44 protein-coding genes are annotated in these 44083 nt (G+C 47.3%); 34 read left to right on the top strand and 10 right to left on the bottom strand.

All coding sequences use genetic code 11. The features are described 5' to 3' along the window. The first annotated feature begins 339 nt into the window (after window positions 1-339). The 10 genes from J7E85_RS23515 to yjcZ all read left to right on the top strand — a co-directional run bounded on the left by J7E85_RS23515 (window position 340) and on the right by yjcZ (window position 7965). A complete protein-coding gene (locus tag J7E85_RS23515) occupies window positions 340-990 on the top strand; it encodes a 5-formyltetrahydrofolate cyclo-ligase (protein WP_353049551.1) in 651 nt (216 codons plus the stop codon). A 3-nt stretch (window positions 991-993) separates the two neighbouring features. Further along, a complete protein-coding gene (moaC, locus tag J7E85_RS23520; RefSeq protein ID WP_071222520.1) occupies window positions 994-1470 on the top strand; it encodes a cyclic pyranopterin monophosphate synthase MoaC in 477 nt (158 codons plus the stop codon). Window positions 1471-1519: 49 nt separating this feature from the next. Then, window positions 1520-2011, top strand: a complete 492-nt coding sequence (locus tag J7E85_RS23525) for a MogA/MoaB family molybdenum cofactor biosynthesis protein (RefSeq protein ID WP_076324712.1) — start codon at window positions 1520-1522, stop codon at window positions 2009-2011. Window positions 2012-2228: 217 nt separating this feature from the next. Beyond that, window positions 2229-2465, top strand: a complete 237-nt coding sequence (locus tag J7E85_RS23530; protein ID WP_076324711.1) for a twin-arginine translocase TatA/TatE family subunit — start codon at window positions 2229-2231, stop codon at window positions 2463-2465. Window positions 2466-2537: 72 nt separating this feature from the next. Then, a complete protein-coding gene (gene tatC, locus J7E85_RS23535; RefSeq protein ID WP_215162070.1) occupies window positions 2538-3311 on the top strand; it encodes a twin-arginine translocase subunit TatC in 774 nt (257 codons plus the stop codon). Window positions 3312-3621: 310 nt separating this feature from the next. Next, complete coding sequence (locus tag J7E85_RS23540; protein WP_215162135.1) at window positions 3622-4440, top strand: nucleotidyltransferase domain-containing protein; 819 nt, start codon at window positions 3622-3624, stop codon at window positions 4438-4440. A 277-nt stretch (window positions 4441-4717) separates the two neighbouring features. Further along, the gene (gene groES / locus J7E85_RS23545; protein WP_006212454.1) at window positions 4718-4999 is read left to right on the top strand and encodes a co-chaperone GroES; all 282 of its coding nucleotides are present in this window, start codon (window positions 4718-4720) and stop codon (window positions 4997-4999) included. 62 nt (window positions 5000-5061) lie between these two features. After that, window positions 5062-6690 carry a chaperonin GroEL gene (gene groL, locus J7E85_RS23550; protein ID WP_215162072.1) on the top strand — a complete coding sequence of 543 codons (1629 nt, stop codon included), beginning with the start codon at window positions 5062-5064 and terminating at the stop codon, window positions 6688-6690. Between the two features lie 231 nt (window positions 6691-6921). Then, on the top strand, window positions 6922-7362 hold the full coding sequence (locus tag J7E85_RS23555) for a NucA/NucB deoxyribonuclease domain-containing protein (protein ID WP_076324707.1): 441 nt from the start codon (window positions 6922-6924) through the stop codon (window positions 7360-7362). A gap of 492 nt (window positions 7363-7854) precedes the next feature. Continuing rightward, window positions 7855-7965: a sporulation protein YjcZ gene (yjcZ, locus tag J7E85_RS23560; protein ID WP_083659774.1), complete on the top strand. Its 111-nt coding sequence runs from the start codon at window positions 7855-7857 to the stop codon at window positions 7963-7965. Window positions 7966-8045: 80 nt separating this feature from the next. Here yjcZ and J7E85_RS23565 read toward each other — a convergent pair whose 3' ends face one another. Further along, the gene (locus J7E85_RS23565) at window positions 8046-8246 is read right to left on the bottom strand and encodes a hypothetical protein (protein WP_215162074.1); all 201 of its coding nucleotides are present in this window, start codon (window positions 8244-8246) and stop codon (window positions 8046-8048) included. Between the two features lie 317 nt (window positions 8247-8563). On the opposite strand from J7E85_RS23565, the gene J7E85_RS23570 reads away from it, so the two are divergent. The 4 genes from J7E85_RS23570 to J7E85_RS23585 all read left to right on the top strand — a co-directional run bounded on the left by J7E85_RS23570 (window position 8564) and on the right by J7E85_RS23585 (window position 13314). Next, window positions 8564-9526, top strand: a complete 963-nt coding sequence (locus J7E85_RS23570) for an ABC transporter permease (RefSeq protein WP_251035990.1) — start codon at window positions 8564-8566, stop codon at window positions 9524-9526. A gap of 14 nt (window positions 9527-9540) precedes the next feature. Then, the gene (locus J7E85_RS23575; RefSeq protein ID WP_215162076.1) at window positions 9541-10428 is read left to right on the top strand and encodes a carbohydrate ABC transporter permease; all 888 of its coding nucleotides are present in this window, start codon (window positions 9541-9543) and stop codon (window positions 10426-10428) included. Between the two features lie 56 nt (window positions 10429-10484). Continuing rightward, window positions 10485-12068: a type 2 periplasmic-binding domain-containing protein gene (locus tag J7E85_RS23580; RefSeq protein WP_215162078.1), complete on the top strand. Its 1584-nt coding sequence runs from the start codon at window positions 10485-10487 to the stop codon at window positions 12066-12068. 103 nt (window positions 12069-12171) lie between these two features. Further along, entirely contained in the window at window positions 12172-13314 is a 1143-nt protein-coding gene (locus J7E85_RS23585) for an ROK family transcriptional regulator (protein ID WP_215162080.1), read from the top strand. Between the two features lie 201 nt (window positions 13315-13515). Here the strand turns inward: J7E85_RS23585 and J7E85_RS23590 are convergent, their stop codons facing one another. Further along, complete coding sequence (locus tag J7E85_RS23590) at window positions 13516-14232, bottom strand: stalk domain-containing protein (protein ID WP_215162082.1); 717 nt, start codon at window positions 14230-14232, stop codon at window positions 13516-13518. 191 nt (window positions 14233-14423) lie between these two features. Here J7E85_RS23590 and J7E85_RS23595 point away from each other — a divergent pair, with 191 nt between their 5' ends. Together J7E85_RS23595 and J7E85_RS23600 are read left to right on the top strand one after the other, a co-directional pair. Next, window positions 14424-15032, top strand: a complete 609-nt coding sequence (locus tag J7E85_RS23595; protein ID WP_215162084.1) for a stalk domain-containing protein — start codon at window positions 14424-14426, stop codon at window positions 15030-15032. 307 nt (window positions 15033-15339) lie between these two features. After that, window positions 15340-17244 carry a hypothetical protein gene (locus tag J7E85_RS23600; RefSeq protein WP_215162086.1) on the top strand — a complete coding sequence of 635 codons (1905 nt, stop codon included), beginning with the start codon at window positions 15340-15342 and terminating at the stop codon, window positions 17242-17244. Here J7E85_RS23600 and J7E85_RS23605 read toward each other — a convergent pair. Further along, window positions 17166-18326, bottom strand: coding sequence for a PsbP-related protein (locus J7E85_RS23605; protein WP_215162088.1), 1161 nt, complete (start codon window positions 18324-18326; stop codon window positions 17166-17168). The genes J7E85_RS23600 and J7E85_RS23605 overlap by 79 nt on opposite strands. Window positions 18327-18809: 483 nt before the next feature. On the opposite strand from J7E85_RS23605, the gene J7E85_RS23610 reads away from it, so the two are divergent. The 5 genes from J7E85_RS23610 to J7E85_RS23630 all read left to right on the top strand — a co-directional run bounded on the left by J7E85_RS23610 (window position 18810) and on the right by J7E85_RS23630 (window position 23843). After that, a complete protein-coding gene (locus J7E85_RS23610) occupies window positions 18810-19622 on the top strand; it encodes an undecaprenyl-diphosphate phosphatase (RefSeq protein WP_215162090.1) in 813 nt (270 codons plus the stop codon). 73 nt (window positions 19623-19695) lie between these two features. Further along, on the top strand, window positions 19696-20331 hold the full coding sequence (locus J7E85_RS23615) for a pyridoxamine 5'-phosphate oxidase family protein (RefSeq protein ID WP_215162139.1): 636 nt from the start codon (window positions 19696-19698) through the stop codon (window positions 20329-20331). A 43-nt stretch (window positions 20332-20374) separates the two neighbouring features. Then, window positions 20375-21616: a phosphoenolpyruvate hydrolase family protein gene (locus J7E85_RS23620; RefSeq protein WP_215162092.1), complete on the top strand. Its 1242-nt coding sequence runs from the start codon at window positions 20375-20377 to the stop codon at window positions 21614-21616. Window positions 21617-21743: 127 nt separating this feature from the next. After that, on the top strand, window positions 21744-22955 hold the full coding sequence (locus J7E85_RS23625; RefSeq protein WP_215162094.1) for a Tm-1-like ATP-binding domain-containing protein: 1212 nt from the start codon (window positions 21744-21746) through the stop codon (window positions 22953-22955). Window positions 22956-23012: 57 nt separating this feature from the next. Continuing rightward, a complete protein-coding gene (locus J7E85_RS23630; RefSeq protein WP_215162096.1) occupies window positions 23013-23843 on the top strand; it encodes a phosphoenolpyruvate hydrolase family protein in 831 nt (276 codons plus the stop codon). Window positions 23844-24023: 180 nt separating this feature from the next. On the opposite strand, the gene J7E85_RS23635 is transcribed toward J7E85_RS23630, so the two are convergent. After that, the gene (locus J7E85_RS23635; RefSeq protein ID WP_179090683.1) at window positions 24024-24200 is read right to left on the bottom strand and encodes a hypothetical protein; all 177 of its coding nucleotides are present in this window, start codon (window positions 24198-24200) and stop codon (window positions 24024-24026) included. 371 nt (window positions 24201-24571) lie between these two features. Here J7E85_RS23635 and J7E85_RS23640 point away from each other — a divergent pair, with 371 nt between their 5' ends. From J7E85_RS23640 to J7E85_RS23650, 3 genes are all read left to right on the top strand, one after another. Next, window positions 24572-25549: a LacI family DNA-binding transcriptional regulator gene (locus J7E85_RS23640; RefSeq protein WP_215162098.1), complete on the top strand. Its 978-nt coding sequence runs from the start codon at window positions 24572-24574 to the stop codon at window positions 25547-25549. A 151-nt stretch (window positions 25550-25700) separates the two neighbouring features. Next, the gene (locus tag J7E85_RS23645) at window positions 25701-26627 is read left to right on the top strand and encodes a prenyltransferase (protein ID WP_215162101.1); all 927 of its coding nucleotides are present in this window, start codon (window positions 25701-25703) and stop codon (window positions 26625-26627) included. A 17-nt stretch (window positions 26628-26644) separates the two neighbouring features. Further along, complete coding sequence (locus J7E85_RS23650; protein WP_098748735.1) at window positions 26645-27376, top strand: DUF6081 family protein; 732 nt, start codon at window positions 26645-26647, stop codon at window positions 27374-27376. 850 nt (window positions 27377-28226) lie between these two features. Here the strand turns inward: J7E85_RS23650 and J7E85_RS23655 are convergent. From J7E85_RS23655 to J7E85_RS23665, 3 genes are read right to left on the bottom strand one after another with little or no spacing between them, the layout of a single operon-like run. Further along, complete coding sequence (locus tag J7E85_RS23655; protein WP_215162103.1) at window positions 28227-29147, bottom strand: glycine betaine ABC transporter substrate-binding protein; 921 nt, start codon at window positions 29145-29147, stop codon at window positions 28227-28229. A 2-nt stretch (window positions 29148-29149) separates the two neighbouring features. Beyond that, the gene (locus J7E85_RS23660; protein WP_215162105.1) at window positions 29150-29983 is read right to left on the bottom strand and encodes an ABC transporter permease; all 834 of its coding nucleotides are present in this window, start codon (window positions 29981-29983) and stop codon (window positions 29150-29152) included. Further along, on the bottom strand, window positions 29976-31178 hold the full coding sequence (locus J7E85_RS23665) for a quaternary amine ABC transporter ATP-binding protein (protein ID WP_215162107.1): 1203 nt from the start codon (window positions 31176-31178) through the stop codon (window positions 29976-29978). The genes J7E85_RS23660 and J7E85_RS23665 overlap by 8 nt, the downstream gene beginning before the upstream one ends. 373 nt (window positions 31179-31551) lie before the next feature. On the opposite strand from J7E85_RS23665, the gene J7E85_RS23670 reads away from it, so the two are divergent. The 10 genes from J7E85_RS23670 (at window position 31552) to J7E85_RS23715 (ending at window position 42635) form a co-directional block, all read left to right on the top strand. Further along, complete coding sequence (locus J7E85_RS23670; RefSeq protein WP_215162109.1) at window positions 31552-32121, top strand: GbsR/MarR family transcriptional regulator; 570 nt, start codon at window positions 31552-31554, stop codon at window positions 32119-32121. 170 nt (window positions 32122-32291) lie between these two features. Next, window positions 32292-33620, top strand: a complete 1329-nt coding sequence (locus J7E85_RS23675) for an alpha/beta hydrolase (RefSeq protein WP_215162111.1) — start codon at window positions 32292-32294, stop codon at window positions 33618-33620. A gap of 42 nt (window positions 33621-33662) precedes the next feature. Then, window positions 33663-34223 carry a GNAT family N-acetyltransferase gene (locus J7E85_RS23680; RefSeq protein ID WP_215162113.1) on the top strand — a complete coding sequence of 187 codons (561 nt, stop codon included), beginning with the start codon at window positions 33663-33665 and terminating at the stop codon, window positions 34221-34223. A gap of 174 nt (window positions 34224-34397) precedes the next feature. Next, window positions 34398-34895 (top strand): helix-turn-helix domain-containing protein, encoded by a 498-nt coding sequence (locus J7E85_RS23685; RefSeq protein ID WP_215162115.1) that lies wholly within the window; start codon window positions 34398-34400, stop codon window positions 34893-34895. A gap of 65 nt (window positions 34896-34960) precedes the next feature. Then, window positions 34961-36289: an MFS transporter gene (locus J7E85_RS23690; RefSeq protein ID WP_215162122.1), complete on the top strand. Its 1329-nt coding sequence runs from the start codon at window positions 34961-34963 to the stop codon at window positions 36287-36289. A gap of 259 nt (window positions 36290-36548) precedes the next feature. Further along, window positions 36549-37661, top strand: coding sequence for an outer membrane lipoprotein-sorting protein (locus J7E85_RS23695; RefSeq protein WP_215162124.1), 1113 nt, complete (start codon window positions 36549-36551; stop codon window positions 37659-37661). Between the two features lie 271 nt (window positions 37662-37932). Next, window positions 37933-39120, top strand: a complete 1188-nt coding sequence (alr, locus tag J7E85_RS23700; RefSeq protein WP_215162126.1) for an alanine racemase — start codon at window positions 37933-37935, stop codon at window positions 39118-39120. 226 nt (window positions 39121-39346) lie between these two features. Next, window positions 39347-39628, top strand: a complete 282-nt coding sequence (locus J7E85_RS23705; protein ID WP_028406492.1) for a CopG family ribbon-helix-helix protein — start codon at window positions 39347-39349, stop codon at window positions 39626-39628. 3 nt (window positions 39629-39631) lie between these two features. Continuing rightward, entirely contained in the window at window positions 39632-39982 is a 351-nt protein-coding gene (locus J7E85_RS23710) for a type II toxin-antitoxin system PemK/MazF family toxin (RefSeq protein WP_006212388.1), read from the top strand. Between the two features lie 439 nt (window positions 39983-40421). After that, window positions 40422-42635 carry a Tex family protein gene (locus J7E85_RS23715; protein WP_285228845.1) on the top strand — a complete coding sequence of 738 codons (2214 nt, stop codon included), beginning with the start codon at window positions 40422-40424 and terminating at the stop codon, window positions 42633-42635. 115 nt (window positions 42636-42750) lie between these two features. Here J7E85_RS23715 and J7E85_RS23720 read toward each other — a convergent pair whose 3' ends face one another. The 3 genes from J7E85_RS23720 to J7E85_RS23730 all read right to left on the bottom strand — a co-directional run. Beyond that, window positions 42751-43191 carry a GNAT family N-acetyltransferase gene (locus tag J7E85_RS23720; RefSeq protein ID WP_215162128.1) on the bottom strand — a complete coding sequence of 147 codons (441 nt, stop codon included), beginning with the start codon at window positions 43189-43191 and terminating at the stop codon, window positions 42751-42753. Window positions 43192-43257: 66 nt separating this feature from the next. Beyond that, window positions 43258-43818, bottom strand: coding sequence for a CGNR zinc finger domain-containing protein (locus J7E85_RS23725; protein WP_215162130.1), 561 nt, complete (start codon window positions 43816-43818; stop codon window positions 43258-43260). Between the two features lie 73 nt (window positions 43819-43891). Beyond that, the coding region (locus J7E85_RS23730) for a transposase (RefSeq protein WP_215162132.1) at window positions 43892-44083 on the bottom strand (192 nt) is incomplete at its 5' end.

Genomic DNA, 44083 nt, shown 5'->3' on the forward strand with positions numbered 1-44083 from the left:
AAAAACCTCTACCGACGTACACTCTCAGAAGACAGACCGCATATAGCGGAAGTTTTTCTTGCGAGATAAGGAGGGTATGCCTCTGATGTATATACATTCTTATCTCTTAAGAAAAACGTCTACCGACGTACATTCTCAGAAGACATCCCGTTTAGAAGTTGTTTTTCTTTTGATATCAGGATGTTCATGCATTGAAGTTTATACGTTCTGATATCTTAAAATAAGTGTACATGAAAATGACCGAACAATCGACCATGATTGGCGACTTCCTGCATTCTTGGCTAAAGGAAGGAACAATGGTAAACTAAACTTAATTATAAGCGTGAGAGGAAAGATCACGTGTTGAACCCTGAGGAAGAATTGAAGCGGGTATCCGCAAAAGATGCCCTGCGCAAAATGATGCTATCACGTAGGGATGAGTTATCCGAGGAAGAGCGGGCGAAGCGATCGCAGCAAGCTTGCAAGCATGCTGCGGAGGTCATGAATCGGCTTCAACTTCAGAGCATGATGATTTATGTCCCCTTTCGCTCCGAACTGGATTCCCGGCCGCTAGTTGAATGGGCATGGAAGCAGGGAATTCAGGTTATCGTTCCCCGGAGTTTGCCCCAAGACCGTTCGCTGGAATTGTATAAGCTTCACGCATGGAATGAGCTGATTCCCGGAGCTTACGGTATTCTGGAGCCTGCTCCGCAGCGATCGCAGAAATGGATGAATTATGGGCCTGATATCATCTGGGTGCCTGGGCTTGCGTTTGACAGGAAGGGCGGAAGACTTGGATACGGAGGCGGTTATTATGACCGACTGTCGGACAGGCTTAGTCAGGGAGCGCAAGACAACTCTCGTCAGATCGGTGAGCCTTTGTGGGTGGGAATCGGTTACGAGGTTCAGGTCTTGGAGCATGTTCCCATGGAAGAGCATGATAGGGTATTGGACGGTTTGGTTACGGAACGGGGACATACTGTGAAGGCCAGACCTGCAGCGGAGGGATAAGAGATGGAATTGAGTCATTTTAATGGCCAAGGCAGAGCACGCATGGTGGATGTCAGTGATAAGGATGTAACGGCCCGGACAGCGGTAGCAAAGACTACGGTTCGTATGCACCCGGATACGCTGATTCGCATCCAGGAGGGGAAGATCGGCAAGGGGGATGTGCTTGCCGTAGCACAGGTTGCTGCTATCATGGCGGCCAAGAACACGTCAAACTGGATTCCGATGTGTCATCCGCTGCCGTTGACCGGCGTGAATGTGGAGTTCAGCGATAATGCTAGAGATGAGTTATATATAGAAACGACGGTGAAGACCACAGGCAAAACCGGCGTTGAAATGGAAGCTTTGACAGCAGCTTCAGCGGCTGCGTTAACGGTCTATGACATGTGCAAAGCCTTGCAAAAGGACATGGTCATCGGTCCGACCTACCTGGTAAGCAAAACCGGTGGGAAGAGCGGGGATTACATACAAGAAACAACATAGCATTGCATAGAGACAGGAGATTCGAACGAGTGGGAAGGAGAGAGGGCAGATGGTGTGGAAAACGGCGATCCTAACGGCGAGCGATAAAGGTTCGCGGGGGGAACGCGAGGATACGAGCGCTCAAGTGATCCGGGAATTGGTGGAGGAAGAGCTGAGCGGAGAAATTATTGAATACCGGATCGTACCGGACGAGCCGGATGAAATTATCGCGGCATTGATCGAACTGACGGATTATTATCAAGTGGATCTCGTGCTCACGACAGGCGGAACGGAGCTGGCGGTCCGGGATGTTACCCCGGAGGCAACCAAGCGGGTCATCGAACGCGAAGTGCCCGGCATCGTAGAAGCGATGCGTGCTACCGTCATGCAGAAGAATCGGAGCGCAATGCTGTTTCGGGGTGTGTGCGGCGTCCGCGGTCGTACCTTGATTGTCAATCTGCCGGGCTCGCCCAAAGGCGTGCACGAGAATCTGGCGGCGGTCATGGATCAGCTTCCGGAGGCATTGCTAATGGTAACGGGCCAGTATCGGGAGCAGCTCTAAAGGCCACCCTATTAGATAATTATGTAAATAATCTGTCACGATTCTAGACTGTATATGTGATTTACATTATGGTATGATGACGGTATATGAGCTTGTTTCAACTGCTGTAGTCGGATTATGGTCTTTAGTTAACACCTGTTGTAGTGCAAGGCGTGACGGATTTAGATCATCCTGAGGTCCTTTAAAGGCATTAAGCAGGACAAGGAGGAGAATAGATATGAGTACAATTGGAGTGCCGGGTATTATTTTGCTCGTCATTTTGGCGCTACTCTTGTTCGGACCGAACAAGCTTCCTGAACTGGGACGTGCGGTCGGAAGAACATTCCGTGAGTTTAAGGATGGTGCGCGCGAGATTATTGCTGACGATGCACCGGCGAAGAAGAAAGAAGAGGCTCCCCAGCAAGCCGTTGCCGCTGAGCCAACCAAGGTTGAGGATAAGCGTCTTCCGGAATAATGCAAGGTTTGAAGTCCCTTCCTTCGGGAGGGATTTTGTTTTGTCAGGGTCACATATAGGGTGGTGTTTAACATGTCGGAGCAAGTGAAAGATATGGCGCTTGTAGAGCATTTGGGCGAGCTTCGCAAACGAATTATAGTCGTGCTCGTGGTATTCGTAGCGGGGCTGATCGGTGGGCTTTTTGTCGCGGAGCCGATCTATCATTATTTGACGGCAGCTGAAGAAGCCAAGAACTTTGAACTGCACGCCTTCTCCTTCTGGGATGGTATCGGGATCTACATGAAAATCGCTGCCATTTTCTCGCTTGTCATTTCCGTTCCGCTGATCTTCTATCAGCTGTGGGCGTTCGTCAAGCCGGGACTTCGCAAAGAAGAGCAGAAAGCGGCCATTCGTTACGTACCGTATGCGTTTCTTCTGTTCATCGTGGGGATAACGTTTGGATATTACATCGTATTTCCGATGACGCTGTCATTCACTACAACGATTACGCAGAGCATGGGGCTTCAGGAAACCTACGGAATTACCAATTACTTAAATTTCATGTTCAATCTCGTATTACCGCTGGCCTTGCTGTTTGAGCTGCCGCTTGTGGTGATGTTCTTAACGAGAATCCGCATTCTGAATCCGCTGCGGCTTAAGAAAATGCGCAAAGTGTCTTATTTCGCGCTTGCGTTCATTGCGGCTTTCATTACGCCGCCCGACTTCATATCGGATATCCTGGTCACGATTCCGCTGCTGCTGCTGTACGAATTCAGCTTATTTCTGTCTTCCGTGGTCTACCGCAAGCAATTAGAGGCGGACATGGAACAGGACAAGCGGTACTTACAGGTAGATGAAGAGGATTGATAGTGATGACAATTGTTTTGCAACATAGGATCGCATGAGAATAAGAACAACCCGCATAACATCACTCCACGGGAGTATGGTTTGCGGGTTGTTTTTTTGTTCAAGCATCGAATGGTTAGGAATCAATTCCATAAGTGCATTAGCTCCCGGTCTCATGGGAATCATTTCATAACATCCTAACTTTCATCTTGAGCATATCTCGCTAGCGCCAACGCTGCGCCATACTTTCACCCTGTTGAAATATGAACGCTTGGAAGACAATAAGGATATCGGACATCACACGGCCAATACAGAAGGAGAGATTCCGGATATGAATATAACGGAAGAAATGAAATTGATGATACAGCAAGAACTTGAGCGGATTGAGCGGGAGGAAGGGGTTCTTATCCTGTATGCATGCGAAGCAGGCAGCAGGGCCTGGGGCTTCCCGTCGACAGACAGCGATTATGACGTAAGGTTTATCTATATCAGACCCGTGGAGTGGTATTTGTCCATCTTCGACAAGCGAGATGTGATTGAGCGGCCGATCAGCGACAAGCTGGATATGAGCGGTTGGGATTTGAAAAAAGCACTGGGGCTTTTTCGCAAGTCGAATCCACCCCTGCTCGAGTGGTTGGAGTCCCCCGTCAAGTATAAGGAGACGCTTGGCATCGCCCAGCAAATCCGCAGCATATCTCCGCTTGCCTTCTCGCCTAAATCGTGCATGCACCACTACCTGAACATGGCCAAAGGCAATTACCGGATGTATTTGCAAGGGGGAGACGTAAAGATCAAAAAGTATTTCTATGTACTGCGTCCGATATTGGCATGCGACTGGATTCAAACCTACAACGAGATGCCTCCCATGGAATTCGAGCTGCTTACGGATCGCCTATTAGATCAGGGAAGTGCACTGAAACAGGAGATCAATCAGTTGCTTCTTCGCAAACGTTCGGGCGAAGAGATGGATGATGAACCGAAACTTCCCATCATTAACGCATTCATCGAAGAGAAATTGAACGAATATGGTCAGCTAGTCAAGGATAAGAAGCACCAAGACACGGATCTGGATCAAAGGCTGGATGCTATGTTTCGGAACGCGCTGGTTGAAGGATGGGGAACCGGCGGACCGCAGTCATTCACGGTTTGACGAAAGGGGAGCATCATTTGGTATTCAGCCGTACAGTGTTTCTTAAGACACAGGCATATTTTGGCTGGTCATGGATACAATGGAGAAGGGAGTTTAGGGACAACCCCGAACAGAATCTTAATTGCAAAAAAATGATCAAAAAATCATGCAAAGGACTTGAAATTTTAAGACAACTTGAGTATCATAAAATTGGTTGTTAGCACTGAGGGTTGTCGAGTGCTAATACATAAAGCTTTGAAAAAAGCATCACAACATATTTAAAGGAGGCTATTTTTTCATGATCAGACCTTTAGGTGAACGCGTATTGGTAGAACCGATCGAACAAGAAGAAACTACGGCATTCGGGATTGTACTTCCTGACTCTGCTAAAGAAAAGCCGCAAGAAGGTAAAGTTATTGCTGTAGGCAGTGGCTCCCTGAAAGATGGCGCACGTGTACCTTTGGAAGTTAAAGAAGGCGACCGCGTCATTTTCTCCAAATACGCTGGAACAGAAATCAAATACGAAGGTAAAGAATATTTGATTATGAAAGAAAGCGACATCCACGCGATCTTAGGCTAATGAACGCCTGAATATATCTTTGTTTCACTATTTCATAATCCACTAGGGAGGTATGTAATACCATGGCAAAAGACATTAAGTTCAGTGAAGACGCCCGTCGCGCAATGCTTCGCGGTGTAGACGCTTTGGCAAATGCAGTTAAAGTAACACTCGGACCGAAAGGCCGCAACGTGGTTCTTGAGAAGAAATTCGGAAGCCCGCTCATCACGAATGACGGTGTAACCATCGCTAAAGAAATCGAGCTGGAAGATGCATTCGAGAACATGGGTGCTCAGCTTGTTAAAGAAGTAGCTACCAAAACCAACGATGTTGCCGGTGACGGTACAACAACGGCAACGGTTCTGGCTCAAGCTATGATCCGTGAGGGTCTGAAGAACGTAACAGCTGGCGCAAACCCAATGATCATCCGTAAGGGTATCGACAAAGCGGTTAGAGCAGCTGTGGCTGAGCTTCAAAACATCGCGAAAGAAGTTAAGAACCACCAGGAAATCGCTCAAGTCGCTTCCGTATCCGCAGACGATGAAGAAGTAGGTCAACTGATTGCAGAAGCTATGGATAAAGTGGGAAAAGATGGTGTTATCACCGTTGAAGAATCCCGCGGCTTCTTGACAGAGCTGGAAGTTGTAGAAGGTATGCAGTTTGACCGTGGCTACATCTCTCCATACATGATTACCGATACGGATAAAATGGAAGCTGTTCTTGAAAATCCATACATCCTGATCACCGACAAAAAAGTAACCAACACGCAAGAGATCCTGCCGATCCTTGAAAAAATCGTGCAACAAGGCAAACCGCTCGTTCTGATCGCGGAAGACATCGAAGGCGAAGCGCAAGCAATGCTGATCGTGAACAAACTGCGTGGAACGTTCAACGCTGTCGCTGTTAAAGCTCCTGGCTTCGGTGACCGTCGTAAAGCGATGCTGCAGGATATCGCTGCATTGACTGGCGGCCAAGTGATTACGGAAGAGCTCGGTCTCGACCTGAAAACAGCTTCCATCGATCAATTGGGTACCGCTCGTCAAGTGCGCGTAACCAAAGAGAACACCATCATCGTGGATGGCGCTGGCAACAAAGAAGACATCGATGCTCGCGTGAAGCAAATCCGCAACCAATTGGAAGAAACCACTTCCGATTTCGACAAAGAAAAACTGCAAGAGCGTCTGGCTAAATTGGCTGGCGGCGTAGCGGTCATCAAAGTCGGGGCAGCTACTGAAACTGAGCTCAAAGAACGCAAACTGCGCATCGAAGATGCCCTGAACGCAACCCGCGCTGCGGTTGAAGAAGGTATGGTATCCGGTGGTGGTACAGCGCTCGTTAACGTATACAACGCTGTTGCTGCTGTTCAAGTAGAAGGCGACGAGAAAACAGGCGTGAACATCGTTCTGCGCGCTCTGGAAGAACCAATCCGCACGATTGCAGCAAACGCTGGCCAAGAAGGTTCCGTGATCGTGGAGCGTCTGAAAAAAGAAGAGATCGGTATCGGCTACAACGCCGCTACAGACACTTGGGTGAACATGTTCGAAGCAGGTATCGTTGACCCTGCGAAAGTAACGCGTTCCGCTCTTCAAAACGCAGCTTCCGTTGCGGCAATGTTCCTGACAACTGAAGCGGTTATCGCTGACAAGCCAGAACCAGAAAAACCAGCTATGCCTGACATGGGCGGCATGGGTGGAATGGGCGGCATGATGTAAGTAAGGCCTTAAAAACCTGTCATATCAATGAATAAGAGACCTCTCGGGGTCTCTTTTCTTGTATAAGGTCACAAATGTATATATGTCTTTAAGAACAATTACAGAGAAGTGATTTACAAATATATGCCAACATGATTATACTTAAAAAAGTAAACTGAAGGCATCGGTAAAAAATCCCTGCTGGCCTATGCTGGCAGGGATTTTTTTGTTTGAAAGGGGGGAGCAATTCGTATGAAAAAATTATTCTTGAAATTTGGAACAGCGGTCTTATCCCTGTTATTGGTTTGGTTGGTCCTTAATTATTTTCCGGAGTTAGATGACATTGATGTAAACCAACCAATACCGGGTACCGTTGTCGAATTGGAGTTTCCAGCGGATAGATATCCTGAGACAGCGGATCACATACAAAAGGCCATTGAATCCGGCCATTCCGAAGTTTGTACCATTGATCGAACTGGTGCAGATGATAACAGGAGTTCTTCGCTAAAAGGAATCCCTACAAAAAAAGGATATGATCGGGATGAGTGGCCGATGGCCATGTGTGCCGAAGGCGGAGACGGTGCAAGTGTCGAATACATAGATCCATCTGACAATCGAGGAGCGGGAAGCTGGGTGGGTAACTATTTGGAGGGATACCCGGACGGTACCCAAGTACATTTCATTTTTAGATAGCAACAAGAACCTACTAGCTATATGCCAGTAGGTTCTTTTTTACGTCTAGTCGTATTAATCGACTCACATGCTTTATTTCCTCTAATGGTACCCAGACTGGCCCATAAACACTCCGCATCTCTAAGCGATCTGTACAAGCATCAGGTATACCTTGTAATACTGCGCCATCAATAAGGTATATCGTTACGTTTTGCTTCTTCTGTATGGCTATTTTCAGTTCTTTATCCCACATTTGATTGATCACGCACCTATGACTAAAGTAATAATGTCAGTATATCAAAGGTGGGTAGAATTTACTATAATTCATTTGAACACAAGTAGTAGAGGTTAACTGAAAAATACTTCGCATTATAGGTAATGCTCCGATATCATCGGTAAGAGACCTCACTGGCTTAGGCTGGTGAGGTTCTTTTTTGTTAAAGCATATTGGCCCTGGCATTGTATGGGATTTTGAATACTTTGTATTGAGATCGTAGAAAAGGAGGAGACCTCATGGGTGAAGTTGGTTACGAAAGTGTTGGAGGATACGGTGGTAAAAACTCAGTCGCGGCGATTCTTGTTCTCTTTATTTTGTTGGTAATCATTACTAGTGCCTTTGTATAATATTCCCTGCATGACAAAGACCCTACTGGCTAATGCTGGTAGGGTCTATTTCTTACTAATTTTAGAATACATTAAGATCGTTATTTTACAGGAAGACCAATAATTCTCATTATGTGATTTATATCATTTAACGGTATAGAAACGACCTCATTTTGTGTGTAAATCTTCACTCTCCCTGGATCTACAGAATGTTTTGGTAATCCAACTGTTATAGTCCCATCTTTAGTGCGGACACTTATCTGTTGTTGTTTCTCTATAGCAATCATTAGTTCTTTTAGCACGTGATTCTCCTCTTTTAAAGGAGTAGCTTTTAGTAGATTATTTTTTAATAAATAATTAATAAAGACACTGTACAAATTAATTGAATCAGTTATAATGTGATAAAAGCTTGCTAAAAACGGCTGGAAAATGGAGTTGATATATCATGTAAACAATGAAATTGAAAGCGCTTAATGGATGCGGTTTCAAATCAGGAAGTGATATGAAACTCGTGGAAGGGGTTGTTTAATAGGCGATTCATGGACTTTGGAGTACATGGATGGATCCAACAAAGGGGCGTTTGGCAGCAAAGAATGAGTGTGTTGAAAGGAGTTTAAACATGGCTGGTTTAGAACCGATAATTCAGATCGATATGAAAAAGAAGAAGGGCTCCAAACTTCAGTTAATGGCTAAGGAGCTTGTATACAACAAATGGCTTTACATTATGTTTCTACCTGTTTTTATATGGTATTTCATATTTGCCTATTGGCCGATGCATGGCTTGTTAATGGCATTTCAGAAGTACAACGTGGTCAAAGGGATATCCGGAAGTAGCTGGGTCGGATTTAAATATTTCCAACAATTTTTGGATGACCCCCATTTTTTTAGACTGATCAAAAACACGCTGCTCCTTAATATTTACAGCTTGATTTTTGGATTCCCAGTGCCAATTATTTTAGCTCTTTGCTTCAATGAAATACGGAATCTCCTGTTCAAAAAAATCGCACAGACGATTAGCTACTTACCGTATTTTATTTCTACGGTTGTTGTATGCGGGATGGCTCTTACCTTCCTTTCGCCGAGTACGGGTATCGTCAATATCCTTTTAAATAAATTTGGGATTGAGAGTATTTTCTTCTTTCAAGATCCGGATTACTTCAGAACGATTTATGTGCTGCTGGGAATTTGGCAGGGAGCTGGATTTTCCGCCATTATTTATATCGCCGCTCTTTCGGGCATTAGTCCAGATCTGTACGAAGCAGCCAAGATCGATGGGGCGGGCCGGTGGAGTCAGCTCCGCTACATTACATTCCCAAGTCTGGTCCCGACCATTATTATTATGCTGCTGTTAAACCTGGGTGCGATTTTAACGGCCGATTTCGGCAAAATCCTGCTGTTGTACAATCCAACAATTTATGACACCGCGGATGTCCTGAATACTTACGTGTACAGAAAAGGACTCATCGACAATAACTACAGCTATGCCACAGCGGTTGGCCTATTCCAGGCTGTAATTGGTTTCATTCTGGTATACGGGGCTAATTACTTGAGCAAAAAAGCAAACCAGACTTCGCTTTGGTAAAAGGGGGAGAGAACGTGTTTAAGACCAAAAAAAGAGTGGACGCCAGTGACGCCATTTATTTTGTATTCATCTATCTGTTTATTATCGTCACTTGTATCGTGATGCTCTACCCATTCATTTATATTCTATCCGTTTCTATCAGCGATACGGACAGTGTGATGCGAAATGAAGTGCTTCTCTGGCCAAAAGGAATCAATTTGTCGGCTTATGAGACAGTTTTGAATTACAAGGGAATGATCGTGGCCTATGGAAACACGATTTACTACACGGTGGTAGGAACATTTCTTAGTTTACTGCTGACGACGCTGGCGGCTTATCCACTGTCACGGAAAAATTGGAAGCTGCGCAATTTTGCCGCCATCTTTTTGGCGATTCCATTATGGTTCGGTGGCGGAATGATTCCATTTTATATGGTCATGAGAGATCTTCATTTGCTTAATTCCCGAATGGGTATCTTGCTTTACGCAGCTATTTCTACGTTCTATATCATCATTGTACGGACCTATTTTGAGAGTCTTCCCAAAGAGATCGAGGAATCGGCCAAAATCGATGGGGCCAGCGATATCAGAATATTCCTACAAATGGCGCTGCCTCTGTCCAAACCGGTGCTTGCAGCCATCGGCTTGTATTATGCGGTTGGCAAATGGAACTCCTTTTTCTGGGAATTGATATTGCTTAGCAAGGAGAAATTTATGCCAGTTCAGGTGTTATTGGTCCGAATAATCCGCGACAGCTCATTCGATAAGGAAATGGAGAAAGCGCTGGTCCAAAGTTCCGGAGTTCTGCCGATCACCATTCAATATGCGGCTATTGTGGTTACGGCTCTCCCGATTATTATGGCCTATCCGTTTCTGCAAAAGTATTTTGTGAAAGGGGTGATGATCGGCGCCGTTAAGAGTTAGTAAATTTGAAATAGAGATGTGGTTAAAATCAATAATCCAAAGTGGAGGTCGTAAGAATGAACAGACAATGGAGAAAGAATGGGATATCCTTATTGATCATTGTAATCATTATGGCTCTTCTGACATCGGCATGTGGAGGCGGAGCGTCAAAGGGAGAATCGTCGCCGTCAGATAATACGAGCGGTGATGAACCGGTGAAATTATCGATCTTTATTGCGAGCCGGGCAACGGATGAAATGTACACCAACGAAACACTGGTATGGAAGGAAATTGGGAAAAAATTTAACGTGGAATTTGACTTTATTACAGGTGATGCCAAAACGATGCGTGACAAATTTCCGCTTATGATTTCTTCCAATGAGTATCCGGATATCGTTGCGGATGCACCTAGCAACTTTAACAAGTACGGTCCGCAGGGCGTGTTCATCCCGCTGAACGATCTGATTAAAGATAAACCCAATCTGCAAAAATATTTAGTAGACGACAAAATTGCCAAATCCCAGATTGTTAATGCAGATGGCAATATTTACGGAGTTCCCATGTTGTCTGCGGTTCGTACATCCGAAGGCCCCTTGATTCGTCAAGACTGGTTGGATCGCTTGAACCTGCCAGTACCGGAAACGATGGATGATTGGTATAATACTTTGAAAGCGTTCAAAGAGAAGGATGCCAACGGAAACGGTGATCCGAAGGATGAAGTACCGTTTTCTACTGCCGGCACTTTTTATTTGAACTTTGCCGATGCTTGGGGCATTGACTTGAACGAGGATGGCCGCTGGATGGAGGAAAACGGCAAGATGATTTATACGCCAATCGATCCGCGCGCCAAGGAATTTCTAACTACGATGAACAAATGGTACAGTGAAGGATTGTTTGATCAAGAGATCCTGTCCAGACAAGATAAAGACTATACTTCGATGGTTTTCAATGATAAAGTCGGTGCAACCAATCATTGGGTTGGATATGTGGCAAGCTTCAATGCAAGACCTGAGGTTGAGAATATTAAAGGATTTAATTTTCAGGTTACGCCACCTCCAGTCATGAACAAAGGCGACAAACCGCTTACGAACAGACAGCAGCAAATCGTGGTGCCTGTTGCTTGGGCCATCAGCGGCCAGAACGAGCACGTCGACAAAACGATGGAAATTTTCGAGTATGCTTACAGTGACGAAGGTCAGCTACTATTTAACTTCGGGGTTGAGGGCGATACATATACGAAGGAAGCCGATGGAACGCTCAAATATACCGACAAGATTATGAAAAATCCGGATGGGGCTGCAAAGGCATTAAGTAGAATCGGAGCGCAGCCATGGATCGGTTTCCGTCAAGATGCCCGTTATGAGAAAGCGGCTGCTGTGAGCGAGGATGCTGCCAAGCAACTGTTCTATTACGTCGAACAAAACTATTTCCGGGATCCGGTACCTGCCTTGAAGTACACCGAAGATGATTTTGAGACGAGCACGGAGATCAAAACGCAGATCGATACCTATGTGAATGAGATGATTAGCAAGTTTATTATCGGGCAGGAGCCGTTATCTCAATTTGAGGCATTCGCTGAGAAAGTGAGATCCATGCGTTTTGATGAATTAGAAGCTATCCAGAACAAAGCGTATGAGGCGAATAAAGAAGTAATGAAGTAATGAAGTAATGAAGTAATGAAGTAATGAAGTAATGGATAAGAACATTGGAAACTAGGGGGTTTCTTTTTCTAGAGAACACATTACCCTGGAGAAAGGTACATGCATGAAACATATTAGAGGTAACGTATATCTAATGAAAGAAATCAACCGAGCGACCATCTTAAGCTTACTTCATAGGGAAAAAGCGATGTCGCGCGCGGATATCGCAAAGGTTACGCAGCTGAGCGCTACGACCGTGTCCTCTCTGGTGGATGAGCTGATTGCCGAAGGATACATTGTCGAATCGGGCGAAAAGTCATCGGTTGGTGCGGGGCGCAAGGCCATATCGCTGGAGATTAGCAAAGATAAAGGGTTTGTCATTTCGGTCGGGTTGGGAAACAACACATTTTACTGCACGCTATCCAATTTCCACAGTGAAATCGTCGCTGAGCTTACAGTTCCGGCTGTAAAAGGAAATGACCAGGTTCTGCAGGCGATATTTGACTGTATAAACGAGATTGTCCGAATTGCGGGAATCAGTGACTTCTCCCAAATCAAAGGAATCGGCATTGCTTCTCCGGGTATTGTTGATGAGGGCAGCGGGACAATAACGTATGCACGTTATCTGAATCTGAAGGATTTTGAGATCATCAGGCTGCTCCAGTCCCGTTATTATAATCTGCCAATTTACGTCATGAACGACACCAATGCCGCAGCATTTGCGGAATATTATCTGGAGACGAGTCCTAGCGTTAAGAATGTGCTATATGTATGGATATATGAAGGTGTCGGAGCCCGGTTTATCGTGAATGGCCAGGTCTATTCGGGGTACAAAGGAAGAGCAGGCGAGGTCGCCCTGCTGCATGATAATTGGTTTAACAGTACCTATGTGCTGGAGCAGGCGCGGAAAAGGGCAGCCAAGCATGGCTGCCCTGTACCTCAAACCATTGAAGAAGTTGTACAAGCGTATGAACGCGGGGAAGTTTGGATCGAGACGATGATGAATCGAAGCCTGCTGTTTTTGAGCAGGGCGGTTGCGGTCATGATGAATCTGTTTGGCCCGCAAAAGACCATTTTGGACGGGTGGTTCATGACATCACCGAAATGCATTCAGAAGATTCACGATCATCTAGCCAAATTTGCGGTGGATGGTTTATATGACTCGAATGGGGTTACCCCAGCGAGTTTAGGCAAAAGAAATTATGTGATCGGCGTAACCACGATGGTTTTGCATCAGCTGTTCAAAGGTAAGATTTCGTTAACTTGACCATTGACTTTACAAGTAAACTGTTCTGAAAGTGCCGGTTATCAAATCTGGAACATGATATTTCCAAGGCGGTTCAGTTTATTCGCAAATTTAATAAATGAAAAAGAGACCTTAAGGGGTCTCTGTTAGAATCACAAAAAGGTCGCGTTTCTGGCGTGGGCGGCCCGAATATCGGTACCGGGTCGCCTCCGTTGGCATCGTTTATTTAAGATTGATCGTTCCGAAAATCGAATTTTTACTTGGATCTCTAAAGGTGATAGAACTGATATCCATATTTTCTGGAAGGTTGAGCGTAACTTGAATAGTTTTCGTCTCACCTTTTAGTAGATTGGTATGGTCATATGAAGTAGCTGAACTGATCTTCTTGCCACTAATAGTAGCGCTATCAAAAAAATCTAATGCACTCCATGCGAATTGGTTTGTCGGCTCTTCGTTTAGCGTTGCTTCAAATTCAATAACAGCGAACTTGTTTCCTTTATCAGCAATCATACCAGATGTCGATCCAGGTCCAGATGGGATGAAGTTTGTATAGCTTACACTGTTAACTTTTAGGGTCATATCACCTCGAGTAGCGGTTTCATTAAGTTTGAGTGTTAGTGGTGTCTGTGGTGCATTGGTTTGATTGGAATTTACTTGGGGATTTGTTGGTGTTTGTGTCAATTCTATTCTCTTAGCCTTGCTATCGAAAGAAGATAACTCAGCGTTTAGCATTTCAGCAACCTCACGAACCGGAAGGTAGGTTGTACCTTTGTATATAATCGGATCAGATTTGAGATTTTGTTTTTGTCCATCTACGATAATCGTGAATTTTGATAAAACAGCTTGAATTGTACCTGGTGCTGCAGCTGCAATTGTTGTCGATCCAATCATCATGCCAAGTGCTAGAGTGGTAATGGTTTTAACAAACGATTTCTTCAAGTGATACAACTCCTTTTTTTTGTAAAGTATAACACTTATTATGGCAAAATCTGGATATAACTTTATAGCGGTTAAACTAACAATTTGCCCATTTTATTCCGTATCCCTTTTTTTATCTATTGATTATTCCGATATAATGTCCGATAATTTAATGGTTTAGGAAAATCACAGAAGGGGAGGAAGAAAGAGGAATGAAGAAAAAGAAAATTGTTTTAGCAATGACTGCACTATTGATGTTGGGAGGTACTGCCGTGTATGCAGCAGCTCCACAAATCAAGGGAACGATCCAGAACTTTAAGTATGTTCTAAACGGGAAAGTATGGAGCCATTCTGGGAAACCGATTTTGGTAAATGGTCAGTATTATTTGCCGGTAAGTACCGTTAAAGAAGCAACTAAAACCAACATAACGATTGATAAAGCTAAAGGGACAGTACATATCGGTGAGAAATTAAAGGAAACTCCTATTTTGAACGAACAGGTGAAGTACTACAATACTGCATTAACTAGAGACGATGCATACACTGGGGATTTTAAAGAAGTTATACTCACTAAGGGTTCTTTGCCAAGTGTGTACCTTTTTCCTCAAGGCAAATATCAAACGTTAGTCCTAGACATCTGCGCGATCGAAAAGGACGCAACGATTGTGATCAAGAATAAAGATACAAAAGAAGAATTAAAGTCCTTGTTTGTCTCTCAAGACATCACTGAACAAATCGAAATAAACATAACAGGAATGAAACAAGTTGAAGTTGAAGTACAAGGAAAAGCAGTTGTTTATCCATCTTCGCATTATAAGTAATATGATCGCGTCGATAAGAAACCCTGTTGGCTTAGGCTAACGGGGTTCTTTTAGTATGGTGATCGCCAAGGTGCGCATCGCTCAGATTGACCTGGCTGGAATGGTCATAGCACAAAAAGATGACAAGGTCAGCGATATGATGATCTACTCGTCAGTGTTAAATGTCAAAACACTGGTAAACAGTTCCATTGCATCAGAATATTATGAGGTTTGTTGGATACCAATTCCAGGGAATCGAATGAATAATAAAAAGGAATTGAAGATATTGACAATCTCACAAATATCATTTGCTAATGGGGGTAGGATTGTGTCTAGAAAATATTCACGATTATTGATGGCGTGTTTTGCCGGATTGCTGCTGATGTTCGGATTAATGCCCGGATTAAGCTACGCGGCTACCGATTCGGCGCAGTCAACTGCCGAATGGTCCAGGGATTACGGGAGTAACTCCGCAGGGAATGAAGTGATCCCGACTTCTGATGGCGGCTATATAGCCGTTGGAGGTATCTTCGAGGCTGGAAAGTATCAAAAGGCTTACATTTTAAAGCTTGATGCAGAGGGCCAGGTTGAATGGGAACAGAAGCCTATGTATCCTACTACGAATAGTATGGCATACCGGGTCATTGAGACGAAGGACGGCGGATATCTAGTAGCCGGTAACACGAATTCAGAAGACGTACCGATTGTTGGTCAGCTGTATATAATTAGACTGGATTCATCGGGCAATGTATTATGGGAGAAGGTACAGGATGATACAATTCATAGTACCCCGACTGCAATTGTCGAAACGGAGGACGGCGATTTTTTTATAGCCGGGAGTGGGTCCGTAGGCTGGGTTGCCTATGAAAAAGCCTATATTTTAAAGATCGATATAAACGGTGAGACGTTGTGGTATAACAAATACAATTATACAGACAGCGTAGAGTTTAACGACCTTATTCCGGCAAATGATGGAGGGTACATTGCCGTTGGCGGCGTAGGCCGGGCGGAATATGAAACGGGAGACCTGGATGCGATGCTGATGGTCAAAATTGATGATCAAGGCAAAGAAGTCTGGTCGAAACAATTCAAGGACCCGGATAGCCGCTGGACTGCATTTTCCATCACTGCTTCGGAAGATGGGGGTTATGTCATTGGCAGTGAAAAACGTATCGACCGCAATCGTGTGAATGCACTTACCAAGTTGGACCTGAACGGACAGGAACAATGGGAAAAAACATATCGCGACGGGATGAATTCCGAATTTTTTAAACGTCTTGTCCACACAAAAGACGGCTACGCCATGCTGGGAGAACATATTTCTCAGAACAGTCTGGATTACAAAAGGCAATACGATGTGCTGAGCGTCGATGGGAACGGCCAGTTTATCAGCAGGGAATTGTTTAAGGGCCCTCCCATCTACCTCGGTGGAAGTGCAGCGGTAACACCTGACGGCGGATTTATTTTTCCGGGAACCGTTGTACGGGGGGACGTGAAGAAGTTCCAGCTTATGAAGCTGTCGCCTTCAGCGGACAGGCCAGTCGAACGTACGCTGACGGGCATCTCGTTTACGGAAAAGGAAAAGAAATTGAAAGCAGGTACAAGCGTCTTTACCGTGCTTCAAGCGGTTTATTCCGACGGCACAAAGAGCGATTTGTCCAGCGCCGCAGATTATGTATCGGCGGACAGCGCCATCGTGGAAATCGACGCATTGGGCCGGATTACAGGGCACGAGCCGGGGAACAGCTATGTTATAGCAGCTTACGAAGGTTTCACGGCCAGATTGAGCATTACCGTGTTCCCGGAAGACTCGGACGAATTCGAACCTGTCTCTGGCTATATCAAGCTGGATTCTGACGAGTATTCGCTTGCGGAAGGCACGATGCTCGACTTGAAGGTCATATTGCGTAACTATATTAACCAAAACGAAATCGACATCACAAGGCAAACAACATTCATCAGTGATCATCCGGATATAGCCGAGGTGGATAAGGAAGGAAACCTGATCGGCCATAAGCCGGGAAAAACCCAGATCTATGCCCAGTATAAGGGAAGCATCACTTCGGCCAACGTGCTGGTGGTCCGTTCATCAAGTTTGCAAAAAGAAAAGCCCAAAAATGGGCTTAGGATATCAGAGCATCTATTAGAAACAAACTATTCCGTCTTCTCAAGCGTGGACACACCGATAATAATGGAATTCGTGGTTCCGCCACTAATATTATCAAACGAATAATATGTTGCCGGGACTCCTCGCATCGTGACATAATCGTCTTGCAAAATATCACCGGTAGAGTGGGCATAAAAACCGGTAATGGAGTTGTCATTATCATCTATGATGTGTATTTCGGCAAGGGTAATACCCTCTTCGACTTCATCTTCAATGATATCAACAACGTATCCACTTACCTCGATCATCTGATCCAAATAGGGACTCAGATTTTTGTTGAGGTGACGTGACGTAATATTTGGATCGACTTCTGCCTTCGCTTTCTTTTGAGCTTTAGGTGTAAGCGCTGGAAATAACTCATAATGCTGAACAAAATAGTTATAGGTGAGCTCGTCTAAAGTTCCGTTTTCAATTTCAATAGGAATAACATAAGCCATGATTTCAGCGAAAAGGTTTTCTTCCGTTAATCCTTCGACATTACTGCCAGCGTTAGCATTCGCGTCTTCCACCTGATTACTAACGTTAACGATTTCGAACGAGTCCATTATGTTTTGGACACTCGCTTTTCCTCCATTATCGTAGGCTGTCTTGGAATAGGAAATGGAGAGCGTGTAAAGTTCATTGCCGTTTGAGACAAAATATTGAGTTAATATGACCTGGGCGTTGGACTCTCCATGAGTGTATTCAGATTCCAGTATCCCCGCTGCCTTTTTGGGAACGTCGATGAAGTTCAGTTTTTTGAAGTTTTGTATTAATGGTCCCCCATCTCCATTGGTTAAACCTTGTACGGCAACATTAGCTGCTTCTTCGGGAGTAGCAGACGATTCCTCGATAACTACATTTAAATTATCAACAAAAGCTCCTTGGGGGTTAGGATTTACGAATGCCGCAATGACTTGAGGAATGTTAAGCTCTGCATCCTTCCACGTCGAAGGGTAGGAAAAGGAGAAATTCTCCCCCTTAAATGATTGAGTTTTATTAGGCTCTTCATTTTTTTTCGTATTTTCAGAGGCAGTGTTTTTCGCCGCTTCATTTTCTGGGGTTGAAGGGGTGGAGGAAGTTTCGGTTGTGTCTTTTCCTGAACTGCATGCAGTTAGCATGACCAATAACAATAGCATGAACAGGGTTGATGTTGCTAGGCGTTTCATTTTTTCTTCTCTTTTCTTGAGTCCCTATCGGCTAGGGGATTGGCTTGAACGGAAATATTCCGCTTGTTGTTAACCTGTAATAACAGGAATATTATAGAATAGTCTATCAGAACTAGGTATATATTTCTATATTTAAAGCGAAAGAGTAAGGATATTGTAGAATTATAGAAATTAATGGGGAAAATGAACTATTGTTGCGAATATTAATCCACTCTAATGAGTGATCATAGTGATCAATGGGGCGCTCACAACTTTTTATGTCTCGCTAATGAAGCTTTAAGGTTTCATTAAGCTACATATCTTATGATGGAATCACCTCTTAACAATAGATTAGGAGCCCCTCTAATTCCGTGGTTAGAGGGGCTTCTCTTGTTTACATACCTTTTTTGCCCATTCGTGGTTTGATTATTGCTATTTTTTTGGGCTATGATAGACTAGTATTTTTTATAGCAATACAAATGTTGTAAAGAGAGTAGGAGAGTTATGGAAGATTTCATCTTGTGGTTGAAGTACTTGCTATTGGGTATTGTGCAGGGGGTTACGGAGCCGATTCCGGTATCCTCCAGCGGTCATTTGATTGTCGCCCAGAGACTCATGGGCATGGAGCAGAACGGGCTGTCGTTTGAAATTCTGACCAATACGGCATCATTAATTGCGATTGTATTTATCTTTCGCAAGGATTTGCAGAGATTGATCGTGAACGGCCTAAGTTATTTGCGCACACGAAAACCGGAGTATAAATCCGACTTCATGTTTATTCTGTATATTATCGTAGGTACGATTCCGGCCGTCATTATCGGTCTGTTGTTCAAGGATCAGATTGAAGAAATATTTGCCTCTGTACGTACGGTAGGCGTTGCGCTGCTGTTCACGGGGGTAGCCCTTTGGCTGATTCGGAATCTTCGCGGCCGCAAGCTGGACAATGACCTGTCATTCAAGGACGCGCTTATCGTAGGTTTAGCCCAGGCGGTTGCGCTGATCCCGGGTATTAGCCGATCCGGTTCGACCGTCATTACGTCGATCGCTGTGGGGATGAAGCAGGAGACAGCGCTGCGGTTTTCCTTTATGCTGTATATTCCTATAAGTCTCGGCGGCATGGTGCTGGGGGTGTCGGATATCACATCGGATCCCAAATTTTCTTCGCTGCTAATGCCTTATCTCATAGCATTTATCGCTACCCTGTTCTGTACCTATTTTGCGATGAAATGGTTCATGAATATCATGGCACGGGGTAATCTGAAATATTTCGCTTATTATTGCTTTGTCGTTGGTATTTTGCTGCTTGTCTTCTTATAATAATGAGTAGGGCTTCCCATAGGTTCTTCTGAACTTGTGGGGGGCTCTATACATTCGTGGGGGAGTGATTATGATGACAAAAGGTCCTTTTCAGTCCATCATTACATCGGAGGAGGAGCTTCGCGAACTGTTCGGCGAGTCCAGTCACGTCGTCAAACATAAAACGATTGATCGATTGGATCATCACTGCAAAGACTTCATTGCCAAGAGTCCGTTGCTATTTATAGCTACTTCGGACGCATCCGGTTATTGCGATGTTTCGCCCAGGGGGGATGCACCGGGGTTTGTACATGTGATGGATGAATCCTGTTTGGTTATTCCGGAACGTCCGGGCAATCGCCGTTTTGATTCGCTGCGCAATATCCTGTCCAACCCGAGGGTCGGCATCGTGTTTGTCATACCGGGTTTGAAGGAGACCTTACGAGTCAACGGTAGCGCCGTTCTGGTAAGAGACGAAGAAATTATGGAGCAGCTCAGTGTACAGGGCAAACGACCATGGCTTGGTATCGGGGTACAGGTCGAAGAATGCTATATCCACTGTGCAAAAGCCTTCATACGCTCCCAAGCATGGAAACCTGATTCCTGGATGCCGAGCGAGCAGCTGCCGAATCCATCACGGATCATTGCGGATCATGTGAATCAAGATCGTGTGACGGAGGAGTCGGTTACTCGGGGATTACAGGACAGTTACGACAAGCGTCTCTATTGATATTCATTTATAATAGGATTAGCGATATAAGGAAACGATGATTATGACGGTCAGATTGAAGATAAGGGGACCAATAGCTTTGATAACGACCAGAGAACAAATTTTAGACCGATTGCATAAAGGAATACGGACGCAGGAGCGATTGATTGGCGTTGCGGCAGGGGCAGGAATCTCGGCAAAATATGCGGTTAAGGGCGGGGCTGATTTGATACTGGCCCTGAATTCGGGCCGTTTTCGGCAGATGGGGCTCGGCTCCCTGGCGGGTTTCATGCCCTACGCGAACGGCAATGAAATGGTGATGGAATTCGGCTTGCGGGAGATTCTTTCGGTGGTCCGTGACATACCGGTGATCTTCGGCCTATGCGGGACAGATCCAACCATTCAGCTTCCCGATTACTTGGCATTCATCCGCGGCAGCGGTTTTGCCGGCATTATTAACTATCCGACCGTAGGACTGATAGATGGACAGTTTCGTGAAGCTTTAGAGGAAGAAGGCATCACCTATCTGCAGGAGGTAGAGACCATCCGGGCTGCTCATGCGCAAGATATGTTTACGATGGCCTTTGTTTTTACTCCAGAGCAGACGATGTGGATGCTGGATGCGGGGGCCGATATCATCTGCGCCCATTTGGGCGTCACGACAGGCGGGTTGATGGGCACCACGAAAGCATGGTCGCTGGAGAAGGGGGCGGAAATCGCCAGAGACATATTTGAAGTATGTGATGCTTCGGACAGGCGGCCAATCAAGCTGGTGTATGGCGGTCCGGTCCATATGCCAATCGATGTTCAGTATATGTATGACAACACGTCAGCCATGGGTTACGTGGGCGGTTCGAGCTTTGAACGAACACCGACGGAAGAAGCCATTGTGGATGCAACGCATCGTTTTAAGGCAACGGGGCATTTGGAGCAGGATCGGCAGCTGATGGAGAAGCTGACGCGGCTCGAAGAGCCGATGGATTATGTTGCATTTGTGAAGGAATATGTTGCCGAGAATTACGCGGGCCCGATTTCAATGAACGAGCTGGCAGAGCGTATTCATGTTTCACGAACGCATTTGAGCGCCCTGTTTAACAGGGAAGTGGGGTGCAGCTTTCCGGAATATATAGCTAAATACAGGATTCACAAAGCGCAGGAAATCATGAAGCACAGCAAGTTGTCCCTGGGCAGAATAGCCGAGCTGGTAGGCTACCCTGACTATGTTCATTTCAGCAAAACCTTCAAAAAATACGCGGGAACTTCTCCCCAATCCTATCGTCAACATATGAAAGACAAATATACATAAAGATCGTACATCGATACGATCTTTTTTATTTGAAAGCGCTGTATTATGGTCTTGTAGGGATCCTATGCTGGACCTGTCAGGACGGGTGCAAGCGATCCTGAGATGAGATATGGAGGAGGTCAGCACGGTGAAGACGGTAGCTATTGCGGGGACATTTGATTCGAAGGGTGCCGAGTTTTCATACGTTAAATCCGTTATCGAGAGCTTGGGGTTAAAGACGTTTATGATCCACAGCGGTGTGTTTGAGCCGATGTTCACGCCGGATGTATCCAACATCGAAGTTGCAGCGGCAGCTGGTGTGGATATACGCGAGATCGCGGCCCGGAAGGATCGGTCGGCAGGTACTGAGGCATTGGCTCTAGGAATGGAAAAAATTGTACCGAAGCTGTATGCGGAGGGCAAATTCGACGCCATGCTGTCATTCGGCGGTACTGGAGGTACTTCCATCGTCACAGCGGGCATGAGGGCATTGCCGATCGGCGTTCCGAAACTGATGGTGTCCACGGTCGCATCCGGCAATACAGCACCTTATGTGGGGACAAGTGACATTATCATGTTCCCGTCCATCGTGGATGTATCCGGACTGAATTCGTTTTCCACCAAAATATTCACGAACGCGGCACATGCGATTGCCGGTATGGTTCAGTTCGAATCGGTGCCCCCGATGGATAAAAAGCCGCTGGTTGCAGCGACAATGTTTGGGGTTACGACCCCGTGCATCGATTATGCCAGGGCGCATCTGGAGTTGCATGGTTACGAAGTGCTTGTATTTCACGCAACAGGTACGGGCGGACAAACGATGGAAAGCCTCATTGAGGCCGGATATATAGACGGTGTACTGGATTTGACGACAACAGAATGGTGTGATGAGCTGGTGGGCGGCGTTTTGGCGGCTGGTCCGCATCGCCTGGAAGCAGCCGGACGCTGCAAGGTGCCGCAGGTCGTATCAACCGGAGCGCTGGATATGGTCAACTTCGGTCCTTATGATACCGTGCCGGAGGCATTCCGGGAGCGGAATCTGTACAAGCATAACCCCTCGGTTACGCTGATGCGGACCACAGTTGAGGAGAACCGGCAGCTTGGGGAGTTGATTGCAGACAAATTGAATATGTCACAAGGATCTACCGTGCTGATGCTTCCTTTGCAGGGTGTATCGATGCTCGACGTGGAAGGCGAATCATTCCATGGACCGGAAGAGGATAAGATGCTGTTTGACACGTTAAGACAACGCATAGACCGTAAAACTGTTGAATTGATCGAGATGAATACCGACATCAATGATCAAGCTTTTGCCGTGGCTGCGGCCGATAAGCTGATGGAACTGATGAAACGGCAATAAGTTTGGCGCAGGTTACACACCCACACTCAAGTATTCACACTGAAGGAGGACATGATCATGGCAATGACAACAAGAGCAGAAGTGTTAGCAAAATTAAAAGCGGAAGTAGCAGCAGGTAAAGTATTATTGGGAGCGGGAGCAGGGACAGGCATATCGGCCAAGAGCGCCGAAGCTGGTGGTGTGGACCTGATTATTATATACAATTCAGGCCGTTATCGGATGGCTGGGCGCGGCTCACTCGCCGGACTGATGGCGTACGGAGATGCGAACCAGATTGTGGTGGACATGGGAAGCGAGGTGCTGCCGGTCGTGAAGCATACGCCAGTATTGGCGGGTGTTTGTGGCACGGATCCGTTCCGGATCATGGATATTTTCCTCAAGCAGCTTAAGGAGCAAGGCTTTGCCGGCGTGCAGAACTTTCCGACGGTTGGCTTGATTGACGGCGTATTCCGGGCGAATCTGGAAGAGACGGGCATGGGCTATGATCTGGAGGTTGAGATGATCCGGAAGGCGCATGAGCTGGATATGCTGACTACCCCGTATGTGTTTGATGTCGATCAAGCGAAGAAGATGGCTGAAGCAGGAGCCGATGTCCTGGTTGCTCATATGGGCCTTACCACAAAAGGAACCATAGGTGCGAAAACAGCATTGACACTCGACGATTGCGTTGAAAAGATTCAAGCGATCTGCGATGCCGGTAAAGCCATTAACCCGGACATTATGATTCTGTGCCATGGCGGTCCGATTGCAGAACCTGAGGATGCGGCGTATGTATTGTCCAGAACCAAGGGAGTCGAGGGATTCTTCGGAGCTTCCAGCATCGAGCGTTTTGCCACCGAGGTCGGCATTAAGCAGCAGACAGAGGCATTCAAGAATATCTCGAAATAAACAGGTAACCTGCTACAGAACGTTCGGAATCATATGGAATGAAAAGGACTCCCGGGAAGGGAGTCTTTTTTTGTGTACGGTGGCAAGGTAATCGACTGATCGGGCTAAACTCGCATGTGGTTCCGAAAACGAGGCGTAAACAACCCATTTAGCATCCGGCGACGTGACCTGCGGTTTCGCTTAATCATCATCCTTGTGCTTGCTCTTGGATGCAGCTATAGCAAAGGCAATAATAATTATTGGAATGAAGATAAACCAAGGGATCGTAATTGTTGTCCCCAATAGCAGGGCAAGCAGCAGCAATACCACCATGCCAATGATCAAGTACAGGCAGCCTCTGCCGAACGTCTCCATCATCCATCACTCCTTTTGACAAGGATAACGTTATGGACAAGGTCCAAGTTTCACGAATCATGATAAAAAGGCAGAAGCCTTGCCCTTGCCATCACGCCCTTGCGGTCACGCTGACAATGAATGAAGGTTTCCACCCAACCTCAGTGTAAAGTATGAAAAGCATACCAGATCAAGTTTTCTTTTTATCGTTGTTCATCTTTTGCATTCATCTTGTAATCCTTCCGTGCGCTGAGATTAGCTCTGGAATTTCCAAGGGACGGTTTCGGATCGTTAATACAACTGCCTTTTGCTACCGGGTTGCTTCCCTTTGAATAGGGAAAGCAATCATGATAGTATCAGGAAGGAACCAGTGGATGAAGGGGGCTTGATGGATTGTGGCTAATATTAAAGAGATTGCCAAGCTGGCAGGCGTTTCGGTGTCAACGGTATCCCGGGTGCTGAACAATCATCCCTATGTCAGAGAAGATAAGCGGACACGTGTGTTGGAGACCATGAAACAGCTGAAATACGCCCGGAATATGAATGCGGTCCATCTGATTACAGGGAAAACGATGAATATTGCCATCATGCTGCCGTTTATAAATCATGCCTACTTCTCCTTGCTGATGGAGGGAGCTGGACAAGAAGCGCTTGCCGCTAGCTATCGCCTGATCCTGTGCCAAACCGGGTATGCGCCGGATAAGGAAGTGGAAGTGCTGGAGATGCTGCGTAACCGCGAGATTGACGGCATCATTATTTTATCGTCGGCCGTGACTCCGAAACAGATCGAAGCCTACTGCGCTTATGGACCGATTGTATGCTGTCAGGATGCGGGCGAACGATTATTTTCTTCTATATATATAAACCATGCGGAGGCATTTCGCAGTGCCATGCACTATTTGATAAAGCGGGGACATCGACGCATCGGCTTCACGGTGGGAAGACTGGATAGTCCGAGCACGAGGGCACGCCAAGTGACATATGAAGAAGTCCTTAAGGAGATCAGGGAGCCTTTCCGTCAGGAATGGATATTGGATGGCTGTATCGATCTGGAAGACGGTGCGGCGATTATGGATCGGCTGTCCGCTATGGAGGAACGTCCAAGTAGCTTGCTGGTAACGGGTGACCATGTGGCCGCCGGTTTGATCTATGAAGCCGAGAAGAGAGGACTGTCCATTCCGCAAGAGCTCGCTGTTATCGGATTCGACAACCAGCCGATCGGCAAAATGCTGGGTCTCACCACGATTGATAACCGGCTGTTTGATATGGGCTCCGAGGCCTTCAAGATGCTGTATGGGCATATTCAAGGGGAGCAGGAAGACCCGATTCGCAAGGAGCTTGCCTTTGAGCTAATCGAGCGCTCATCGGTATAATGGTTGCATAGCCAAGTTCTAACAAACGGATTACAAAGTTCGACAATTATGATATTCTTATTTATGCAAGTTCCATGTTTCACAACGTTAACGTCTGCAGCTGTCTGCAGGCGTTCTATTCTGTATTATAGAAGGAAAGGAGCATAACCAAGTGGATGCCCTTGAACAGTTTAAAAAAGCTTCCCGAATCAAAGTAATTCCTGTTATGCTGATTCCGGTTGCTTTGGGAGCACTCGGGGCTTATGTATGGACAGGTGAAGTCCATTTAGGCCTCTTTTTATTGACCTTGATCGGTAGCGGCGCTGCCCATCTGTTCTCCAATATGGTGAACGATTTGTGGGACTATAAGAACGGAACGGATACGGAAGCGCAGGAGCATGTAGATGCAATCTCCACGAACTCCGGTTTTCTTACGAAGGGCGTCTGGTCGCTCCGTAAATTCGAGATCGTTACCTGGACACTGTTCGGGATTGCTGCGCTGAGCGGCATTATCCTCAGTTTGATCAGTGGCTGGTGGGCTTTCGTCTTCGGCGGACTTGGCGGGTTGATCGCTTATTTCTATGTCGCACCGCCGATTCAATTCGGATATCGCGGCAAGGGGTTCAGCGAGATTGCGATTTTGCTATCCTTTGGTATTTTACCGGTGATGGGCGCATACTACGTTCAAACCTCACATATGGATGTCCGGGCGCTGCTGCTGTCACTGCCCATCGGGCTGCTGACAACGCTGATTTTGTTTAATCATCACTTTTTACATTGGCAGGCAGACCGTCAGGCCGGGAAGAAGACCCTGGTGGTGGTATGGGGTGAAAAAAGAGCGCTGAGCTTCTCGCGGGTCCTGCTGCTGCTAGCCTGCTTATCCTTGATAGCATGTGTGTTGGCCGGGGCGCTCCCGCCTTACGCATTGATTGCACTGCTTACGATGATTCCGTTGTATCTTGTCTATGGAAGACTGAAGGACAGCAACCGTTCCGAAGCCTATTTACCGCTGATGGGTGCGTCAACGATGACCACCATGCGCTGCGGCGGCGTGCTGATCCTGTCATTGCTTATCCAAGGAATCATTCAGACTTTGTAAGGAAGAAGGGGAATTAGATGGAACAACAACGCGTTTTTGGTGATTTTCACTCCATCCTGTCCGAGAGCGGGACTTGGAAGATTGGCGGTTTCCCGCTGCCGGACGGCTCATTCTGGGAATATCGCGAGCCGAATGCGGTCGTGATCGTCCGCAACGGCATCCTGTACGTGCGCGCGCCGCTGAGCCGCCAGAATGATCAGATCCAAATTCTCGATAATGCCAAGCATATGTATTATTCCAACGAAGAGGTGGAAGTGCCGGAATCCGGTGAGGTCACGTTCGAGCTGCAAATTCGGGCACGCACCCAAGGTACGGTTCCCGGCGACTTGTATGACGGCTACGTATCTTTGAATCTGCTTGATTTCAGCACGGGCGCAGCACTGGACTTTTTTGCTTCGAACGACAAGTACGCCAGCGTGTATGCCGTCCTGCCGTTCCCGGGCGTGCAGGTGCCGGAATCGGACAAGACCCGTTACTTCTGCATTTTCAAAGAGGAGGATACACACTTCACGCCGCGGGAATTCAACACGTACAAAATCACGTATAACCGTGCTGAGGACGAAGCGATCTTCTACGTGAACGGCGAAGAGATCCGCCGGGAGAAGAACATCCCTATCAAGTTCAACAAATTCACCATCGCGCTTGGCATCATGACCGAAAAAGATCTTACGCCGCAGGGCAGCGTATCCGTGCATGGACAAACCGTTATTGCCGAATACTCTCCCGTAACGGTTACGATAAAAGAATAGTGCTTATTATAGTAGAAAAAAGATCATGCTCATTTTTGTGGGCATGATCTTTTTTTGTGAGAGAAGGACGAGCTGCAGTAGTGCTCGTACAATGTTACGAGGCCGTATCGGGGAAGGCAGCCCCCGAAAGGCCAAGGAAGCTAGGCCGACAAACCTGTGAGTCCCAAGGGGATTTACAGCATGACCGGCAATCCGGGTGTGGAAAGATTGGAGCCAGCCAAGAGTAGAGGATGTATCGGTGAGGAAAGCAAGCCGACAGGCTTGCTTAATTAAGAGGGACAGCACCTGGGCACCAGCAGCCCCTACAAGCTGAGCCGGCGAGCCTGTGAGTCCCAAGGGGAGTCACAGCATGTCCGGCAATCCGGGTGTGGAAAAATCGGAGCCAGCCAAGAGTAGAGGATGTATCGGTGGAGGAGAGCAAGCCGACAGACTTGCTTGATTAAGAGGGACTGCACCGGGCACCACCAGTCCCAACAAGCTGTGCCAACAAGCCTGTGAGTCCAGAGGAGTCACAGCATGCCCGGCAATAAATCAGGCTAGCTGACCGTGTGGAACTGGTCAGCTCAGCCCCTCCCCCGCCCAGCCCCCAAGAAGCCATCCCAGAAGAAAGGGATGGCTATCTTTTCGTTGGGTGGAAAGATTGGAGGCCAGCCAAGAAAAGAGGATGTATCCGTGGAGGAGACCTGGCGTTCGCCTTTGAAACCGGGAAAATACCGCAAGAATATCATCCCGTTTTCCTGGTTTCAACAGCGACCGGAACGGATACATCCTCCTCAGACCAGGCCGACAATCGTGAGCACGAAAAGAAAAAAGCCACCCCATATGCCATGGGATGGCTACTTACATTCATTTACTTCAAATCTTCAATCGAATTTGCCTCCACGTAAGACGGAACCACCAGGCCGGTTTTTACGCCTTCCATGTTAGCGCCAAGGTCTTCGACTTGGTCCTTGAACTTATCCCAGTAGTCGGCATGCGTCAATGGAAGCCATGCTGCTACGGTTGCATCCACGTCGCCATTGGCAACGCCGGTCCACATTGGGCCTGCTTCTACTTGAAGCGCGTCAACTTTGTATCCGAGCTTCTCTTCCATGATCACTTTCAACAGGTTGGTGCTGGCAATCTCGGAATCCCAGGCTACATAACTGAATTTGAAGCTCTTGCCGTCAACCGGCTGAACGCCTTCAAGCCAGGCATCCACTTTCTCTGCGTTGCTGTCTGCCCATTCTTTAGCGGCAGCCTCAGGGTCTTGGCCTTCTTGGATTGCCGTCATAATCTGACCCATATCGTCGGATGTCCACTTGAAATTGCTCAGGAACTTGTAAGCTTCCGGATGATCTTCTTTCAGTCCAAGACGGACAACGGTGTGGATCTCTTCCGCTTCACCGAATACTTTCTTCGGATCTTCCAGATACTTCAGGTCATACTTGGCAAACATCCAGTGCGGAGTCCAACCGGTAATAATGATCGGATCCTCGTTCTTGATGGCTTTGTTGAGGGTTGCCGTCATGGCAGCACCGGAGCCTTCGATCAGTTTCCAGTCGGTCAATCCATATTCATTAATCGCAGCCGCCGCAGCTTTCATAATACCTGCACCTGGATCAATACCGATGATTTCATGTTTCACTTGTTCGCCGAGGGAAGCAGTAGCACCGCCGTCAGTCCCTTTGTCCGTCGTTCCATCCGTGCCGCCGTTTCCGCCCTGTCCGCAAGCAGACAGAACCAGAACAGCAGCCAAGCTTAGCAGCAACCAAAACTTTTGTTTCTTCAAAATTAAGCACCCCTTTTTTTCGTTTTAAATATATTTTGTGTAAAGCGGTCGAGGACAATCGCCAAAATAACGACAGCCAAGCCAGCTTCAAACCCTTTACCAATTTGCAGCTGGGTTACGGCCCGGTAGACCTCGGCACCGATACCTTGGGCACCGATCATCGAAGCGATGACGACCATTGACAAGGACAGCATGATGGTCTGGTTAATACCGGCCATCAAGGTTGGCATGGCCAGCGGAAGCTGAACCTTGAACAATTTCTGCCCGGAAGTCGAACCGAATGCATCTGCAGCCTCCGTCAGTTCACCTGATACTTGCATAATGCCAAGGCGGGTCAGGCGAATCGTTGGTGGAATGGCGAAGATAACCGAAGCGATAACCCCTGGAACCACGCCCAAGCTGAAGAATGTGACAGCAGGGAGCAAGTACACAAACGCCGGCATGGTTTGCATAAAGTCGAGAACCGGTATGATCACGCGGGATGCCGACTTGCTGTAGGCCGCCCATATACCCAGAGGAACACCCAGTATAACGGAGATCAAGGCTGCCGTGATAACCAGGCTGAGCGTGCTCATGGTCTGTGACCAGTAGCCCAAGTTATCGATGAGCAGAAAACCGATGGCTGTAAACAAAGTCAACGGCAGACGGCCTAATAGGTAGGCAATGACAGCCAGGATGACAATGAACAGATACGGATGAGGAAGCAAGAACAAATCCGTAAACAGCTGCACGACGTTTTTGATAATGAAGGAGATGGCGTCAAAGAAACCGGAGAAAACGTCTCCCATCCATTCGACCAAGGAATCAACCCAGCTAGCTAGAGGAATCTTAGGCATCTTGCGTCACCTCCTCGCTCTTGCTTTCTCCGGCCAGGGCACCAAGAACAGCACCGCGGACGATAACACCCATCAACCTGCCGGTCTCATCCACAACAGCCAATGGCACTTTAGCCATACTCGTAATTTCAAACAATTCATTCAGTAATGTATCAGGACCAACACTTGGACCGTCTGTGATGAGAATATCCTCAAGCTTGCGGTTATTCTTCATGGCATCGGATGCATCTTCGGCCGTAATGACGCCAAGCAGCTTCTTGGAACGGTCAATAACGAACAGGTTCGAAATCCCCCGTTCACGCATAAGCTCCAGCGCAACGCGAGGTCCACGATCCATCGTAATGGTCTCCGGACGGCGCATAACCCGTGATGCGGTAAGCACCTTGGACAGATCCACATCTTCCACGAACCGCTCAACATAATCGTTGGCAGGCTGAGTCAAGATTTCTTCCGGCGTTCCGATCTGTACAATCGAACCGTCCTTCATCAAGGCAATGCGGTCGCCGATCCGGAGAGCTTCGTCCAGGTCATGAGTAATGAACACGATCGTTTTTTTCATTTTGTCCTGGAGCTCGATCAATTCGTCCTGCATGTCTCGGCGAATGAGTGGATCCAGTGCGCTGAAAGCCTCATCCATCAGCAAAATCTCTGGATCATTGGCGAGTGCACGGGCAAGCCCGACACGCTGCTGCATGCCGCCGCTAAGCTGATCGGGCATTTTTTCTTCCCACCCTTTTAAGCCTACAAGCTCAAGCGACTTCATGGCCGCTTCGTGCCGCTTGCTTTTGTCTATCTTTTGAATTTCCAATCCGTATTCCACATTCTCTACAACCGAGCGATGAGGGAACAAGGCGAATTTCTGGAACACCATGCTGATTTTTTTGCGTCGTACTTCCCGCAGCTGTTCCTTGTTCATTTTTCGGAGATCCTTGCCGTGAATCAATATTTCGCCCGATGTTGGTTCAATCAACCGATTTAGCAAACGGACCAATGTAGATTTACCGCTGCCTGACAACCCCATGATGACAAAAATCTCGCCTTCATGGATATCGAAGCTGACACGGTTAACGCCAACCGTTATATTTTTTTCTTTCGCAATTCGCGTTTTACTCCAGCCTTGCTCCAGCAATTGAATCCCTTGTTCCGGATTCGCGCCGAACAATTTGCTGACTTTGTTAACTTGCAGAATAGCCAAAAGTACTCCTCCTTTTTATTGTATAGAGACGCGTCCATTTGACCGAGTCTTCTTATTCCTGTCGTCTCGTAAACCCATGTCACCCATTGTAACAACCGATACGTAAAGTATCAAACGTTATATCCGTACGTAAAGTACGTACAGTAAAAACTGTACAAAGTTATCCTTTGAAATGCTCCCATATGCTCCGATATCCTCTAGAGCGATCTTCTTTACTTTTAAAATAGCTTTCCCTACAATAGATCAGAGAATGTGTGTGGATCGGGGCTTGTTTAAATTTCATGGAGATCGTTCACACTACACTTCGAGTCCACCTAGTTTTGTTATATTGACATGACTTCTTGGATGGTTACAGATAGAGGAGGCTGCAAGCATGGGCTTGTACCATTTAGATGATGAACGGCAGGCAGCCGTGCATAAGATTCGTAAGCGTGTCATTGAAAATATTGGACGGAATATGGATTTGTACGGCATTCCACTCTCAACGGGACATTTATACGGATTGCTTTATTTTGCGGATAAACCGATGAACCTCGATGAAATGGGACAGGAAATGAAGATGAGCAAGACCAGCATGAGTACAGGCGTGCGGACGTTGCTCGATTATAAAATGGTAAACAAGGTGTGGGAGAAGGGTTCCCGCAAGGATTTGTATGAAGTGGAGTATGACTGGTACCAGAGCTTCGTGGATTTCTTTGATATTAAATGGAGAAAATCGGTGGAGAGCAACATTCTGGTCCTGCGCAAAGCGCTGGACGAAACGGAGAAGCTCCGTAAAGCACATGAAGATGACGAAGAACTGACAGCGGTGTTGCAAGAGGATCAGGCAAAGATGCGTGAGGCCGTTGCTTATTATAAATGGCTGGAACGCTTGATTGATACTTTTGTGGATGGCGATATCTTTAATTATGTGCCAAAAGAGCCGCCAGAGGACAAATCCTGATATTGAAAATGGGGGATTTCCCCAGTATAATGTGGAGTAAGGCAATGCTTACCTAAGAGGTACAACCTGATTTTATCGGGTTGTGCCTTTTTTTGTTATCTGGCATCGCCTGGAGTGAATAACCGAATGCAAGTGCATAAGGTGTGCAAAAATAGTCAGGAGGGGTTAGAATGGTCAATATGTCCTCAAGAATGGTTGAAATTGCAGATTTTCCATCGGTTAACTTAAGCAATACCCGAAGTTTGTATGTATATCTTCCACCCAGTTATCATGAGAATACGGAGAAGCATTATGCCGTACTCTATATGCATGACGGGCAGCATGTATTTTCAGCAGATGAGCGAGGCGGCTCGTGGGAGATGCATGTCACCGCAGATCGGCTGGTGTCCGAAGGACGGATGCAGGAGATTATCATCGTTGGCATCGCAACGGTTCCTCATCAAAGACTGAATGAATACTTCCATGACAATCCAAGGATGCATCAGGTGTTCGATCCCCCGTTTGCCGGCGAACGGTATGAGTTATTTATTATTGAAGAAGTTTTACCCTATATCAATCAGAACTTTCGCACGTTGAAGGGTCCGGGGCACACGGCCATGATGGGTTCGTCTGCGGGCGGGATCGTCACCTACAATATCGGCTTTAGAAGACCGGATGTGTTCGGAAGCATAGCGGTCATGTCACCTTATTTTGTCAAAGCCTATTTTGATGCTCAAGGAGAGCTTAAGGAATATCCTTTTTATGAAAGATACGGTACGCATCCGAATCTTAAGGTATGGCTTGATATGGGCGGCGCAGAAGGGGTCTTCATGGAAAAATACGCACGGGAGGAAGCAGCACGCTTGATCCAAGACGGCTTTGTGCCGGGAGAAGATCTCATGCTGTTCCTTGATCCGGGAGCGTCTCACAGTCAAAGTGACTGGGCAGGCAGAGCGCAAGCGCCCCTGCTGTATTTTTTCGGCGACATTGGAAAACCAACCTCGATTAAGCTGCATGGTGATGGCATCGTAGGGGTAAGCGGCCCCGTCAAACAATTGAATCCGGTCATTACATACGACAGCGGATTTGTGCAAACGTTGATGAACGGAACTTATCATGTTGAGGAGCCGGAATGGCTCACGCTGCTGCCGGACGGAACGCTGAAGCCTCAAACTCCTGGCAGCACCCGGGTTACGCTGCAAATGGGAAGCTTGAGCGCAGATAAAGAGATTAAGATCGTGGAAGAGCTGCCTGAGCTTGTGAAAATAACGATTCAGGTGAAGGTACCGCCTTCCACACCGGTTTCCCCCACAATCTATGCTGGATTTGAGATTCCGTACTGCAGAGATGGCGTATATAGGGGGAGTGCGATGGTACCTCATGGTTTGTCTTTTACGTTCAAGGTATCAAGAGGGTTTGGACTGCACGAAAAGATCGGGGATCCTGAAGTTAAACGGCGTTCTTTTACAGCATTGTCCGAGATGGAGCTGTTTTATGAGGTTGAGGACTGGGATACTTGAATTACTAAATTGCATTGAATTGTAATCGGAGGATGAATAGGCATGACCATCAGATCAGCAAAACCACAAGATGCAGCTGCAGCGATAAGACTGTTGTACGATGCACTACACGACGTAGCATATCAATTAACAGGGGAAGACAGTGAAGAGAAAGTGCTTGAAGTGCTGGAGCAATATTTCCGAGCGGACGAGGGCAGGCTCAGTTACCGACAGGCTGCCGTGAAAGAGATCGACGGCGAGGTGGCCGGCATTATCGTTGCTTACGGCGGCGATCAAGCGGCCGAATTGGATCGTCCGATTCTGGATCGCTTGCGCAAGCTCAAGAATGACCCTTCCCTAGCGCTGGATAAAGAAGCGGACGAGGATGAGTACTATATCGATACGTTATCGGTTTCTCCGCAGTTTGGAGGTAAGGGGATTGGTTCGGCCCTTATACATCATGCGGAGAATCGGGCAAAGGAACTGACGTATCGTAAAATTGCTCTCGCTGTGGTGACCGACAATCATCGCGCTCATTCTTTGTACGAAAGAAGAGGTTATCAAACAGATAAGGACATCATGATTAACGGGCATGTTTATTATCATATGGTCAAACCTGTTTAGAAAAAAATAAACCATTTATAAGCCGCCTATTTACAAATGGTAATAGGTGGTTTATTATTGTGTCATACCGATCTAGAAAATTAGAATGATAAATTAAATTGGAATGAACAAAAATAACCGTATGAATTACACAATTAGAATGACTATTTTAATTTAGAATGGAGTGTTTGTGTCATGGATCAAGATCATAATCAGAGCATCGAAATATCGGTGGAACAAGCGAAGCTGCTCGGCAGCGCTCAGCGGGTGAAGATTCTCGGAACCATGCTGGATAAGGCCAAAACTGCCAAACAAGTAGCAGATGAATTGGGAGATTCGCCGGGAAGCATTCACTATCATATTCAGAAGTTATATGACGGCGGATTAATAGATTTGGTGGAGACCCGGACCGTCGGCGGCATCGTAGAGAAATATTATAAATCCAAAGCGAAGTGGTTTAACACCAAGGGAACCCAAATGGTAGACCCGGTTCTTGCCGAAGATTATGCAGCGGCCAGCCGCACAAGGATAAGCCTGAGAATGCAGCTGAATGCCGAGCAATACCAAGAAATGACGAAGGAATTCAGAGAACTGCTCGAAAAATGGGTGACCAAGACCCTCGCAACCAAAGGGGACGACAGCAAGGAATATGCAGTAGGGATCAACGTGGTTTCGACGGAAACGTCCGAATAGGAAGGGGCTTCTTTAGCCTCTTCTCTCCAAAACTACTAAACTTTAAATCAAGGAGTGTTTCTCTAGTGGAAATATTAAAAAATCGCAATTTCCTGCTGTTGTTCGTTGGCCGAATTCTTACGAATATCGGCGATAGCCTGTACGTGGTAGCGGCCATGTGGCTGGTGTACGATCTGGGAGGCTCGACATTGTATACGGGACTTGCCGGATTCCTCTCGATTCTCCCCCGAATCATTCAACTGTTATCCGGTCCGATGATTGACCGCGTTCCTTTACGGGGGCTTCTGGTATACACCCAGTTATTTCAGGCTGTTCTACTGTTGATCGTTCCGCTTGCATTTTATTTCGACTTTCTGACAGTAGGCGTTGTGCTGGCGATTACACCGGTTCTATCCACGCTGAATATGTGGGTATATCCGGCCCAAATGTCGGCCCTTCCTAAAATTCTCGATAAGAAGCAGCTAACGCAAGGCAACTCGCTGTTCTCCTTAGCCTATCAAGGCATCGATGTCGCTTGCAACGCAATATCCGGCGTATTGATTATTGTGCTGGGCGCAGTATCCCTTTACTTATGGAATTCGATCGGATTTTTCATTGGAGCCCTGTTATTCTCGCAACTGAAAATCAAGAAGTCTATCATTACTTCTGATAACAACGCAGATAAAGCACAAATGAAAAACACCGTAACTTCAAAATCTATGCGAAATGCCCTTAAAAATTATTGGGCGGACATGAAGGAGGGGCTTCGCTACATCCTGGCAACCCCGCTCGCACGGGTACAGATGGGGATTATCGTCATTAATGCCGCAGGTGGGGCTACCTTTACGGTTATGCCTGCCTTTGCGGACAGCCTCGGCGGAGCGGGTGTATACGGAGTTCTGCTCATGGCCCAGGCTTGCGGAAGTTTGTTGGGCGCGATCCTGGCTCCGTATTTGAAGCTGGAGCGCATCCCCCTTGGATATCTTTTTGCCGGAGCATTTTGTTTATCGGGCGCTGCCTGGTGTCTCAGCGTATTCACCCCATGGACATGGCTTGTCGTTCTGGTGTACGGCTTGGCATGGTTTCCCGGAGGCATTACGAACGTTATCATCAATTCGGTCATTCAGAAGGCGATACCCGAGAAAAGATTGGGCACGGTGTTCGCGGCAGCCAGCGGACTCAGCGGAATTGCCATGCCGCTTGGCAGCCTAATTGGAGGTGCTCTTGGCGTTGTTGCAGCAAGCTCATCCGTTATTGCAGGATGCGGAATCGCCGTATTCTGTGTAGGGATCTTCTGGATTTTTGACTCGTCCACCCGCAGTCTTCCATCACCTGACAATGTGGATGAGGAATGGTTTGCGCCTTATACGAATGCAACTCCTGAGAAGTCCATTTCTATGCATACAGCCCCTTAGAGGTTAACTTCGATAAGCTTCCATGCTTATACAGAGGGCTGAAGAAGATCACCCGTACTGGAAATTTCTCAAATAACTGAGCCGAGGATGAATCAGCGATCGACGGATTCATCACGGCTCTTTTTCCACTTAAGCGAAGTGTAGACGCCTACCGCGTCCCACCGCAGCGGTGCTTGTCAGGCTAGTCTGCATAATGTGACCAAGTCCCTCATAGACATGTATCAATCAAGTCAAAACAAGTGTTGAAGGGGATGATGACATGCGCCGGATTTCATGGGTGCTGCTCGCGGTAGTATTATGCTTAACAACAATACTGGCGGGATGCGGGAAGAAGAATGCAGACAGCGTTGTGAAGGATCTGGGCAAGGTGGCTGATAAGCTGGAAAGTGCCAAGGGTGCTTACCAGGGAGCGGGCGTTATGACCATACATACCGGTTCGGCGCCGCAGGAGTATCAGGTTGAGGTATGGTACCAGTCTCCATCTTACTACCGGATCAGTTTAACCAATGGGCAAAAGGATATTACGCAAATCGTGCTTCGCAACGATGACGGCGTGTTCGTTCTGACGCCTAGCTTGAACAAGAGCTTCCGCTTCAAGAGCGACTGGCCGGATAATCAGGGACAGGTATATCTGTACCAAACGCTGCTCACCAGCATTTTGAGCGACAACACCCGTCAGTTTGTTGAGGATAAGGATAGTTACGTGTTTGATGTGGCTGCCAATTACCACAGCCATTCGTTGATTCGTCAGAAGATTTGGCTCGCCAAGGATAACTACACGCCGAAACAGGTACAAGTGTCGGACTCCGAAGCGAATGTGGTTGTTGAGGTGAAATTCAACACCTTTACCTTCGATACGAACCTGACGAAGGATTCGTTTGATACTAACAAGAATTTAAGTGCGATGAACAATGCGAAGGGTACCATGGCCGAAGTGGACGAGAATGGGGTACCAGTGGCTTCCGGTACGGAAGGTAACGGAACTCAGGGAACCGAAGGTTTGACAGAAGCGGCTTCCGGTCGCGATATGGGATCCTTCGGCATCATCTATCCGGAATATGTGCCTGCAGGGGTCACGAACAAAGACACGATGGAAGTTCCCGAGAACAAGGATCATGCGGTTATTCTGAAGTATGACGGTGTATACCAATACACGATTATGGAATCCAGACCGGTGGATCGTGCGGTCTCCCTCGTACCGGGCGAGGCGGTATATATCGATTTCACAACGGTAGGTCTGCTCACCGGCGATCAGCAAAGAACGCTAACCTGGAATTCGGAAGGCGTGGAATACCGAATTACGAGCGCCAATCTGCCTGTCGAAGAAATGAAGAAAGTCGCTGCTTCCATGCAGGGAGAATCGGGTAAATAATACGAAGTAGGCGGATACCGAGCATTGAAGGAGGGCAAAATTCCGACAATGAGGCCATTCGCCTCTTTTCCAAATAAAGGAATTTCGTCCGTAGACCTATCGCTATTTCTTGCAGATATTCCGATGTTTCACCAAGTTTCGCCACCCCGGGGGGACCACGAGCCTCATAAATAAGCAGTTTGTCTCAATTGACAGTTGCCCCCCGGAACATTACCATTAATCTATTGCAAAGCATAATGCTTTTTTCAAAATGGTAAGAAGGTGACTGGAATTGCAAGCGATATATCGACCTACCCTGGCGGAGATCAACCTGGACCATCTGCGCGCCAACTATAACGCTTTTCGTGAGGCCCTGCCAAGCCACATGGAATTGCTTGCTTGTGTGAAGGCTAACGCCTATGGTCACGGAGCTGTAGAAGTGGCACGCGAACTTCAGCAACTGGGGGTGGCTTACTTAAGCGTAGCTTTCCTGGATGAAGCGCTCGAGCTTCGGCAAGGAGGCATTTCTAGCCCAATCCTGGTGCTCGGTTATACACCACCGGAGGCTGTAAAGATCGCTTATGAGCATGATGTAACCATAACCCTGTTCAGTTCGGAAGTGCTCCAAGCGATAAAGGCACTGCCGGTCCAGCCGGAGAAGCCACTCAAGGTACACATCAAGATTGACAGCGGAATGGGTCGTTTGGGCCTGCTTCCAGGCGAAGATGCAATTTCTTTTATAGAAGAAGTATTTTCGCTGCCGCAGGTTGTTGTCGAAGGAATGTTTACCCATTTTGCAAGAGCGGATGAAGAGAACAAAGACTATACGTTGGGACAGTACCGCCGTTTTCAGGGCGTAGCGGACGCTCTTCGGGATAAGGACTACCATATCCCCATCATACATACGGGCAACAGTGCTGCTGCAATTGATACACCCGAATTATCCTATGATATGGTTCGTGTCGGCATCGGCTTGTACGGACTGTATCCTTCGGATGAGGTGAATCGAAAGACAGTGAGCCTCCGCCCTGTCATGACGTTAAAGACAAAGCTTGTCTACGTCAAAAATTTACCTCCGCATTCCGGTATCAGCTACGGGACGAAGTATGTAACGGGGGAGGAAGAGCAAATTGGAACCCTTCCCATCGGTTACGCCGATGGCTTCTCTCGTATGCTGAGCGGTAAAGTGGAAGCACTGATACGCGGCCTCCGCGTCCCTGTAGTCGGAACTATCTGTATGGACCAATGTATGGTATCGCTCAAACCTTTCGCCGATGAGGCGGAACAAATTAAAGCTGGTGAAGAGGTTGTACTCATCGGTCAGCAGTCTGGCGAATGTATTACGGCAGATGAGCTGGCGTCCAAGCTGGGGACGATCCACTACGAGGTCGTCTGCATGATTGCCCACCGGGTACCACGTCAGTATATACGTGATGATATACCCGTGAAGACCGTAAACGCACTCTGGAGCAACCTTTAACAAGTCATGTCACCCTAAGTAATTTATTCAGGAAAGAAGGAATAAGTACAGACCTTCCCGAATTAGGAATATGTCGTTTAAGTCTGTACGAAAGTGTCGATTGTAGTTTATAATGATATGCAGCATACTTGATATACCTTCGGCATATATATTCTTTTGTATAATTTTCCTTGAATAATGTAATACTGGTGCACAGGGCGAGAAGGTTGTGGGGGTGTAATAAAGGGTGGCCAATATGCAGAACACCAAACGAATCATGATCAGTTTACCGGATCATCTTTTGCAGGAAGTGGACGGGATCGCTCAGCTGGAAAATTCCAACCGCAGTGAGCTTATTAGGCAAGCCATGAAGTTGTACCTGAATGAACGGAAGAAACGTTACATTCGTGAATCCATGCAGCGAGGTTATATGGAAATGGCCAAAATTAACCTGACCATGGCTTCTGAGGCGTTTCACGCGGAGGAAGATGCAGACAACACTCTAGACCGCTTAGTAAGCGGGGTGTAGACAGTGATCGTTAAACGGGGCGACGTATTTTTTGCGGATTTATCACCTGTTGTCGGTTCTGAGCAGGGCGGCGTAAGGCCGGTCCTTGTCATTCAGAACGATATCGGCAACCGGTTTAGTCCGACTGTGATTGTTGCAGCCATTACGGCACAGATTCAAAAAGCCAAGCTGCCGACTCACGTCGAAATCGACGCGGCGTCGCATGGATTTGACCGGGATTCCGTCATTTTGCTAGAGCAGATCCGGACGATTGATAAGCAGCGGCTAACTGACAAAATCACCCATCTTGATGATGAAATGATGAGTAAGGTGGATGATTCCCTGCAAATAAGTCTGGGCTTGATTGATTTTTGATTCCATTCAAGCATTAACGTTTTCCACATAGAATGTTATGACTAAAAACCCTCAAGGAGTAATTCCTTGAGGGTTTTTATATGAATGGTATGTTTGAAGGCTCGGCAATTGCTGCATGAGACTGGAGAGTGGTGGATTACATGTTTGTAGGTATGAGGATGTAGGCCGTAGTGACCGCCGCTGCGATAAACAAAAGGCAGACAACGGACCAGGCAATCGCATGTTTGTCATTCATTTAAGGTGCCCCCTGATTGTAATGAGGTGTGGATATCCGGCAGCGGCATGTTCGTACAATAAGAATATAAATTAAATCTTAAAATCAGATGAAATTGACATTAAAAGCAGCTTAAAGCCTTACGAAGTGAGCGATGTAGTGGAAATGAGCGCTTAAGTTTGGGATAATAGCAAATATAGTTTCATTGAAGAAAGAGGGATATCATTGTCTGAATTAGAAGCTGTTGTGGAAGTAAATGAGGAACAGATTCGCAAGGAAGAATCGAAACGGATCGTGAAGCAGATCGCGAAGGAGCTTCAATTGTCCGAAAAACAGGTGCGCACGACCGTTGAACTTCTGGATGAGGGCAATACCATACCGTTTATTGCGCGTTACCGTAAGGAAATGACAGGCGAACTGGATGAGAACCAATTACGTGATATTGAAGAGCGGACAGGCTATTTGCGCAATTTGGAGGTCCGTAAGCGGGAAGTCATCCGCATCATAGAGGAGCAAGGCAAGCTGACGGAAGATCTGAAGGCGTCGATTACGGCCGCCGTTAAGCTGCAGGAGGTAGAAGATCTCTACCGTCCGTATAAGCAGAAGCGTAAAACCCGGGCCTGCGTCGCGAAGGAAAAAGGACTTGAGCCGCTGTCGGAGTGGATATGGTCGCAGCCGAAACAGGCTGATGTGATGGTTGAGGCAGCCAAGTATGTTGATGAGGAGAAGGGTGTGGCTTCGGCAGAAGAGGCTGTCCAAGGCGCGATGGATATATTGGCCGAAAACATTGCCGATGACGCAACCGTCCGTTCCTGGGTACGCAGATACAGCCTGGACCACGGCATATTGACCTCAGAGGCGAAGGATACCGAAGTGGAATCCGTATACGAGAACTATTACAATTACCGGGAATTGGCGAAGAAAATGCCGCCGCATCGGATTTTGGCCATTAACCGGGGAGAGCGCGAGAATATTCTGAAGGTGGGGCTTGATGTTCCTTCCGATTCCATTCACGCGTATATCGGCAAGCAGGTGCTTAAAGGTCCATCTGCCGTCACGGACATTCTTACGGCGGTGATCGAGGATTCATACAAACGTCTTATTGCCCCATCGATTGAACGGGAAGTACGGGGTGAGCTGACGGAAAAAGGGGAGAACCAGGCGATCTCCATCTTTGCGGGCAACCTGCGCAGCCTGCTGCTTCAGCCGCCGGTGAAGGGTCGCTGTGTGCTGGGCGTTGACCCGGCTTACCGTACCGGTTGTAAGCTTGCGGTGGTCGATGATACAGGCAAGCTGCTTGAGGTAGCAGTAACCTATCCGACGCCGCCGGCCAACAAGAAGCAGGAAGCGGCCGCGAAGATTAAAGAGCTGATTGCAAAATATGGCATCAAGCTTATTGTCATCGGAAACGGTACGGCATCCCGTGAAACGGAGCAGTTCGTAGCCGAAGAAGTCATTGCGGAACTCGCTGACCCTGAGCTGGCTTACCTCATCGTCAATGAAGCGGGAGCAAGCGTGTACTCGGCCTCGAAGCTGGCTCAAGAAGAGTTCCCTGATCTGGATGTTGCCGAGCGCAGCGCGGCCTCGATTGCACGCCGTGTGCAGGATCCGCTGGCCGAGCTGGTCAAGATCGATCCGAAATCGATCGGCGTGGGCCAATATCAGCATGACGTCACCCAGAAGCATCTGGAGGAGAGCCTGAAAGCCGTCGTGGAGTCTGCGGTTAACCATGTCGGGGTGGATGTGAATACGGCATCGCCGTCACTACTCTCCTATGTGGCTGGCATCAATGCCACCATTGCCAAAAATATCGTGAAATACCGGGAAGAGAACGGGAAGTTTGTCAGCCGGAAGCAGCTGCAGAAGGTTCCGCGTCTCGGTGCCAAGACCTATGAGCAGTGCGTGGGCTTTATGCGGATTTCGGAAGGTGAGAACATACTGGATCGCACCCCGATTCACCCGGAATCCTATGCGGTGGTTGACCGTTTGTTCCAGGAACTTCAGGTAAGTCTGGACAAGCTCGGCAGCAAGGAGCTCGCTGAACTGCTGGATGCCCAGCAGCCGGAGAACCTTGCCGTGAAGCTGGAGGTTGGTGTACCGACGCTGCGCGATATTCTGGACAGCTTACAGCGTCCGGGACGCGATCCGCGGGAGGAATTGCCGCTGCCGATTTTCCGCCAGGACGTGCTGAAGATCGAGGACCTTATGCCGGGAATGGAGCTGCAGGGAACGGTACGCAATGTCATCGATTTTGGCGCCTTTGTGGATATCGGCATCAAGAGCGACGGCCTGGTGCATATTTCCCAGCTGAGCGATGGATTTGTCAAACATCCGATGGATGTTGTCTCTGTGGGGGATAATGTTACCGTGTGGGTGATGAATGTAGATTTGAAAAAAGGCCGCGTCGGATTGACGATGCGCAAGCCGAAAGATCAGTGATAGGTACTGCTGCGTAGCAGAAGAAGAGCCGTATCTCCTTTGAGGAGAAACGGCTCTTTGTTGCATAATTGCGCTGGTCTCATAGCTAATGGGGCGGCATGTCCTGGCGGTTGGTTTAGCGATGGTTCAGCTTTAGCAGCAGGACGTTTTTATCGTAACTTTCCAGACACCAGTGATATTTTGTAAGAATTTTGGGTTCGACTGTGGGAGCAGATACATCGAATTCATGAAAACCAAACTTCTTATAGAAATGCTGCAGCTCTTCAAACGGAATGCAGTATACCGTATCTAGGCCCAATCTCTTTGATTCTTCTACCAGAAACGTGACGATTTCGTGTGCCAGGGACTGTCCTCTAAACTTGTCCAGAATATAAATACCGCCGAGCTCCGCCTCGTGGTCATTAAGTTTAACCAATCGGCCGATCCCTGCGTAGTCGTCTTGCGACATGACGATGGCAATAATTTCATTGTCCAGTGAACTTGGCTGAAAGCTGATGTGTTCGTATTGTTGATTGACCCAAGGCAATTCTGCTTGAGTCACCCTTTTGATGCTCATGACTACTCACCTCAGTTAGTTCAAAATGTATATTGTGTTATACTGCGCCCAGCACTAACGCCCGGCTTAACGCTCGCTGTCCGATTGCTGCTTTTTCTTCGCCCGAAACCGTCGGACCTTCATCAGATTGCCGCACATTTTATCGTCGCAATAACGTTTGGAACGGTTTCGTGTGTCGTCGTAATATACCCAGAGGCAATCGGGATTCGTGCAGATGCGGAACCGGGATAACTCGCCTTGCTCGATGGTTAACGCCAAGGATCCGGCAATCTCGGCAGCCGCTGCTTGCAGGCCGGGATTTTGCAGGGTATAAGCCAGTACAAATTTTTGATCCTCATTTATCTTGAGTTGGCGAATAACAGGTCCTGTCGCCATCCAGCGATTCAATTCCTCTATCTCCTTGGGAGAAGGTGACTCTCCCGCGACGATGTGCTGAACACACGTCAACAGGAAGGAACGAAGCTGCCGGAGAAATCCCAGTCCATCCGAAGTCAGCGGAACGGCAATGGGGAGATCGTACTCGTTTATAAAATCGGTGAGCCAATCCTCACGGGCAAGCCGGTCCTCGGATCGGCCGCTGCCTCTCCAGTCATGCCATTCGCTGTTTATAAAATCATCCCATAACATGAAGCTCATCCTTTCTCATCTCATTATTGTAACAAGTAAATATTTATGTTACTATATAAACTGAACTTTTGATTTACAGACGGATGCAAAGGCGGTCAATAGTCTCCATCCGGTGGATATTGACTCGTCTCATAAACGCAGCGATGTTAACTCGAATATGATAAAACTTCTTGTAAAATACATTGTGAACCACGTCGCTCTTCAGCCATTTCCAAAGTCCCTCCACAAGATTGAGCTCGGGCGAGTATTTGGGTAAGAAGACAAA

Source organism: Paenibacillus sp. ISL-20 (assembly GCF_018613005.1).
Classification (GTDB): domain Bacteria; phylum Bacillota; class Bacilli; order Paenibacillales; family Paenibacillaceae; genus Paenibacillus_AQ.

Excerpts from the sequence above, each read along its gene's own strand:
- moaC (WP_071222520.1), top strand. The coding sequence starts at position 994 with ATGGAATTGAGTCATTTTAATGGCCAAGGCAGAGCACGCATGGTGGAT.
- J7E85_RS23525 (WP_076324712.1), top strand. The coding sequence starts at position 1,520 with ATGGTGTGGAAAACGGCGATCCTAACGGCGAGCGATAAAGGTTCGCGG.
- J7E85_RS23530 (WP_076324711.1), top strand. The coding sequence starts at position 2,229 with ATGAGTACAATTGGAGTGCCGGGTATTATTTTGCTCGTCATTTTGGCG.
- tatC (WP_215162070.1), top strand. The coding sequence starts at position 2,538 with ATGTCGGAGCAAGTGAAAGATATGGCGCTTGTAGAGCATTTGGGCGAG.
- J7E85_RS23540 (WP_215162135.1), top strand. The coding sequence starts at position 3,622 with ATGAATATAACGGAAGAAATGAAATTGATGATACAGCAAGAACTTGAG.
- groES (WP_006212454.1), top strand. The coding sequence starts at position 4,718 with ATGATCAGACCTTTAGGTGAACGCGTATTGGTAGAACCGATCGAACAA.
- groL (WP_215162072.1), top strand. The coding sequence starts at position 5,062 with ATGGCAAAAGACATTAAGTTCAGTGAAGACGCCCGTCGCGCAATGCTT.
- J7E85_RS23555 (WP_076324707.1), top strand. The coding sequence starts at position 6,922 with ATGAAAAAATTATTCTTGAAATTTGGAACAGCGGTCTTATCCCTGTTA.
- yjcZ (WP_083659774.1), top strand. The coding sequence starts at position 7,855 with ATGGGTGAAGTTGGTTACGAAAGTGTTGGAGGATACGGTGGTAAAAAC.
- J7E85_RS23570 (WP_251035990.1), top strand. The coding sequence starts at position 8,564 with ATGGCTGGTTTAGAACCGATAATTCAGATCGATATGAAAAAGAAGAAG.
- J7E85_RS23580 (WP_215162078.1), top strand. The coding sequence starts at position 10,485 with ATGAACAGACAATGGAGAAAGAATGGGATATCCTTATTGATCATTGTA.
- J7E85_RS23585 (WP_215162080.1), top strand. The coding sequence starts at position 12,172 with ATGAAACATATTAGAGGTAACGTATATCTAATGAAAGAAATCAACCGA.
- J7E85_RS23595 (WP_215162084.1), top strand. The coding sequence starts at position 14,424 with ATGAAGAAAAAGAAAATTGTTTTAGCAATGACTGCACTATTGATGTTG.
- J7E85_RS23605 (WP_215162088.1), bottom strand. The coding sequence starts at position 18,326 with ATGAAACGCCTAGCAACATCAACCCTGTTCATGCTATTGTTATTGGTC.
- J7E85_RS23610 (WP_215162090.1), top strand. The coding sequence starts at position 18,810 with ATGGAAGATTTCATCTTGTGGTTGAAGTACTTGCTATTGGGTATTGTG.
- J7E85_RS23615 (WP_215162139.1), top strand. The coding sequence starts at position 19,696 with ATGACAAAAGGTCCTTTTCAGTCCATCATTACATCGGAGGAGGAGCTT.
- J7E85_RS23620 (WP_215162092.1), top strand. The coding sequence starts at position 20,375 with ATGACGGTCAGATTGAAGATAAGGGGACCAATAGCTTTGATAACGACC.
- J7E85_RS23630 (WP_215162096.1), top strand. The coding sequence starts at position 23,013 with ATGGCAATGACAACAAGAGCAGAAGTGTTAGCAAAATTAAAAGCGGAA.
- J7E85_RS23635 (WP_179090683.1), bottom strand. The coding sequence starts at position 24,200 with ATGATGGAGACGTTCGGCAGAGGCTGCCTGTACTTGATCATTGGCATG.
- J7E85_RS23650 (WP_098748735.1), top strand. The coding sequence starts at position 26,645 with ATGGAACAACAACGCGTTTTTGGTGATTTTCACTCCATCCTGTCCGAG.
- J7E85_RS23660 (WP_215162105.1), bottom strand. The coding sequence starts at position 29,983 with ATGCCTAAGATTCCTCTAGCTAGCTGGGTTGATTCCTTGGTCGAATGG.
- J7E85_RS23670 (WP_215162109.1), top strand. The coding sequence starts at position 31,552 with ATGGGCTTGTACCATTTAGATGATGAACGGCAGGCAGCCGTGCATAAG.
- J7E85_RS23675 (WP_215162111.1), top strand. The coding sequence starts at position 32,292 with ATGGTCAATATGTCCTCAAGAATGGTTGAAATTGCAGATTTTCCATCG.
- J7E85_RS23680 (WP_215162113.1), top strand. The coding sequence starts at position 33,663 with ATGACCATCAGATCAGCAAAACCACAAGATGCAGCTGCAGCGATAAGA.
- J7E85_RS23685 (WP_215162115.1), top strand. The coding sequence starts at position 34,398 with ATGGATCAAGATCATAATCAGAGCATCGAAATATCGGTGGAACAAGCG.
- J7E85_RS23695 (WP_215162124.1), top strand. The coding sequence starts at position 36,549 with ATGCGCCGGATTTCATGGGTGCTGCTCGCGGTAGTATTATGCTTAACA.
- J7E85_RS23720 (WP_215162128.1), bottom strand. The coding sequence starts at position 43,191 with ATGAGCATCAAAAGGGTGACTCAAGCAGAATTGCCTTGGGTCAATCAA.
- J7E85_RS23725 (WP_215162130.1), bottom strand. The coding sequence starts at position 43,818 with ATGTTATGGGATGATTTTATAAACAGCGAATGGCATGACTGGAGAGGC.